This window comes from Pseudomonas sp. GW821-FHT05H12 (assembly GCF_059419385.1).
Window position 1 is genome coordinate 1 of the sequence record NZ_JBWKRS010000017.1, and the last position, 56,418, is coordinate 56,418.

Sequence of the window (56,418 nt, forward strand, 5' to 3'; positions counted from 1 at the left end):
CCCCCCCCCCCCCCCCCCCCCCCCCCCCCCCCCCCCCCCCCCCCCCCCCCCCCCCCCCCCCCCCCCGCGCTCCTACAAAGTGATGGGTCAGGCCTCCAGGCCCAACATATCCCGGGCCAAGGCTTCGGCAATACGGATGCCGTCCACACCAGCCGACAGGATCCCACCGGCGTAACCGGCGCCTTCACCGGCCGGGAACAGCCCTTTGACGTTCAGGCTCTGCATCGATTCGTTACGGGTAATCCGCAGCGGCGACGACGTGCGCGTCTCGATCCCGGTCAATACCGCGTCGTGCAGCGAATAGCCCTTGATCTGTTTCTCGAACGCTGGCAACGCTTCACGAATGGCTTCGATGGCAAAGTCCGGCAGCGCGAGCGCCAAGTCACCCAGGGACACCCCTGGCTTGTAGGAAGGTTCCACACTGCCGAGGGCCGTGGACGGCTTGCCGGCGATGAAGTCACCCACCAACTGTGCTGGTGCCTCGTAGTTGCTGCCACCGAGGATGTAGGCGTGGGACTCCAGGCGCTCCTGCAACTCGATACCGGCCAGCGGGCCGCCCGGGTAGTCCACCTCAGGGGTGATGCCCACCACGATGCCCGAGTTGGCATTGCGCTCGTTACGCGAGTATTGGCTCATGCCGTTGGTGACGACGCGGTTCGGCTCGGAAGTGGCTGCCACCACGGTACCGCCCGGGCACATGCAGAAGCTGTAGACCGAACGGCCGTTCTTGGCGTGGTGCACCAGTTTGTAGTCGGCCGCGCCGAGTTTCGGGTGCCCGGCGTACTTGCCCAGGCGCGCGGCGTCGATCAACGATTGCGGGTGTTCGATACGGAAGCCCACCGAGAACGGCTTGGCCTCCATGTACACACCGCGGCCGTGGAGCATGCGGAAGGTGTCGCGGGCACTGTGGCCCAGGGCCAGGATCACGTGTTTGGAGAGGATCTGCTCGCCGCCATCCACCACAACGCCGTTCAGTTGGCCGTCTTCGATCAGCACATCGGTCACACGCTGCTCAAAACGCACTTCACCGCCCAGGGCGATGATCTGCTCGCGCATGTTTTCCACCACGCCCGTCAGGCGGAAGGTACCGATGTGCGGTTTGCTGACGTAGAGGATCTCTTCCGGTGCGCCGGCCTTGACGAACTCGTGCAGCACTTTGCGACCGTGGAATTTCGGGTCCTTGATCTGGCTGTAGAGCTTGCCGTCGGAGAAGGTCCCGGCACCGCCTTCACCGAACTGCACGTTGGACTCGGGGTTGAGCACGCTTTTGCGCCACAGGCCCCAGGTGTCCTTGGTGCGCTGGCGCACTTCCTTGCCGCGCTCGAGGATGATCGGCTTGAAGCCCATCTGGGCCAGCAACAGCCCAGCGAAAATCCCGCATGGGCCAAAGCCCACCACGATTGGACGCTCTGCCAGGCCTTCCGGCGCCTGGCCTACCACTTTGTAGCTGACATCCGGCGCCGGGTTGACGTTGCGGTCATCGGCAAACTTGAGCAGCAGGGCGGCTTCGCTCTTCACGTTCAAATCGATGGTGTAGATGAAGCACAGCTCCGATGACTTCTTGCGAGCGTCGTAGCTGCGTTTGAACAGGGTGAAATCGAGCAGGTCATCACTGGCGATGCCCAAGCGCTGCACGATGGCAGGGCGCAGGTCTTCTTCGGGATGGTCGATGGGCAGCTTGAGTTCGGTGATTCGTAACATGACAGGGTCCGGGTAGGCGGCGGGCAAAGAGGCCGGCTGTTTTGCAAACCGGCGATTATAAGCCCCAATGGCGGATTTCGGTCAGGTTAAAACAGCACCGGGCCGAATCAGTCGTCCCGGGAGCCGCCGAACGCCGCGCAACCGCGCTGCACCTGGCCGTTCACGCGCAATTCGGCGGTCATGTGCTGCAGGCTGCCGCTGACCGGGTCGACGCAACGCTGCGGCGCCACCCACAGCTCGACGTGCTGGTTGTTGGCTTCGGTCATCAGGTTGAAGCGGCCGTCGCCGATCTGCTCTTCCACGTAGGGCACCGCCAACGGTGGTTGGCCTTCGCGTTCGAGCACCATGCCCTTGGCCGTGACGTTCATCGCCCAGGCCGGTTTATGGCCGTTGGCCCGCAGGATCATGCGCTTGAAGTCCGGGTCGTTGCAGGCCGAGGTCGAGCGTTCGACGCGGTAGAGTTGTTGCAGCTCCACCGAGCCCTGGGTGCCGGCCGCCACGCCAGAGAACTTGCCACGCAGGTCGGCGAACAGTGCGCCTTGCTGGCCGGCCAGGGACGCGGCTTCCTGCAGCACGCTGGTGCCGCCCGTATCGTTGACGACGTAGTTACGCTGGTCGCCGCACGGCTGGAACAGCAGCTTGCCGCCGACCGCTGTCAGTTCACCCTGCATGCGGGTCATTCCGGCGGTAGAGGGTTTAGCCGGCTCGCTCTCGAACATCTGGCAAGCGGTGAACAAGGGCAGCAGGGCAAACAGGGCGAGGGTACGGACGGCACGCATTGATCGGTCTCCAAACAAGTGCCGCCACGTTACGCAGGCTGGCGCTGCATCACAAGCCCGCCGCCCAGCTTCAGGCGTTTCTTACAGTCGCAAAAGGTCAACCGACAATAAAGGTCTGGCCGGTTTGCAAGCCTTCGACACTTTTTGCGTAGGCCAGCGCCACATCGGCACCTGTCGCCGGTTTGAAGCCTCGGAAGTACGGCGCATAGCTGCCCATGGCTTCCAGCAGGACCGTCGGGCTCACCGAGTTGACTCGCAGCCCACGCGGCAATTCGATCGCCGCCGCTTTGACGAAGGCATCCAGTGCGCCATTGACCAGTGCCGCCGAGGCGCCGGTACGAATCGGGTCTCGGTTCAAGATACCGCTGGTGAAGGTGAAAGAAGCGCCATCGTTGGCGTACTCGCGGCCGATCAACAGCAGGTTGACCTGGCCCATCAGCTTGTCGCGCAGGCCCAGTTCAAAGTCAGTCTCGCTCATGTCACCCAGTGGCACGAAGTTGACGCTGCCCGCTGCGCAGACCAGCGCGTCGAACTTGCCGGTCTGTTCGAACAGCGTGCGGATCGAGGCGCTGTCGCTGATATCCACTTGGAAGTCGCCGCTGCTGCGGCCGATGCTGATCACTTCGTGGCGCTGCGCCAGCTCTGCCTTGACCGCTGAACCAACCGTGCCGCTGGCACCAATCAATAGGATTTTCATCGTGCTGTTCCTCCAGGGGGTAAGTGAAGGTTCAGTCTAGTGTGGCTTTTTAGGTGGATAAACGTGCTAATAGGCAACCTTTGGTTTTCAAATGGAAACAATCGATGAGCGAGATGGATGACCTGGCCGCCTTTGCCGTTCTGATCGAGGCCGGCAGTTTCACCGTGGCGGCCGAGCAACTGGGGTGCAGCAAGGGCCAGTTGTCCAAGCGCATCAGCCAATTGGAAGCACAGTATTCCGTGGTGTTGCTGCACCGCACCACCCGCAAGCTCAGCCTCACCGCCGCCGGTGCTGCCTTGTTGCCCCAGGCCCAGGCGCTGGTGGTTCAGGTGGATCGAGCCCGTCAGGCATTGGCGCGGCTCAAGGACGATTTGGCCGGGCCGGTGCGTATGACGGTTCCGGTGTCATTGGGCGAAACCTTCTTTGATGGCTTGCTACTGGAGTTCACCAAGCGCTATCCCCAGGTGCAGATCGAACTGGAGTTGAACAACAACTATCGCGACCTGGCGCGGGATGGGTTCGATTTGGGGGTACGTTCGGGGGCGATCGAAAACGAGCGACTGGTGGCCAAGCCGCTGCTGGCCTGGCATGAGATGACCTGCGCCAGCCCGGCCTACCTGGAACAGCATGGCGAGCCGCAGACCCCGGCGGACCTGGCCGCCCACACCTGCCTGCTCAACAGCCATTACAGCGGGCGTGAAGAATGGCTGTATCACCAGCAACATGAACTGCTACGGGTGCGGGTCAGCGGAACATTCGCGTCCAACCACTACAACTTGTTGAAGAAAGCTGCACTGGTGGGGGCGGGTATTGCGCGCCTGCCGTCCTACGTATTACCTGCCGAACTGGCTGACGGTCGACTGCGCTGGCTCCTGCGCGACTATCAGACGCGGAGCCTGCCGATGTACCTCGTTCACCCCTACCAGGGAGGGCTGCCGCGCCGCACCCAGGTCCTGGCCGATTACCTGGTGGACTGGTTCAAGCGCAGCGGCGAGGCCCTCGACCGTCTTTAACGGTAGCGACGTGCGATCAGCTGATCGATGGACAGGCAGCCCGGGCCCTTGGCAACCAACAGCAACAATAAGGCGATCCAAGTGCCGTGGGTCGGGTAGGCGTCCGGGTACACGAACAACTGAATGGTCAGGGTCATGCCGATCAGCGCCAAGGCTGAGAAGCGGGTGGCAAAGCCCACCAGGATAAGCACCGGGAAAAAGTGCTCGGCAAACGCCGCCATGTGCGCGGCCACTTCTGGCGACAGCAACGGCACATGGTATTCGCTGCGAAACAGCGGCAGTGTCGACGCGGCCAGCCGCGGTTCTCCGAGTTGGAAGGTGCCGCTGATCAGATCGATGGCAAAGCCTTCAACTTTGGTCTGCCCGGACTTCCAGAACACCGCCGCAATCGAAAAGCGTGCGAGAAAGGCGATCAGGCTGTAGGGGATTTTTTCAAACAATGCGATGGCCCGTTTGATCAGGCACGTTGGGGATGCGTTCATGGCGATACCTTTTCTTCCAGGTGCAAATGAGTGATGGCGTCGTGGCTGATCAGCACCGTGAGGCACTGGTGCAGGTCGAATTCGGCCGAGGCTTCCAAGGCGTGTGTCACGGCCATTTCCAATTCGGTGCCGTGGCTGAGGCTGTCGATAAACGCGACCGAACCCGCGTCAATCGTGAACACCTTGACCGCCAGGCCCTGGCGTAGCACCAGCGCTCCTTGAGCGTGCCAGGGGTTCAGCGTGGCCATGGCACCCTCGGTCTGGTGGGCAGCCCACACCGCCACGACCGCATAGGCAGAATTCAAGGTGGCCAGGGACGGATGCAGTTGCAGGCGCAGTTTTCCCAGGTCGGTTTGACCTTGCAGGGCTTGAAGCACGGCCTGCTGATCCAGCGATGGTGTATCGGCCGCGTGATAAGCACGCACCCGCAGGCGCTCAAGCCTCGCCACGTCAGCCAGGTAGGGCACGCTGGCGGCCGGTTCAAAGTCCTGGATAAACGCCGGGAAGGCGCTGCCATACTCACTGATCAGCGGTTGGGTGGGCGGGCATGCCTGTACAAACAGGCCGGCCATCGCGCGGAAAAACGCCTCGCCGACCAATTGAACGGTCACGGGGTAGGCCGTCACCAGTGCATTGATCAACGAGCTGTGAACGTTGTTGCGATACACCGCAAAACGGCTGGCCGGGTCGGCGCCGTTGCTGCTGAACAGGCCGTCGGGGCAGGGCAGGTCAGGCGATATCAACGCATTGGCAAACGCTTCATGCAGGCTCATGGGTTCACCTGCGCCAGGTGCCATTCGGCGTGTTGGGCTTCAGCCAGCAACACGCTGAACGCCGGCACCTGGTTGTCCCTTTCGATTAACGTGGCCACCGGGCCGGTCCGTGCCAGTACCTGCTCGTACAGCTGCCATACGGCGTTGTCGATGGGCGCGCCATGGTCATCAATCAACAGTCGGTCGCCCAGGCTGTCGGTATCTTCGGCAAAGCCTGCCAGATGAATCTCACCCACAGCGTGCAAAGGCAACGCATTGATGTAGGCCAGCGGATCGCGCTGATGGTTGATGCACGACACGTAGACGTTATTGACGTCCAGCAACAGGCCGCAGCCGGTGCGACGGATGATCTCGCTGATGAAGTCAGTCTCATCCAGGGTCGAGCGCTCGAACTGCAGGTAAGTCGACGGATTCTCCAGCAGCATTGGCCGCTTGAGGGTGCTTTGCACCTGGTCGATGTGTTCGCACACCCGGTTCAGGGTCGACGCGTCATACGCCAGGGGCAGCAAGTCATTGAGAAACACCGGGCCATGGCTGGACCAGGCCAGGTGTTCGGAAAAAGAGTGGGGTTGATAGCGCTCGATCAACGTGGCCAGCCGCCCCAGGTGCTCACGGTTCAACGGGCCTTCACCGCCGATGGACAGCCCCACGCCGTGCAGCGACAGCGGGTACTGCTCGCGAATCAGCCCCAGGTAGTGATGGAACGGGCCGCCGGCCACCATGTAGTTTTCGGCGTGCACTTCAAAAAAACCGATGTCGGGTGAGGTCTCGAGCACTTCGCTGAAGTGCTCGTTCTTCAGCCCCAGCCCGGCCCTGTAGGGGAGGCCGGGCACCTGAGCCGGTGAGACGGTGTGTTGGGGTGAAAGCGTCATCATCAGTACTCAGGTTGCGGGTTGAATCAGGACTTGGCGGTGAAGGCGGCTTCCTGGCCGAAACCGGTCGGCGAGGTGGAGCTTGGCGTCTTGGCGCAGGTGCCGGCCGGGACCAGTTTCCAGGCATTGGCCTGGTCTTTGACTTTCGAGGTGCCGGCGCAGGAAGTGCCAGCGCCAGCGGCGCAATCGTTCTTGCCGGCTTCAGCGACGCCGAAGCACTTCTGCATGTCGTCGGCGGCGTGGGCGGTGGTGGTCAGGGCGGACAGGCTCAGGGCGGAACCCAGGGCCAGGACGAGGGTAGCGGCGGACAGTTTGGTGGTCATGGTGTATCTCCAGCAGTGGGTTGAGGTATCAGGCTTGTTTGCCTGCTTACTCCACTAGAGGCAGCAGGCTGGGTTTCGTTACACACTCATCGAAAATAATTAAAAAAATCTGGGGCACACAAAAAAATGTGGGAGCGGGCGCGTGTGGGAGCGGGGCTTGCCCGCGATGCAGCCACCTCGGTGTGTCAGTCACACCGCAGTGATGCCATCGCAGGCAAGCCAGCTCCCACACAAGCCCGCTCCCACATTTTAGATCCGGTTCATACCGCTACCGGCTATTTAGCCCCCGAGGTACGCCTCGCGCACTTTCGGATCGGTCAGCAACTGCTCACCCGTGCCCTGCATTACCACCCGGCCGTTTTCCAGCACATAGGCACGGTCAGCGATTTTCAGCGCCTGGTTGGCGTTCTGCTCCACCAAGAACACCGTTACACCGTCTTTGCGCAGCTGTTCGATGATGTCGAAGATCTGCTGGATGATGATCGGTGCCAGGCCCAGGGACGGCTCGTCCAGCAGCAGCAGCTTGGGTTTGCTCATCAGCGCCCGGCCGATGGCGAGCATTTGCTGTTCGCCGCCGGACATGGTGCCGCCACGTTGGCTGAAGCGCTCCTTGAGCCGAGGGAACAGGTGCAGCACCTTGTCCATCTGCTCCTGGTAGTCGCCCTTGTCGGTGAAGAACCCGCCCATGGCCAGGTTCTCTTCCACAGTCAGGCGCGAGAACACGCGGCGGCCTTCGGGCACCACGGCAATGCTCTTGCGCATGATTTCAGCGGAATGCTTGCCGACCAGTTCTTCACCCATGTAGCGGATGCTGCCACTGTGAGCCTGGGGTGAACCGCACAGGGTCATCAGCAAGGTCGATTTGCCGGCACCGTTGGCACCGATCAGCGTGACGATCTCACCCTGGCGCACTTCCACGTTGACGCTGTGCAAGGCCTGGATCTTGCCGTAGAAAGTGGAAACGTTTTCGAATTGCAGCATTTTACGCTTCCCCCAAATAGGCTTTGATCACTTCAGGATTGTCGCGGATCTGCTCCGGGGTCCCGTCGGCGAGCGGCGTGCCCTGGTTGATCACCACGATGTGGTCGGAAATGCTCATGACCAGTTTCATGTCGTGTTCGATCAACAACACCGTGGCGTTGTTTTCCTCACGCAACACGCTGATCAGCGCCTTGAGGTCTTCGGTTTCCTTGGGGTTCAGGCCGGCAGCCGGTTCGTCGAGCATGAGGATCCGCGGGCGGGTCATCATGCAGCGGGCGATTTCCAGGCGACGTTGCTGACCGTAGGCCAGGGTGCCAGCAGGGCGGTTGGCGAACTCGGTCAGGTTGACCTTGTCGAGCCAGTACGCTGCATATTCCATGGCCTCGCGCTCGCTTTTGCGGAACGACGGGGTCTTGAACAGGCCGGCAAAGAAGTTGGTGTTCAGGTGACGGTGCTGGGCGATCAGCAGGTTCTCGACCGCCGTCATGTCCTTGAACAGCCGCACGTTCTGGAAGGTCCGCACGACGCCCTTGCGGGCGATCTCGTGACCGGCCAGGCCCTGGATCGGCTGGCCGTCCAGCAGGATGCTGCCACCGCTCGGCTTGTAGAAACCGGTGAGGCAGTTGAACACCGTGGTCTTGCCGGCGCCGTTAGGGCCGATCAGGGCAACCACTTGTTTCTCTTTCACGGTCAGGGCCACGCCATTGACCGCCAGCAAGCCGCCGAAGCGCATGCTCAAGTTTTCGACTTTCAGGATCTCGCGGCTCATTTGCGCAGCTCCATGTGTGGACGTTGCATGGGCAGCAGGCCTTGAGGGCGCCAGATCATCATCAGCACCATCATGGCGCCGAACATCAACATGCGGTATTCGCTGAACTCACGCATCATTTCCGGCAGCAGGATCATCACGATGGCCGCCAGGATCACACCCAGCTGCGAGCCCATGCCACCCAGTACCACGATGGCGAGGATGATCGCCGACTCGATGAAGGTGAACGACTCTGGCGTTACCAGGCCTTGGCGAGCCGCGAAGAAGCTGCCGGCGAAACCGGCGAACGCGGCGCCCAGGGTGAACGCGGAGAGCTTGATGATGGTCGGGTTCAGGCCCAGGGCACGGCAGGCGATTTCATCTTCGCGCAGCGCTTCCCACGCACGGCCGATCGGCATGCGCAGCAGGCGGTTGATCACGAACAGGGCCGCCAGCGCCAGCAACAGCGCCACCAGGTACAGGAACACCACTTTGCTCACCGGGTTGTAGTCGATCCCGAAGTACTCGTGGAAAGTCTGCATGCCCTCGGCAGCGCTGCGGTCGAACGACAGCCCGAAGAACGTTGGCTTGGGGATGCTGCTGATACCGTTGGGGCCGCCGGTGATATCGGTGAGGTTACGCAGGAACAGTCGGATGATTTCACCGAAGCCCAGGGTCACGATCGCCAGGTAGTCACCGCGCAGGCGCAGTACCGGGAAGCCCAGCAGGAAGCCGAACGTGGCCGCCGCCATGCCGGCCAGCGGCAGGCAGATCCAGAAGCTCCAGCCCAGGTAGTGCGACAGCAACGCGTAGGTGTAGGCACCCACGGCGTAGAAGCCCACATAACCCAAGTCCAATAGGCCAGCCAGGCCTACCACGATATTCAGGCCCAGGCCCAGCAACACGTAGATCAGGATCAGGGTGGCGATATCGACCGCACCGCGCGAACCGAAGAACGGCCAGATCAACGCCGCGATGATCAGCGCAATGATGATGTAGCGCTGGGTGCGCGGCAGGGTCAGGAATTGGCTGACCTTGGGCGATACCAGCGGGCCACGGTTGCCCTTGAGCAAGGCATTGAACTGATCGCTGAACAACACGCGCAGGAACATCAGCACCGAACACAGGGCGATGACGGTCAGGGTCACGGGACCGGTGCCATGCACTTCCAGGTTGATGCCGACAATGCTCAGCTTGAGGCCGAGTACCGGGAAGGCCACGGCCCATACCAGCAAGGCGCTGAAAAACGCCGATTTAAGATATCTGCTCATACTTTCTCAACCTCCGGACGGCCCAAAATGCCGGTCGGACGGAACAACAGCACCAGAACCAACAGGCCGAACGCCACGACGTCCTTGTACTGGTCGCCGAAAATATCGGCGCCGAACGCTTCGGCCACACCCAGCACCAGGCCACCGAGCATCGCGCCCGGGATACTGCCGATGCCGCCCAACACGGCTGCGGTAAAGGCCTTGAGGCCTACCAGGAAACCGGCGTTGGGGTTGATCACGCCGTACTGCATGCTCAGCAGCACCGCCGCGACGGCGGCCAGCGCAGCACCGATCACGAAGGTCAGGGCGATGATGTTGTTGGTGTTGATGCCCAACAGGTTGGCCATCTTGATGTCTTCGGCGCAGGCCCGGCAGGCGCGCCCCAGACGGGAGCGGGAGATGAACAGGGTCAGGCCCAGCATCGCCACCAGGGTGACGACGAAAACGAGGACCTGCATGTACGAAATCAGCACTTCTTGTGCGCCACCTGGGCCGAAGGAGAAGCTCCCCGGGATCAGGTTGGGAATGGACTTGTCCTTGGAGTCCTGGGACAGCAATACAGTGTTCTGCAGGAAGATCGACATGCCGATGGCGGAAATCAGCGGGATCAAACGGTTGCTGCCACGCAAGGGACGGTAGGCAACGCGCTCGATACTGTAGCCATAGGCACTGGTCACGATGATCGACGCCAGGAACGCAGCGGTCATCAACAGCGGCAGGGAGTGGATACCCAGCATGGCCAGCCCGGCAAGGGCGATGAAGGCCACGTAGGAGCCAATCATGTACACCTCGCCATGGGCGAAGTTAATCATTCCAATGATGCCGTAAACCATTGTGTAGCCAATGGCTATCAAGGCATAGGTGCTGCCAACGGTCATCCCGTTAACCAGCGTTTGGAAAAAATGATAGATCTCAGGCATTACAGCGCTCCTAAAAACCCGATACGCATTTCACTGGTGGAGTCATGTTCCGGCCCTGCGCTGTGTTCTATGAGCACATTTGCACAAAGCGTTTGCCAGCGAACCGCTGGTGACGGTTTTAAGATTTTCAGGTGAGCCAGCGCCCGGATCGCGGGTGTCAGGCCCATAAACCTCGTAAAACAAAGCCCACTGCTCTCACAGTGGGCTTGTTGGACCAGTAACGCCTGGCTTACTGAGGGGAAACTTCGGTTTTTGGTTTACCGAAGTGCCATTCGTAGACCACGAACTTGAAGTCCTTCAGGTCGCCCTTGGCGTCGAAGCTCAGGTCGCCAGTCGGGGTCTTGAAGGTGCCTGCGTGGATGGCAGCAGCCACTTTGGCGGTGTCTTCGCTCTTCGCGGCAGCGATACCGCCAGCGATGACTTCAACAGCCGAGTAGGCCGGGAACACGAACGGGCCGCTTGGGTCTTTCTTGTCTGCTACGAGCGCATCAACGATGGCTTTGTTCGCCGGGTCTGCGTCGAAGGATTTCGGCAGGGTCACCAGCAGGCCTTCGGAGGCGTTCTGGGCGATTTGCGAGATGGAGTCGTTGCCGACGCCTTCCGGGCCCATGAACTTGGCGTTCACGCCTTTTTCCTTGGCTTGGCGCAGGATCAGGCCCAGCTCAGGGTGGTAGCCGCCGTAGTAGACGAAGTCGACGTTGGCTTGCTTGAGCTTCTGGATGAGCGAGCCGAAGTCTTTGTCGCCAGCGTTGATGCCTTCGAAGAGGGCAACTTTCACGCCTTTCTTCTCAAGGGTCTGTTTAACGGCGGTGGCGATGCCTTCACCGTACTGCTGCTTGTCGTGAATGACCGCAACGACTTTTGGCTTCACGTGGTCGGCGATGTAGTTACCGGCTGCAGGGCCCTGGGCGCTGTCCAGACCGATGGTACGGAACACCAGTTTGTAACCACGGGAAGTGATTTCCGGGCTGGTGGCAGCCGGGGTAATCATGATGACGCCTTCGTCTTCATAGATATCCGACGCAGGCTGAGTGGAGCTGGAGCACAGGTGACCGACTACGAACTTGACGCCGTCGTTGACCACTTTGTTGGCTACGGCAACGGCTTGTTTTGGATCGCAAGCGTCGTCGTATTCCTTGGCTTCAAGCATCTTGCCGTCTACGCCGCCTTTGGCGTTGATGTCGGCGATGGCTTGCTTGGCACCCATGAATTGCATGTCGCCGTATTGCGTCACAGGACCGGTTTTAGGGCCTGCGATACCGATCTTGATGGTGTCGGCTGCGAACGAATGGCCGGCAACCCCAGCCAGGACCATAGCGGCAAACAGTTTGGAAATCTGCTTAGTAGCCTTATTCATAGTGCTCCACTCTTACTGTTGTATTTTTTATAGTTCTAGCGGCCTTGTGAGCTGCAGAACCGGATCAGATATCTCGGATATCCCCCCGGCAGTGCCCTGGCAACTGTACCGGTACAGTGTAGAGCGCCGGTTGATCGCTTGAAAAGCTGGCTGCTGGGGGCAAAAGCCGGGTATGTCGCTTAAATGAAAGAAAAAGACAGAATTGCGGCGGGGTGATGCCAGAGTTTCGGGCAATCCTTGGCTTTCCTGACACTTTCGATCGATGCCTCATTTGCAACTGGGTTTTTCCGCAAGAGCCACGACGTTATGATTGCGCCGATTTTTTACTCAGGTGAATTCCCATGACGCAAGAACCTAGCACCCTCTATGCCAAGCTGCTCGGTGAAACCGCCGAAATTTCCTGGAAGGAGCTTGAACCGTTCTTCGCCAAGGGTGCCCTATTGTGGGTCGACGCCGGCCTGGATTTGATCGAAGCGGCCGAGGGAATGGCTGAGGATAACCGTGACAAAGTCGCTGCGTGGCTGGCTTCCGGCAGCCTTGGCGAAGTGTCTGCGACGCGGGCATTGGACCTGGTGGAGCGCGATCCAAGCCTGTGGGCAGTGGTTGTGTCGCCGTGGATTCTGATCCAGGAAAGGGCGGCGTAAGAAAGGCTCGCACTGAAAAGGTGCGTCTTTTTTGTCGCCCTAAGTGTGTAGCGGAGTAACCGCTGAGGCGGTGATGGCATCTTGCCGTAGAGAAAGGTCACAGCCGAGGGTGACGTGCGCGTCACGGGAACAGTTGGGCGGGCGGCTAAACGGCTGCGGAATTGTTTCTTGGTGTGGCAAGGCTATACATTTTTGTTGCAATACAGACCGTCATCGCAGGCAAGCCAGCTCCCACATTTGAAATGCATTCCAAGTGTGGGAGCTGGCTTGCCTGCGAAGGGCGCGCCTCGGTCTAGGCGGTCTTGCCGGTATGGTTGTTCAACGAGATAACCTTGGTCTTGCCAATCCGGTGACGGTAAATCTCGCGCAGGTACTTGATCGACTTCTTCACGCAATCCCGTGACAGGCGAATGTCATTGATCGACACGAACTTCTCTTTGTCGTTGATCAGCTCGCGGTACTTCTTCTCGTACATCGGCTTGATCGCATACCAGTTGGTGTCGAGGATCTTCGCCGGGTTTTCAAACTCGTTGAGCAATTCGTCGATACGGTCTTCGTCGAAGTCCTCGTGGATGATGAAATCCAGGATCGAGTTGTCCAGCGTGTCGTCGAAACGGTACGGGTTGCGCGCAAAGCAGCGTTTGATGAACGCCACGATCAAGGTCAGGAAATCATCCGACAGGCACGGGCTTTTAGCGATCAACGTGGTCAGCGACAGGTTGGCCGACGCACCGATCACTAACGCATAACGCTTGAGCGTGGTGTTGGGGAACAGGCTGTTGAGGTGGGTCTTGAGCCGGTTCAGGTCCATGTAGGACAGCTTGTAGTCCTTGGGCAGCGAGACGATCGAGACCACCGACGAGCAATTCTTGAAGAAGTGCAGGTCGTGCAGCGCGGCGGCGTCGTAGCCGGAATTCTTGTATTGCTCCAGGGACGCCTTGTAGCGCTTGGACTCGATCGGCAACAGGCTGATGCCCTCGATAGCCTGGGTGACCTTGTTGAAGTGCGGCAGGTCGATGGAGCGGAAGAACAGGTCATCGATGTTCAGGCGCTGTGGCTCTTTGTCGAACACCTTGAACTTGTCGTTGGACGGTGCCGGGGTTTCCGGCACCACAGACTCGGCGTAGGCAATCGCGACCGGGCCGGCCAGGCTCATGAACAGGTCGTTGGCGTCCAGGCGGATGGTCTCGCCAATGTCGATGCCCGCACGCCTGAAGTAGTTCTGGTCGTAGTCGGTGGTCACGGCCTGGGCCGTGAGGATGTTGAAGATCTGCTGCGAGATGTACTGGTTGGCGTGTTTTTCCATGGCATTGACGTCAATGTTCTGGATGTTGCCGTCATCGCTTTCTTCGGCGTAACGCATGATGTCGTTGGAAATCAGCATCATGGCGTTCCACGGCCGGATACGCCCCTTCACGCTGGCTTCGCTGCTGTCTTCATTGGCAAAGTTGTACGAGAAATCCCATTCTTCCGACAGGTATTTGCACAGCAGTCGCCCGGCGTTGATGTGCAGCGCCTCGGACATTTCACTGCGGTGATCGGAAATATTCGGCAATACGCAGATACCACTGGTGAAGATCGGCTCGAACACAAACGCGTGGCCGCTCTTGCTGTCATGCTCGTCGGCGGGCTTGGTGTCGAACGTCTTGTTCATGTACGAGTGCTGCTGGGCCAGACCGAACTCCGAGGCCATGCCCGAACCGGTACCGCCGCCGGCGCTGAAGATCGAGAAGTACAGGCGCGACTGGTTGGCCTTGATGCCGCAGGAGTCGATCAGGTACGAGTGGATCATCTTCCAGTCGGGGCTGGAAAAACGCTGGGTGTCTTTATTCAGGATAATCTTGGCCAGGTACTGGCCGAGGATCGGTGCGTTACCGGCACCACCGGCATGGACTTCCGAGAGGTCCATGATTTTCATTTTGCTGTAGTCGCGCAAAAAGCCGCTTTTTTCGCCCTTGCGCGAGAAACGGATACGCCCGGCGATGTCCTTGTCCAGGTCGCCCAACATCACCAGCGGTTCCACCAGGAATACCGGTTTACTGGCCTTGCCGCCGCCCAGGCGCAGGTTATTGCGGATCCACTGGGCCGGGCTGTAGCCCTTGTCCTGCGACTTATCTTCGTTGCTGAACTCGTTCAGGTAGAACTTGCGCGCGTTGTACACCAGTTCCGCCACGTCCAGCGCGATATTGGAGCCGCAACGGCCCAGGCCGATCAGGCACACCGAGGGGAATTCCTGCTCGTTGCGCGGATCGTTGTCACCTTCCAGGTGAGGCAGGCGCGGGAACACCATGTCGCGCAGGCCGTCGAGGTTGTCGAGGATGCGGTCGGTGTTGGTTTCGGTGAAGTACAGGTATTGCTGGGTGGCCAGCGGGCGGGCGCTGCTCAATGACTTGGAACCTGAGGGTTTTTCCGCAGGAGCTGTCGGCAACACGTCGGAGATTACGGTGGCAGAGTTATTGTTGGAAGTCATTGGGCGCCATGTACCTGGACGGATGGCCAAAAAGAATCAAGAAGCCATCACTGAATGAGAGTTCGCGACTTTTACAGTGCGTCTTAGTCCGGGACAGTCGGGTTCAACCCTGATTTTTCACGGGAAATCCTGGCCGGACTCTGATGAATCGGCCGTTCGTCGGCGTTCTTTAGCCAAATGATGGCGAAATGCCAAAGTTTAGGCGTCAGCGAATTGGCCTGACGATAGAGGCGGGGCCTACCCGTGTGGGGGAGGGGTCTTTGGGGGAGGGGACGTCCTTGTTGCCCTCCACGCTAAAAGGGTAGAGCGGGTTGCGCATCTGGATGCCTTGCATCACGCCGATGATGTCACTGGCGGGTACGGCCGGGCTCAGCAAGTACCCCTGAATGTAGTCGCAACCGTGCTTGAGCAGCAGGTCGAATTGCGCTTGGGTTTCCACGCCTTCGGTGACGACTTGCAGGTGCAGGGTGTGGGCCATGCCGATAATGGCCTGGACAATTTCGATGTCGGCGGTGGACTTGGGGATGTCCTGGATAAACGAGCGGTCGATCTTCAAGGTATTGAGGGGCAGGCGCTTGAGGTAGGCCAGGGAGGAATAACCCGTGCCGAAGTCGTCGATGGCCAAAGACACGCCCAGCGAGCGAATTTGCCGCAACAACGCCAGGGTGCTGCTGATATTGCCCATCAACGCGTTTTCGGTGACCTCCAGTTCCAGGCGGTTGGCGGCCACACCGGCGAAGCGCAGGGCGTCTTCGATTTCATCGGCCAATTCGTCGCGGGCCAGGTTCAGGGCCGAGCAGTTCACCGCCATGGTCAGTTCGGTGTAACCGCGATCCGACAGCAGGCTCAAGTCGTGGCAGGCCTGGCGCAATACCCAGTGATCCAGTTCGGCGATCAGCCCGTTGCTTTCGGCGATGCCGATGAAGCGGTCCGGGGCCAGCAAGCCGTGTTGCGGGTGCTGCCAGCGCACCAGGGCTTCCAGGCGGGTCACCTTGCCCAGCTTCATGTCAAAGATCGGCTGGTAGAACAGCACCAGTTCGTTGCGCGTGCGCAGGGCGGCGCGCAACTCTTCTTCCAGTTGCAGTTCGAGAAAGGCGCGGGTTTTCAGGTTGGAGCTGAAGAAGTTCAGGCTGTTGCGCCCGGTGTCCTTGGATTGATACAGCGCCAGGTCTGCAGTTTTCAACAGCTCTTCGCAGGTCAGGCCGTCATCGGGAAACAGGCTGATACCGATGCTGGTGGTCATTACCATGCGCCGGCCGGCCAGTTCGATCGGGTCTTTCATCCTTTGCATGATGCGCTGGGCCATGTGCCGCGCTTCATCGCGGTGATGGATGCTGATCAGGATGCAGAACTCATCCCCGCCAAAGCGGGCGACCACGTCTTCATGGCTGCGCACCGAGCCCTTGATATGCCCGGCTAGCACGGTGAGCAGTTGGTCACCGGCATCGTGGCCAAGGCTGTCGTTGATGCGCTTGAAATGGTCGATATCCAGGAAGATCACCGCCATCATGCCGTGTGAAGCGGTTTTTTCGGCGAGTTTCTCAGCGAAGATCTGATTGAAACCGCGACGGTTGAGCAGGCTGGTCAGCGCATCGAAGTGCGCCACCTGTTGCAGCGAGGCTCGCGCCTGGTCGAGTTCACTGAGCAGGGCATTTACCCGGCGCAGGTCGCGCTCCTTGTGCTGCAATTTTTTATCCGCCAAGGCTGCGCTGATGCTGCTACCGATCACCAATAACGTAATGACCGCCACCGACAAGCCCAGCTGAATCGGGTTGTTATCCACTGGCAATGACAGGTCCGCGCCATTGGGCACCAGCATCTGCATGGCGGCCATGCCGGTGAAGTGCATGCTCAGGATGCCCGCGCCCAACACCAGGCTGGCGGCGTATTTGAGCAACTGATGAAACACGCCAGAGCCGTTGCGCAGGTAGCTGGACAGCAGTAACGCCGCCAGGCTCGCGCCAATCGCAATGCCGACCGAGGCCATGAACAGTCCCGACTCGAAATACACCTGGGCCTGGGAGCGCATTGCCGACATGCCGACGTAGTGCATCAGCGCGATGCCAAGGCCCATCCATACCGAGGCCAACAGGTATTGATGGAACTTGAGCTGGGCGTGACTGAGGGTTTGCATGGCAAACAGCGATGCGATCAGGGCGATCAGCAGCGAGGCAAACGTGATGAGCAATTCGTAATGAATGGCAATCGGTGCCTGGAAGGCCAGCATGCTGATGAAGTGAGTCGACCAGATACCTCCGGCGAGGCACCCCGCACCCAGCCAGCGCCAATGGCGGCGGGCGGTGGGGTCTTCCACATGGCCAACACGTTCGGCCATGTCCAGCGTGCCGAACCCGGCCGCACACGCGACCAGGTAAGCCAGTAGCACCAGAAAGGGGTTATGACTGCAATTGAGTAATAAGTGCCCGTTGTCTGGAAGGTCGGTAAAAAAATGCAGACCAAGCCATTCCATAGCATGTCCCGTCATAGCGTCATTACGTCATTGCCTACGGCGATGACCTACGACATCGAGTATAGAAGCCTCACGGGGTTTGCCATGGATAATGGCACTTTGCTCTCAACGATTTTGGCATGCCGGCCATAGCGTTTGATGCTAAGCGCTGATGGGCAGCTCCATCTCGAAGGGTGCTTCCAGGGGCGCCAGGCCAAAGGCGGCGCGGGCTGCATCGCAGTCGACGTTCTGTTCGCCCTGGCTCCAGGACGCATCAAATTCGCGGCAAGGGCTTGAGCGCAGCTCGTAAATCGAGCAGCTGGTGCTTTTGCCCACTTCGCCTTCAAGGCTGCAGCAACGCGCGGGCTTCTGGTCGGTGCCGATCATTGCCACACGGGTGGGGTTGATCTGCACCACCAGGTCATCGGGCACCGTGCCCCCTGACGAGGCGCACTCACCCCAGAAGAAAGACACACGAAAGTGTGAACAGCAGGCACCGCAATTCAGACACGGACTGGCTTCGGACATGGGCGTCATCGATAAGAAAAGTAGGATTGGGGTGATACGGAAGGCTCGCCATTCTATCCGGGCCATGGCCGTTGGGAAGGGGGGCAGGAACTTATATTTTTGTAGGCGAAGTCCCGCGCTGCCGGGTGAAATCATGCCCTATCAGCTTTACGAATCATTACAGACAACCGGAGCCCGCCTGACTATGTTGCAGGTACCGGGCAGGATGCATCGGGCATCGCAGCTCTCATAACAATAAAAGAGACGGACCCATGCAGAACTCGACCCAAGCGGCGAATGCCTGGCGCATTCTGTTCCTGTTGTTCCTCGCCAACCTGTTCAATTTCTTCGACCGCACCATCCCGGCGATCATCATCGAGCCCATTCGCATGGAATGGCACTTGAGCGACTTCCAGCTCGGCATCATCGGCACCGCTTTCACCATCGTCTACGCCATTGCCGGCTTGCCCCTTGGGCGCCTGGCCGACACCGGCTCGCGCAGCAAGCTGATGGGCTGGGGCCTGTTCGCCTGGAGCGGGCTGACGGCGGTCAACGGCTTGGTCGGCAGTTTCTGGACATTCCTGCTGGTGCGCATGGGCATCGGCATTGGCGAGGCCAGTTATGCGCCGGCTGCCAACTCGCTGATCGGCGACCTGTTCCCGGCCCACCGTCGCGCCCGGGCCATGGGGATTTTCATGCTCGGCCTGCCCCTGGGTCTGTTGCTGGCGTTCTTCACCATCGGCGCGATGGTCAAGGCGTTCGACAGCTGGCGCGCGCCGTTCTTTATCGCGGCCGTGCCGGGGCTGATCCTCGCGGTGTTCATGTTCTATATCAAGGAACCCAAGCGTGGCGCGGCCGAAACCGTGCAGGTTTCCCAAGAGCGCGTCGACCGCCCGATCCGCCGCGTGCTGGCGGTGCCGACGTTCCTCTGGCTGGTGCTGGCCGGGTTGTGCTTCAACTTCGCGACCTATGCGTGCAACTCGTTCCTGGTGCCGATGCTGCAACGTTATTTCCTGCTGCCGTTGCAGGACGCGGCCGTCGCCACCGGTGTCATCGTCGGCATCACCGGCCTGGTGGGCCTGACCTTGGGCGGCTGGATCGCCGACAAGATCCACCAGCGGGTGGCCAACGGCCGGCTGTTGTTTGCCGCGTGTAGCCTGATCATCTCTACCGTCACCACTGCTTGGGCATTGCACGCCGGGCGCATCGAGATTGGTGTGTTTGTGGCGCTGTTCAGCGTGGGCTGGCTGTTTGCCTATAACTTCTACACCTGCGTGTACACGGCGATCCAGGACGTGGTGGAACCGCGCCTGCGGGCGACGGCGATGGCACTGTTCTTTGCCGGGTTGTACCTGTTGGGCGGTGGCATGGGGCCGATCGTGGTGGGCGGCTTGTCCGATCATTTTGCCCACTCGGCGATGTATGCGGCGGGCGCTGATCAGATGACCGAGGCATACAAGGCGGTGGGCCTGCACGACGCCATGTACCTGATTCCGGTGGCGCTGTTCTTGACCATGCTGTTCCTGTTCCAGGCGTCGCGCAGCTTTGTGCGCGATGCCAAGAAGATGAAAGAGGGATTGAGTGCGGTGGAGGTGCCGGCTTCGGCGGTGACGGCTTAGAACCGAGGCGACGCCATCGCAGGCAAGCCAGCTCCCACAAGGAATTGCGTATACCTGTAGGAGCCGGCTTGCCGGCGATGAGGCCCTGAAGCCCAATAAAAAAGGCCCGCATTGCGCGGGCCTTTTTTTTCAAGCAGCGATCAACCTGCGACCAACACCCGAATCGCTTCCAGACGCAACGCCGCCTTATCCAGCATCGCCAAACCTTGCTCGCGCTGGTGACGCAGCGCCACCAGCTCGCTGTCACGCACGGTCGGGTTGACCGCTTGCAACGCGGTCAAGCGCGCCAGTTCTTCGTCGGTGTCTGCCGCCAGGCGACGCTTGGCCTCGGCCACGCGCTCGGCGTGTTGCGGGGTGATCTTGTCTTCACCGGCGTTGATCCGCGGCGTCAGCTGGTCGCGCTGGGCCTGGATGAACTTGTTGGCGCTGGCCCGCGGCACGCTCTCCAACTGGTCGTTGAGGGTCACGAATGACACACGGCTCGACAGGTCGTTGCCATTGGTATCCAACAGGCAGCGCAGGGCGGCCGGTGGCAGGTAGCGACCCAGTTGCAGCGAGCGCGGCGCAACCACTTCACTCACGTAGAGCAGCTCCAGCAACACGGTGCCCGGCTTGAGCGCCTTGTTCTTGATCAGCGCCACAGCGGTGTTGCCCATGGAGCCGGACAGCACCAGGTCCATGCCGCCTTGCACCATCGGGTGTTCCCAGGTGATGAACTGCATGTCTTCGCGCGACAGCGCCTGGTTGCGGTCGTAGGTGATGGTCACGCCTTCGTCGTCGCCCAGGGGGAAGCTGGCGTCGAGCATTTTTTCGCTTGGCTTGAGGATCAGCGCGTTTTCCGAGTGGTCTTCGCTGTCGATGCCAAAGGCGTCGAACAGGGTTTCCATGTAGATCGGCAGGGCGAACTGGTCGTCTTGCTCAAGGATGTCTTCCACCAGCGCATCGCCTTCACCGGCGCCACCGGAGTTGAGCTCCAGCAGGCGGTCGCGGCCGGTGTGCAGCTCTTCTTCCAGGCGCTCGCGCTCGGCACGGGCCTCGTCGATCAGGGCTTGCCACTCGCCGTCGTCGGCGTTTTCCAGCAGCGGCAGCAGGCGCGGGCCGAACTGGTGCTGCAGGGCGTTGCCGGTCGGGCAGGTGTTGAGGAAGGCGTTGAGTGCCTCGTTGTACCACTGGAACAGACGCTCCTGCGGGCTGGTTTCCAGGTACGGTACGTGCAGTTCGATCACGTGCTTCTGGCCGATCCGGTCCAGGCGACCGATGCGTTGTTCCAGCAGGTCCGGGTGGGACGGCAGGTCGAACAGCACCAGGTGGTGGGAGAACTGGAAGTTGCGACCTTCACTGCCGATCTCGGAGCAGATCAGCACCTGGGCGCCGAACTCTTCATCCGCGAAGTAAGCAGCCGCGCGGTCACGCTCAAGGATGTTCATGCCCTCGTGGAACACCGTGGCCGGAATGCCGGAGCGCACGCGCAGGGCGTCTTCCAGGTCCATGGCGGTTTCGGCGTGGGCGCAGATCACCAGGACCTTGGTGCGCTTGAGCATTTTCAGCTGGTCGATCAGCCACTCGACGCGTGGGTCGAAGCGCCACCAGCGGTTCTCTTCCTCGATGTCCGGTTGCGACTGGAAGCTCACCTCCGGGTACAGCTCGGCGTGTTCGCCCAGCGGCAACTCGAGGTATTCGTCCGGGTTTGGCAGCGGGTAGGCGTGCAGCTTGCGCTCCGGGAAACCTTGCACCGCGGCGCGGGTGTTGCGGAACAGCACGCGGCCGGTGCCGTGGCGGTCGAGCAGCTCGCGCACCAGGCGTGCGCTGGCTTCGGTGTCGCCATCGTTGACGGCGGTGAGCAGGGCTTCACCTTCGTCACCGAGGAAACCCTGGATGGTCTTGTGGGCGGCCGGTGACAGGCGGCCCTTGTCCAGCAGCTCCTGCACGGCTTCGGCCACCGGGCGATAGTTCTCGCTCTCGGCGCGGAAGGCGGCCAGGTCGTGGAAGCGGTTCGGGTCCAGCAGGCGCAGGCGCGCGAAGTGGCTGTCCTGGCCCAGTTGTTCCGGGGTGGCGGTGAGCAACAGGACGCCGGGAATCACCTCAGCCAGTTGCTCGACCAACGCGTATTCCGGGCTGACTTTATCTTCATGCCACACCAGGTGGTGGGCTTCGTCGACTACCAGCAGGTCCCAGCCGGCGGCGAACAGCGCATCCTGGGCCTTCTCGTCGTCCACCAGCCACTCCAGGGCCACGAGGGCGAGCTGGGTGTCTTCGAATGGGTTGGTCGCATCGCTTTCGATGAAGCGTTCTTCGTCGAACAAGGCCACTTGCAGGTTGAAGCGGCGGCGCATTTCCACCAGCCACTGGTGCTGCAGGTTTTCCGGCACCAGGATCAGCACGCGGTTGGCGCGGCCCGACAGCAGCTGGCGATGGATCACCAGGCCGGCTTCGATGGTCTTGCCCAGGCCCACTTCGTCGGCCAGCAATACCCGTGGCGCGATACGGTCAGCGACTTCACGGGCAATGTGCAGTTGGTGAGCGATGGGTTGCGCACGCACGCCACCCAGGCCCCACAGCGAGGACTGCAATTGGCGGCTGGTGTGTTCCAGGGTGTGGTAGCGCAGGGAGAACCAGGCCAACGGGTCGATCTGCCCGGCGAACAGGCGGTCGCTGGCCAGGCGGAACTGGATGAAGTTGGAGAGTTGGGTTTCCGGCAGGGTGACCTGCTCGTTCTGCCCATTGAGGCCGTGGTACACCAGCAGGCCGTCGACGTCGTCGACTTCCTGTACGGTCATTTTCCAGCCTTCGAAATGGGTAATGGTGTCACCCGGCGAGAACCGCACGCGGGTGAGGGGCGCATTCCGTAGCGCGTACTGGCGCGTGTCGCCAGTGGCCGGATAGAGCACGGTCAACAAGCGGCCGTCCTGTGCCAGAACGGTGCCTAACCCCAGCTCTGCTTCGCTGTCACTAATCCAGCGTTGCCCCGGTTGATACTGCTGCGCCATGCTGCCTGACTCCCGCCGTGAAAAAGCCGACTATCTTAACGGAACAAGGCCCTCATCCAAAGGACTCTGGCAAAAACTACTCTGTTTGGGGGGAGGATCGGGAGTCGAATCGACGGGTGGCGGGCACTTGCAAGTGTCGACTGAGTCACAGGTTGGCAAGCCTGTGCTCAAGTCACCCTGCAACCCGCCGACAGCCTGTTGATCAGGAGAACAAACCTTATGCTGCCACCCATGCTGCCCGTCAGCGTTGTGCCGGTCACGTCACAACTCGATCCGGTCCGCCAGAAGCCGGATATCCCGCCCGTGGTGCCAGTCCAGGCGGGCTCCAACGAAAGCACGATCGACCTGAAAAAGGGCGATGCCGAGCAGTCGACCTTTCTGCTGCGCGAAGAGCAACGCCGCCAGCAAGAGCAGCAGAAACGCCGGCGTGAGGCCGATGAAGACCCCGAGGCGCACCAGGCAATCCCCGGCGATGTGCTCAACGCCGACAACACCGTGCCGGTGGTGCCGCTGATTGAAGATGCGCCGCGCCAGGGGTTGTGGGTGGACATCGAGATCTAGCTGCGCAGTTCTCGCAGCGCCGCCATCAGTAATTCGACATCGTGCTCGGTGTTGAGCGGGCTCACCGAAATCCGCGCAATACTCTCAAGGCCGCGCGCCTGCATGTCCAGCGGGGTGTAGGCCACACCGTTGGCGCCAATGTTGATGCGCTTGAGCCCCAATCTTCGCTTGAGTTCAAAGGCGTCCCAGCCGTCCAGGTTGAAGGCGATCAGCCCTGAATGCTGCGTGCCCAGGTCATGCAGGGAAATCCCTGGCATCTCACGCAACGCTTCGCGAAAGTGCCCACTGATTTGCAAAACCCTTTCCCACGTCCGCTCCACCCCCAGTCGATTGGCTTCCTGTAACGCATTGCCCAATCCGGCCAGCAGGGCGTAGGAGGCTTCGCTGGTTTCAAAGCGTCGGGCGTCGTCGCGCAGGTCGAAACCTTCCTCGGTCCAAGGCGCCGAGAGCACATCACGCTGGGCCGGGTTCATGCGCGGGAGAAAATCCGGCCGCACATACAACAGCGCCGTACCGCGTGGCCCGCGCAGGTGTTTGCGACCGGCCGACTTGAGCACATCGCAGTGCAAGGCTTGTACATCCACCGGCAACTGGCCGACGGCCTGGCCGGCGTCGATGAAGTAGGCGATGCCGTGGCGCCGGGCCACTTCGCCAATGGCCTGGGCCGGGTTGATCAGGCCGCCGTTGGCCGGCAGCCAGGTCAGGTCGATCAGCTTTACGCGCGCGTCGATCATGGTTTCCAGCGCCTGTGGGCACACCGCGCCAGTCTCATCGCAGGGGATCACCTCCACCCGCGCGCCGGCTTGCAATGCCACCTGCATGCTCGCCAGGTTGCCGCCCCATTCATGGCGACCCACCAGAATGCGGTCGCCAGGTTGCCACGGGCCCAAGGCCTGGAACGCCATGCTCCAGGCGGTCGAGCCGCTGCTGGTGAAGGCAATCGAGGACGCTGGCGCGTTGAGCAATTGCCCGGCTGCGCGGCGGGCTTTTTCCACCAGCACGGCGCCATGTTCACCGGCTTCCATCGGGCCGTCGCGGGCTTCGCGTTGCAGTTGGTCGATGATGGCGTCGAGGGTTGCCTGGCTCGGCAGGGACGCACCGGCGTGGTTGAAATGCACGATGCCGGATTGGCAGCCGGGCGTGTCGTCGCGCAGGTGTTGGACTTCCAGCGGGCTCACGGCAGCAACTCGAAAATCCCGTCCACCTCCACGGCAACACCGGCCGGCAGGCTGGACACCCCCACGGCGGTGCGCACATGACGGCCCTTGTCGCCCAGGGCGTTGACCACCAGGTTCGAAGCGCCATTGGCGACCACGCTCTGACGCTGGAAGTCGCCGCTGCTGGCGATGAAGACGCCCAGGCGCACGGTGCGCACAAGACGCGTGAGGTCATCGCCCAAGGCGTGGCTCAATTGCCCCAGCAGGCCCAATGCGGCCAACTCTGCGGCCTGGGCGCCTTCTTCATCGCTGAGGGATTCGCCCAAACGGCCTACGTAGGCCGGGTTACCCTCGACCAGCGGAATCTGCCCGGAAACGAACAGCTGATTCCCGCTGACCACGTAGTTGATGTAGTTGGCGATCGGCTGGCCGGGCGTGGGCAGGGTCAGGCCGAGGGCTTGTACGCGTTCGCGGATGGAGTTGCTCATGGTGAATCCTCCTGGGTTGAGAGGTTCCAGCATGTTGGCTGCACCGATGGGCGACAAACGGATAGATCTCACCTGACGTATCGAAATAACTCACACGTCGCTGCAGGCTTCCTTCAACCATGCGCCGAAGCAGGCCGCCGCTTCGCTGGACGGGCCTTGCGGGGCGATCAGCCAGTAGCCGATTTCACTGTGGTAGGGCGGCCAGTCGAATGCCTCGACCAAACTGCCGTCCTGGAGCCTGCGCTCGATCAAGCGATGTCGGCCCATGGCGATGCCTTGGCCGGCCACGGCGGCTTCGACCACGATGTTGTAGTCATGCAGCATCACGCGGGGGTGGCGCTCCAGGTCGACTTGATAATGGGCGGACCAGTCTGTCCATTCAAACGGGCGGTGCGAGGTGGCCATCAACAGCGGGCCGTTGCGCAGGTGGCTGGCCTTGAACGCCGGGCTGCACACCGGGGAGATCACTTCGGGCATCAGTCGTGTGGCCTGCACGTCGGGCCAGTCGCCCTTGCCGTAGCGAATCGCCAGGTCGACCTCGGCTGCCGCGACGTCTGCCAGTTGAATCGCCGGCAGCAACTCCACCTGGATATGCGGGTAGCGGTTGAGAAACACGGCCAGGCGTGGGGCCAGCCACAGGGTGGCAAAGGATGCGAGCAAGCCGACGCGCAGCACGGTGCTGCTGGGGGCTGTTTTCTGGGCGCGGGTGGCGGCGGCGATGGCATCGAGGGCAGGGCGGATTTCGTCGTAGTAGTGTTGGCCGTCGGTGGTCAGATCGATCGCACGGGTGCGTCGGATAAACAGCGCTTTGCCCAGGTGCTGTTCCAGTTTTTGCACCTGATGGCTCAGGGCACTTTGGGTCACTGACAACTCGTTCGCCGCCTTGATAAAGCTCAAGTGCCGCGCCACGGCTTCGAACGCGCGCAGGGCCAGCAGCGGGGGAAGGTCCTTGTGCAGTGCCACCTGAATGTGCCTCTTGAGCCGGGGAGATAGGCCGATTTTGTGCGATGGCCCGCCTTTTGTCGCCCGCTGATTTGCCGTCGAGAGGAGGAGGCCGCATTATTGGGCCATTCCCGCCACGACGTAAGCCAAGCCATGAGTGATGACGACAAGCTGATCGACCTGAATGCCGAACGCGCCAAGCGGGTTCATGACCTCAACGATAAGCGCCTGAATGAAGTGCGCCAGGCGTTTGAACAGGCGATGCCCCTCGGCAAAGTTAAGAAAAAACCAAAGAACAAACCGAAAAAGCGTTGAAACTCCCTGCATCTATTGATGCAGGTCAGTTATTGCCCTTCTTTACGCCCCGTTGCGGGCGACATTGATCCCCGTCAATTTTCCCAAGTGCCTTCTCCATTAACTTAGCCCTATCGCAACAGGGCAAGCACGGGAGGCCGGTCATGTTTATCGATAATGTGGTATTCGCCGGAGTGCTGACGGTCAGCCTCATGGTGCTGTTTTTTGTAGGGTTTGGAATTTTTATCTGGAAAGACGCGAACAAGCGGAAAAAACCTTAGTTCTTTCCAGGTTACATGAGCACGCAAGGCATTTTGGGCGACTTCGGTCGCCCTTTTTTTTGTGCCAGGAATAACGCTGTCCCACTGTAGGAGCCGGCTTGCCGGCGATAGCGATCTTGAAAGTTGCGGTGATGGTTAGGGCGCCATCGCCGGCAAGCCGGCTCCTACAAGTTTGGGTTGAACAGGTAAAAACGGTTAACGGGCAGCCATAAAAAAAGGTACGAACCTCGCGGTTCGCACCTTTTTTCATTACCGGGAAACGATCAACTGCCCAGCGCCTTCGACGCCAGCCAGAACAAACCGGCCGACAGGCCAACCGTGGCGGGCAGGGTCAACACCCAGGCCATCAGGATGGTCTTGACGGTGCCACCTTGCAGGCCGCTCTTGTTGGCAACCATGGTGCCGGCCACACCGGACGACAGCACGTGAGTGGTCGACACCGGCAGGCTGAAGATGTTGGCCAGGCCGATCATGCTGGCGGTGGTGATCTGTGCCGACATGCCCTGGGCGTAGGTCATGCCCTGCTTGCCGATCTTCTCACCGATGGTCAGTACCACGCGTTTCCAGCCGACCATGGTGCCCAGGCCCAGGGCCAGTGCAACGGCCAGGATCACCCAGAACGGCGCGTACTCGGTGGTGGCGGTCAGGTCTTTGCGCAGCTTGTCCAGGTCGGACTTCTCACGCGCATCCAGGCCCGGTAGCTTGCCGACTTTCTTCGCGGTGTCGTCCAGGCAGAGCAGGTAGCGACGCACTTCAATGCGGTGCTCGGCGGTCAGCGAGTGATAGTCGGACACACCTTTGAGGGTCTCCATCAGCGCGCTGATGGTCGGCTCGGTCTGCTGCGGGTTGCACTGGAACTTGCCCGGCAGGTCGTTCTTCACGCTCTTGCCCAGGGCCAGGAACTCGCCGAGGGTGGCATTGTTGCGCTGGTAGAACTGGCTCAGGTGCACGGTGGCATCACGGGTGCGTTCGATCTGGTAGGTGGTGCTGCCCAGGTCGAGCACGAACTGCGCCGGCACGATACCGATGAGCACCAGCATGATCAGGCCGATGCCTTTCTGGCCATCGTTGGAGCCGTGCACGAAGCTCACGGCCATGGCGGAAATCACCAGGACTAGGCGGTTCCAGAACGGCGGGTGTTTCTTGTCGTCGAGCTTGCGGCGCTGGTCCGGGGTCTTGTGCATCTTCGACAGTGGGCGCCACCATTTCAGGCCGATCAGCACCAGAGCTGCGACCAGGAAACCGGCCATCGGCGAGAACACCAGGGAAGCGCCGATATCGATCGCTTTCTGCCAGTTCACACCGTCCGCCAGGGGGATGTCGTTGATCAAGGCGTTGGCCAGGCCGACACCGAGGATCGAGCCGATCAGGGTGTGGGAGCTGGACGCCGGGATACCGAAGTACCAGGTGCCCAGGTTCCAGGTGATCGCGGCTGCCAATAAAGAGAAGACCATGGCCAGGCCGTGGCCAGTGTTCACATTGATCAGCAACTCCACCGGCAGCAAGTGCACGATGGCGTAGGCGACGCCCACACCGCCGAGCAACACGCCGAGGAAGTTGAACACCCCGGAGAAGAACACGGCCAGGTGCGGCGGCATGGCTTTGGTATAGATGACTGTGGCCACCGCGTTAGCGGTGTCATGAAAGCCATTGATGAACTCGAAGGCGAGGACAAAGGCCAGGGCGAGCAACAGGCTCACTAGAACCCAAGCATCCAGTCCGCTGAATAAATCGATCATGAAGGTTTTCTGACCCGGTCGTAAGGGGGCGCGATTATGCCAGAAAACCTCAGTAATCGATGCATTAGCTGCTCATCGGTAACATTTCTCGACCCAAAGGTACGCCGAAAAGAGGCGCATCCCAGGGTTTTCGGGGCTTTGGCAAGTCTTTGATTTTTAAAGCACGGGGCTGAAAAGGTGGGGTTTTGCCAGGCAAATGGCCTGCGTGAAACATTTGTATGAAATTTCGCTGCCGGCAGCAGGATATTGAATAATCAGGTGTAAGCGAGGTGCCCTCCGCCGGTGGTGGACCGGCAGAGACAGCAAACCCTGGAGGCTCGAATCGAAGCGCTTATGGCTCTTCGGCTTTGAGCTCCTGTTCAATCTTTTGGATTTCCTGGGCAAATGCCTGATCCAACAGGCTGGCTCGTTTGCGCCATGGCTTGCGCTCAGGTTCAGGCTGGGCGGCGTAGGTGGTGACTTCCCCGCCGTAAACGTCCTTGTAACGTTGCTCCTGGCGCTCAAGTTCCGCGCGCAGTTCATCTTTCGTCACAGTGTTACCTAATTGAGTTGAGTTTAATTACCGTGCAGCGTCTTGCCTGAAAGTCGCCCTCGGGGTGTTTCAAGTTGAACGATTGAGCGGTTCAAGTTTGAAAGGCTGCCGAACGTGATTTCTTTTAAGCCGGTACTTGTGGTCGGTGATGCACATAGCCTGCATCGTCCGGCGAGCTCCGATCCCGATTATGATACCGGGCTGACCTCTGCACAGGTTGCATTATAGCGGCGTGTTTGAATAACACTATCTCCATGAAGTTAAAAGGTGCCAGCGTTGTGTGAGCGTTTTGTTACATGGCTGCGTCAGTAGTTGCACAATTCTGGCGTCATAAATTCCCCACACGTTCTAACTACCATGGTATGCGCGCTTTTTATCGCGTTATTGGGTAACGCCCCAACTTGGCCTATCTGCCCGTCGCCGGCGCGGGTCGGCCAAATTGCGATAATCGAATGATCGTCCGATAATCGCCCAATCTTGCCGGCCCCGCCTTGTGCATCCCAAGCGGCGCGGCTTGTAATAGCGGCCAACCCTCCCAGCGGTTGAAAACAAGAGAAAGGACCCTTGAAATGAACGATCAATTGCGCAACTCCTTCGCGTCAGTGGCGCCGCCGATCGTGGCCTCGCCGGCCAAGCGCATCCAGGCGTTTACCGGCGATCCGGATTTCATGACCTCGTTGGCCCGTGGCCTGGCGGTGGTGCAGGCCTTCCAGGAGCGCAAGCGCCACCTGACCATCGCCCAGATCAGCCACCGCACGGAAATCCCCCGCGCCGCCGTGCGCCGTTGCCTGCACACCTTGATCAAACTCGGCTACGCCACCACCGACGGGCGTACCTACTCGCTGCTGCCCAAGGTGCTGACCCTGGGCCATGCCTATTTATCCTCGACACCCTTGGCGGTGTCGGCCCAACCCTACCTGGACCGCATGAGCGAGCAGCTCCACGAAGCCTGCAACATGGCGACCCTGGAAGGCGATGACATCCTCTACATTGCCCGTTCAGCGACGACCCAGCGCCTGATTTCCGTGGACCTGTCGGTGGGCGGGCGGCTGCCGGCGTATTGCACCTCCATGGGCCGCATCCTGCTGGCGGCGCTGGATGACGCCTCGCTGCGTGACTACCTCGACCACGCCGACCTGCAAACCAAGACCAGCCGCACCCTCACCACCCCGGACGCCTTGCTCGAATGCCTGCAACAGGTGCGTCAGCAGGGCTGGTGCATCGTCGACCAGGAACTGGAGCAGGGCCTGCGCTCCATCGCCGTGCCGGTGTATGACGCATCCGGCCAGGTGCTGGCTGCGCTCAACGTCAGCACCCACGCGGCACGGGTCAGCCGCAGCGAGCTGGAACAGCGTTTTTTACCGAGCATGCTCAGTGCCAGCCGTGAGTTGAGTGCGCAGTTGTTTGCCTAAGTGTGCGGTGACCGCACAGATCCCGGTTCGATGAATTGACGATGTTTCCCCTGGCTTATTAAGGTGCGGCAGCGCTCTGTGCGCCGCCCAATAATAATGACGACCCCAGGTCGTTGGCCCGCCCATCGGTGTGGAAATAAGAATAATGAATCAGCCTTCTGTCGGTACCAACCTGGACGTGCAGTCCTTTATCAACGCCCAGCCGCTGTCACGCTATCAGTGGCGCGTAGTCATCCTGTGTTTCCTGATCGTCTTCCTCGACGGCCTCGATACGGCCGCCATGGGCTTTATCGCGCCCGCCCTGTCCCAGGATTGGGGCATCGACCGCGCCAGCCTGGGCCCGGTGATGAGCGCCGCGTTGATCGGCATGGTATTCGGCGCACTGGGTTCCGGCCCGTTGGCCGACCGCTTCGGGCGCAAGGTGGTACTGGTGGGTGCGGTGCTGGTGTTCGGTGCATTCAGCCTGGCCTCGGCCTACAGCACCAATGTCGACCAGTTGCTGGTGCTGCGCTTCCTCACCGGGCTGGGCCTCGGGGCAGGCATGCCGAACGCCACCACGCTGCTCTCCGAATACACCCCTGAACGCCACAAGTCGCTGCTGGTGACCAGCATGTTCTGCGGCTTCAACCTGGGCATGGCCGGTGGCGGGTTTATCTCGGCCAAGCTGATTCCGGCGTTCGGCTGGCACGCGTTGTTGATGATCGGCGGCATCCTGCCCTTGATCCTGGTGGTGGTCCTGATGCTGTGGCTGCCGGAGTCGGCGCGCTACCTGGTGGTGCGCAACCGTGGCACCGACAAAGTGCGCAAGACCCTGTCGCCCATCGAGCCCCATGTGGTGGCGCAGGCCACCAGTTTCAGTGTTCCCGAACAGAAGAGCGTCAAGGCACGCAATGTCTTCGCGGTGATTTTCTCCGGCACCTACAGCGCTGGCACCTTGCTGTTGTGGCTTACCTACTTCATGGGGCTGGTGATTGTTTACCTGTTGACCAGTTGGCTGCCGACGCTGATGCGTGACAGCGGCGCGAGCCTGGAGCAGGCCGCCTTCATCGGCGCGCTGTTCCAGTTTGGCGGGGTCCTCAGTGCCGTGGGCGTGGGCTGGGCGATGGACCGGTTCAACCCCCACAAGGTCATCGGCACTTTCTACCTGCTGGCAGGGGTGTTTGCCTACGCGGTAGGGCAGAGCCTGGGCAACATCACGCTGCTGGCGACCCTGGTGTTGATTGCGGGGATGTGTGTGAACGGCGCGCAGTCGGCGATGCCGTCACTGGCGGCGCGTTTCTACCCGACCCAAGGGCGTGCCACTGGCGTGTCGTGGATGCTCGGCATCGGCCGCTTTGGCGCGATCCTCGGCGCCTGGATGGGGGCGACCTTGCTGGGCCTGGGCTGGAACTTCGAGCAAGTGCTCACTGCGCTGGTCATCCCCGCCGCACTGGCCACCACTGCCGTCGTGATCAAAGGCATGGTCAGCCACGCCGACGCTACCTGAGGCTGATGATCGCCCCTGTTGAAATAGGCCTTTGTAGGAGCCGGCTTGCCGGCGATGGCATCACCTCGATAAGCCTGATTGACCGAGGTGCCCGCATCGCAGGCAAGCCAGCTCCCACAGAGGACCGAGTCAGCACAAAAGATTAGCTAGACAACAATCCGTTCGATAATCGAACACTGCGTCGATTATCGGATTGTTCGGGTCATTTCCCCGGCTTAATCTTCAAGCACTCCGGCGCCACCTCAGCGCCTTTTTCGATCCACACCGGGAGCCCGAACCCCATGGCTGAAATTCTTGCGCTGCGCGACGCGGTGAAGCGATTCGTGAACGACGGCGATACCGTCGCACTGGAAGGCTTCACCCACCTGATCCCCACAGCAGCGGGTCATGAAATCATTCGTCAGGGCAAGAAAGACCTGACACTGGTGCGTATGACGCCTGACCTGATCTACGACCAGTTGATCGGGGCCGGTTGCGCCAGGAAGCTGATTTTCTCCTGGGGCGGCAACCCGGGCGTGGGCTCCTTGCACCGCCTGCGTGACGCGGTGGAGAAACAATGGCCGCAACCGCTGGAAATCGAAGAACACAGCCATGCCGACCTGGCCAATGCCTACGTGGCCGGGGCGTCGGGCCTGCCGTTCGCGGTGCTGCGTGCCTACGCCGGTTCCGACCTGCCCAAGGTCAACCCGCTGATCAAGACCGTCACCTGCCCATTCACCGGCGAAGTGCTGGCGGCGGTGCCGTCGGTGCGTCCGGATGTCACCGTGATCCACGCGCAAAAAGCCGATCGCAAGGGCAACGTACTGCTCTGGGGCATCCTCGGTGTGCAAAAAGAAGCGGCCCTGGCGGCCAAGCGCTGCATCGTCACCGTCGAGGAAATCGTCGATGACCTCAACGCCCCCATGAACAGCTGCGTGCTGCCGACCTGGGCGCTGACAGCGGTATGCCATGTACCCGGTGGCGCGCACCCGTCCTACGCCCATGGCTACAACGAGCGGGATAACCGCTTCTACCAGGCGTGGGATCCGATTGCCCGTGACCGTGGGACCTTTACCGCCTGGATCGACGAATACATCCATGGCACTGCCGATTTCACCGAGTTCCAGGCCAAGTTGGCCACCGCGCAGGAGGCCAAGTAATGGCTTACTCCACCAATGAAATGATGACCGTCGCCGCCGCGCGACGCCTCAAGAATGGCTCTGTCTGCTTCGTCGGCATTGGCCTGCCGTCGAAGGCCGCCAACCTGGCGCGCCTGACCTCGTCGCCAGACGTGGTGCTGATCTACGAGTCCGGCCCGATTGGCGCCAAACCGTCGGTACTGCCGCTGTCTATTGGTGACGGCGAACTGGCAGAAACCGCCGACACCGTGGTGCCGACCGGCGAGATCTTCCGCTACTGGCTGCAAGGCGGACGCATCGACGTGGGCTTCCTCGGCGCGGCCCAGGTCGACCGTTTCGGCAACATCAACACCACCGTGGTCGGTGACTATCACCAGCCCAAAGTGCGCCTGCCGGGTGCCGGTGGCGCGCCGGAGATCGCCGGTTCGGCCAAGAGCGTGTTGATCATCCTCAAGCAGTCGGCCCGTTCGTTTGTCGACAAGCTGGACTTCATCACCTCCGTGGGCCACGGCGAAGGCGGCGATTCGCGCAAACGCCTGGGCCTGCCGGGCGCCGGTCCCGTCGGCATCATTACTGACTTGTGCATCATGGAACCCGAAGCCGGCACCCATGAATTTGTCGTCACCGCCTTGCACCCAGGCGTGACCCGCGAGCAAGTGGTTGCCGCTACGGGCTGGCCGATACGGTTTGCCCCGCAGGTGAGCACCACCGACGAACCGACCGAAGTAGAACTCACCGCGTTGCGTGACCTCGAAGCCCGCACCGCCGCCGCCCATGGCCAAGCGCCGGGAGAAGCCTGATGCGCGACGTATTTATCTGTGATGCCATTCGTACCCCCATCGGCCGTTTTGGCGGTGGCCTGTCCACCGTGCGCGCCGATGACCTGGCGGCGTTGCCGATCAAGGCACTGATCGAGCGCAACCCGTCGGTGGACTGGAACGCGGTCGATGAAGTGTTCCTCGGCTGCGCCAACCAGGCCGGCGAAGACAACCGCAACGTCGCGCGCATGGCGCTGTTGCTGGCGGGCCTGCCGGAGAGCATTCCTGGCGTAACCCTCAACCGCTTGTGCGCCTCGGGGATGGACGCCATTGGCACGGCGTTTCGCGCCATTGCCAGCGGCGAAATGGAGCTGGCGATTGCCGGTGGTGTCGAGTCGATGTCCCGTGCCCCGTTTGTGATGGGCAAGGCGGGCGCGGCGTTTTCGCGTGACATGAAGCTGGAAGACACCACCATCGGCTGGCGTTTCATCAACCCGTTAATGAAGGCCCAGTACGGCGTGGATGCGATGCCGCAGACCGCCGACAACGTGGCCGATGACTACGGCGTGTCCCGTGCCGACCAGGACGCGTTTGCCTTGCGCAGCCAGCAACGCACCGCTGCCGCCCAGGCTGCCGGCTTCTTCGCCGAAGAAATCGTGCCGGTACGCGTCGCCCATAAAAAAGGCGAGACCGTGGTGGAGCACGATGAGCACCCCCGCGCCGACACCACCCTGGAAGCCCTGGCCAAACTCAAACCCGTCAACGGCCCGGACAAAACCGTGACCGCCGGCAATGCCTCGGGTGTGAACGACGGTGCGGCGGCGCTGATTCTGGCCTCCGCCGAAGCCGTCAAGAAACACGGCCTGACCGCCCGCGCCCGGGTACTGGGCATGGCCAGTGCTGGCGTGGCGCCACGGGTGATGGGCATCGGCCCGGTGCCTGCAGTGCGCAAGCTGGTGGAGCGCCTGGGTTTGGCGGTCACTGATTTTGACGTGATCGAACTCAACGAAGCCTTCGCCAGCCAAGGCCTGGCGGTGTTGCGCGAGCTGGGCATTGCCGACGACGCGCCGCAGGTCAACCCGAACGGTGGCGCCATCGCCCTCGGTCACCCGCTGGGCATGAGCGGCGCGCGCCTGGTGTTGACGGCCCTGCATCAGCTTGAGAACACGGGTGGCAGCAAAGGCCTGGCAACCATGTGTGTGGGCGTTGGCCAAGGCCTGGCGCTGGCGATTGAACGCATCTAATAAGAGAGGATTGCTCCATGAGTGACAAGCCCGGTTACCGGCGCCCGCAAGCGGGCACTCAACCTGATTACCTGCACCCGGCCTATCAGTCGACGAACCTGCGTTCGCCGTCCCAGCCGTTGGTGTTCCTGCCCCATTCGTTGTCGGAAATCACCGGCCCGACCATCGGTGCCGAACGGGTCAACGAGAAGGACAATGACCTCACCGCGCAGCACGACGGCGAGCCGCAAGGCGAACGCATCATCATCCATGGCCGCGTGCTGGATGAAAACGGCTTGCCAGTGCCGGGCATTCTGGTGGAGATCTGGCAGGCCAACGCGGCCGGCCGCTACAACCACAAGCGCGATCTGCACGATGCGCCCCTGGACCCGAACTTCACCGGCACCGGCCGCACCGTCACCGATGCCGACGGCTGGTACCAGTTCCAGACCATCAAGCCAGGCGCCTACCCGTGGGGCAACCACCACAACGCGTGGCGCCCGGCGCATATCCACTTTTCGCTGTTCGGCCCCAGCGTGCTGACGCGCCTGGTCACGCAGATGTATTTCCCCGGCGACCCGCTGCTGGAATACGACCCGATCTACAACTGCGTGCCGGACACCTCGGCCAAGGAGCGCCTGATCGCGCGCTTCGACCTGGAAAAAACCATTCCTTCCTATGCCCTCGGCTACCGCTGGGACATCGTCCTGCGCGGCCGCGACGCCACGCCGATGGAGAAATGAGATGACACTCAACGCGACCACGTCCCACACCGTCGGGCCGTATTACCACATCGGCCTGACCTGGCTGAACCGTGAAGATTTGACCACCGCCGCCACCCTCGGCGAACGCGTGGCGATCAGCGGGCAAGTGGTGGATGGCAACGGTGATGTCGTCAACGACGCCATGCTTGAAGTCTGGCAGGCCAACGCCGCCGGCAAGTACGACCACCCGGAAGATGAACAAGACAAGGCCGTCGACCCTAACTTCGAAGGCTTCGGCCGGGTCCCGGTGGATGGGGAAGGGCGGTTTCGCTTTACCACCATCAAGCCCGGTGCCGTACCGGGGTTGAAGGGCACGACCCAAGCGCCGCATTTGGTGGTGTTGGTGTTTGCCCGTGGGTTGGTGAAGCACCTGCTCACGCGGATCTATTTTGACGGTGAGGCATTGAATGGGGATGACCCACTGTTGGCGTGTGTGCCTGCCGAGCGGCGCGGCACCTTGATTGCCAAGCCTGATGCAGAGGGTGTGTATCAGTGGAATGTGATTTTGCAGGGCACTGATAAGGAAACGGTGTTCTTTGATTATTGAGTGGGCTTGAGATTTATCGCCGGCAAGCCGGCTCCTACACGGGGAATCGCGTTCCATTGTAGGAGCCGGCTTGCCGGCGATGAGGCCCTATCTGCCAACACTCACCCAAAAGTCTTCTTGCGGAACATGGTTGTTGCAAAGTATGTCTAGGCTATAACCGTTCCCACTGAGTGAAAAAAACATGACAACAACAACGAGTCACTACACCGGAGAAGAGCGCAGCAAACGGATTTTTGCGATTGTCGGTGCGTCCTCCGGCAACCTTGTCGAATGGTTCGACTTCTACGTCTATGCCTTCTGCGCCATCTATTTCGCCCCGGCGTTTTTCCCCTCGGACGACCCGACGGTGCAACTGCTCAACACCGCCGGTGTGTTCGCCGCCGGCTTCCTGATGCGCCCCATCGGCGGCTGGTTGTTTGGCCGGGTCGCCGACAAGCACGGGCGTAAAAATTCGATGATGATCTCGGTGCTGATGATGTGCGCCGGCTCGCTGGTCATCGCCTTCCTGCCGACCTACAAAGACATCGGCGCCTGGGCCCCGGCGTTGCTGCTGGTGGCGCGGCTGTTCCAGGGCTTGTCGGTGGGGGGCGAATACGGCACCACCGCGACGTACATGAGTGAAGTCGCGCTCAAGGGCCAGCGCGGCTTCTTCGCCTCGTTCCAGTACGTGACCCTGATCGGTGGGCAACTGCTGGCGGTGCTGGTGGTGGTGATCCTGCAACAACTGCTCACCGAGGAAGAACTGCGCGCCTGGGGCTGGCGCATTCCGTTCGTGATCGGCGCCATTGCGGCAGTGATCTCTCTGCTGCTGCGTCGCACCCTCAAGGAAACCACCAGCAAGGAAACGCGCCAGGACAAAGACGCCGGCAGCATGGCTGCGCTGTTCCGTAACCACAAAGCGGCGTTCATCACCGTGCTGGGCTACACCGCGGGCGGTTCGCTGATTTTCTACACCTTTACCACCTACATGCAGAAGTACCTGGTGAACACCGCCGGCATGCACGCCAAGACCGCCAGCTACATCATGACCGGCGCGCTGTTCGTGTACATGTGCATGCAGCCGCTGTTCGGCATGCTCTCGGACAAGATCGGCCGTCGTAATTCCATGCTCTGGTTCGGCGCCCTCGGCACCCTGTGCACCGTGCCGATCCTGCTGACCCTGAAAACCGTCACCAGCCCGTTCCTGGCGTTTGTGCTGATCTCCCTGGCCCTGGCCATCGTGAGTTTCTACACCTCCATCAGCGGCCTGGTGAAAGCCGAGATGTTCCCGCCGCATGTGCGTGCCTTGGGTGTGGGCCTGGCTTATGCCGTGGCCAACGCGATCTTCGGTGGTTCGGCGGAATACGTGGCCTTGGGCCTCAAGTCCATGGGCATGGAAAACACCTTCTACTGGTACGTCACCGGCATGATGGCGGTGGCCTTCCTGTTCAGCCTGCGCCTGCCGAAGCAGGCGGAGTACCTGCACCACGATTTGTAAGGGACGTGTTATGACGCTGCGCACGAGCAATCAATTGTTCGACGCTTACTTCACGGCGGGCAGCATGGCCGAGGTGTTCTGCGACACAGGGCGCCTGCAGGGCATGCTGGATTTCGAAGCCGCACTGGCCCGGGCCGAGGCCCAGGTGGGGTTGATCCCCCAGGCTGCCGTCGCGCCAATTGCCCAGGCGTGCCTGGCTTCGTTGTACGACGTGGATGCCCTGGGTGTGGCGATTGCCACGGCGGGCAATTCGGCGATACCGCTGGTGAAGGCGCTGGGCAAGTTGATTGCCAGTGAAGATGCCGGCGCCGAGCGCTATGTGCACCTGGGCGCTACCAGCCAGGACGTGATGGACACCGGCCTGGTGCTGCAACTGCGCCAGGCCGTGGCACTGATCGAGACCGACCTGGCGCGCCTGGGCGACATCCTGGCGGCCCAGGCCCAGCGTTATGCCGACGTGCCATTGGCGGGGCGCACCTGGTTGCAGCACGCAACGCCCGTGACCCTGGGGATGAAAATCGCCGGGTGGCTGGGGGCGCTGACCCGCAGCCGGCAGCGTCTTGCCCAATTGAAACCGCGCCTGCTGGTGCTGCAATTCGGCGGCGCGTCCGGGACCTTGGCGGCGTTGGGCGAGCACGCCATGCCGGTGGCCGAAGCCCTGGCGGCGGAGCTGCAACTGGCGTTGCCCGAGCAACCCTGGCATACCCAGCGTGATCGCCTGGTGGAGTTCGCCAGCGTGCTCGGTCTGATCGCTGGCAGTCTCGGTAAACTGGGCCGCGATATCAGCCTGCTGATGCAGACCGAAGCGGCCGAGGTGTTCGAGCCTTCCGCGCCGGGCAAGGGTGGTTCGTCGACCATGCCGCACAAACGCAACCCGGTGGGCGCCGCTGTGCTGATCAGCGCCGCCACCCGCGTGCCGGGGTTGGTGTCGACGATGTTCAGCGCCATGCCCCAGGAGCACGAGCGCAGCCTGGGCCTGTGGCATGCCGAATGGGAAACCCTGCCAGAGATCTGCCGTTTGGTGTCTGGCGCGTTGCAGCAGGCGCTGCTGGTGAGCGAAGGGCTTGAGGTCGACGCTGAGCGCATGGGCAAAAACCTTGACCTGACCCAGGGCCTGGTGCTGGCCGAAGCCGTCAGCATCGTGCTCGCCCAGCGCCTGGGCCGGGAAACCGCGCACCACGTGCTGGAGCAGTGCTGCAAGCGCGCCGTCGCAGAAGGTCGCCATTTGCGCGCAGTGCTGGTGGACGAAGCACAGATCACCACCGAGCTGTCTGCGGCCGAACTCGACCGCCTGCTCGACCCGGCCCACTACCTGGGTCAGGCCCGTACCTGGGTCACCCGCGCCGTGACAGAACACTTTGCTTGAGGAGACCACCGTGGCCTTTGTACAACTCGCCGAGGGCGAACTGCATTACCAACTGGATGGCCCTGAGGGGGCACCGGTGTTGGTGCTGTCTAACTCCCTGGGCACCGACCTGCATATGTGGGACATCCAGATTCCGGCCTTCACCGAGCATTTCCGTGTGCTGCGCTTTGATACCCGGGGCCACGGCAAATCCCTGGTCACCGAGGGCCCTTACAGTATCGAGCAACTGGGGAACGACGTGATCGCGCTGTTGGATGCGCTGGATATTCAGCGTGCGCATTTTTGCGGCCTGTCCATGGGCGGTTTGATTGGCCAATGGCTGGGGATTAACGCGGGCGATCGCTTGAACCGCTTGGTGGTGTGCAACACCGCCGCCAAGATCGGCACGCCCGAGGTGTGGAACCCACGCATCGAAATGGTACTGCGCGATGGCGCGGCGGCGATGGTTGCCCTGCGTGATGCATCGATTGCGCGCTGGTTTACCGCTGATTTTGCGGCGGCCAACCCGCACCAGGCCAAGCAGATCACCGACATGCTGGCGGCCACTTCGCCTGAGGGCTACGCCGCGAACTGCGCGGCGGTGCGGGATGCGGATTTTCGTGAGCAACTGGCGTCGATCCAGGTGCCGACCCTGGTGATTGCCGGCACTGAAGACGCCGTTACACCGCCTGCCGGCAGCCATTTTATCCAGGCCCATGTGCGGGGCGCCGAGTACGCCGAGTTCTATGCGGCGCACCTGTCCAACGTCCAGGCCGGCGCTGCGTTCAGCACGCGCGTCCTGGAATTTCTGTCAGCCCAATAATGGAGTGAGCGGGCTTGCCCCGCGCGGCGGTGTGTCAGTTTCGTATGAGGTGCCTGACATACCGCGGCGCGGGGCAAGCCCGCTCACTACAGGTGTAGAGGAGTAGTTTTTTTGGACGAGAAACAACGTTATGCCGAGGGCCTGCAAGTGCGCCGCGAAGTGCTGGGCGATGCCCACGTCGACCGCAGCCTCAATGCCCTGACCGAGTTCAACAGCGAGTTCCAGGAAATGATCACCCGCCACGCCTGGGGCGACATCTGGACCCGCCCCGGCTTGCCGCGACACACCCGCAGCCTGATCACCATCGCCATGCTGATCGGCATGAACCGAAGCGAAGAACTCAAGCTGCACCTGCGCGCCGCCGCGAGCAACGGCGTGACCCGGGCCGAGATCAAGGAAGTGCTGATGCAGAGCGCGATCTACTGCGGGATTCCGGCGGCGAACGCCACCTTTCATCTGGCTGAGTCGGTGTGGGATGAGCTGGGCGTTGAGTCCCGCGAAGCCTGAATTGAAATGCGATCAGCCTGTGGGAGCTGGCTTGCCTGCGATAGGATCACCCTGGTCTGCCTGACAGACCGAGGTGCTTGCATCGCAGGCAAGCCAGCTCCCACAGAAAAGCTCATTTAACCGTGGGGTCAGCGGGTATCGGCGCTCCACACCCAATTCCACACACCGGGCAGGTGCACCGGCTCATTCACGTCCTTGACCGTACGTGCCAATGCAGCGCGTTCCAACGCGTCATGGTCGGTATAGAACGGCTCGGCGGCCGTCTTCATGCCATTAATCCGCGCACTGTCCAGCAGGATCTGCAGGTACTCCTGCATATGCCGCGCGGTGTAGCGGTTGATGTCGTGGAAGGTCACCACCACCGGGATCACCCCGCCCACCGTCGGCAGCTCACCCAAGGCAATGTGCTCACGCAACACCGACAGTTGCCGGTACAGGTTGGCGCGGCGGCGCGGGCTGCCGTTGAAACCCCAGATCTTGCCGTCGTTGGCACTCAGGTCGGTCAGCAGCACGTGCATGCCATGGCGCTGGTAGGCGGCGAAGGTGCGCTTGTCGTAGTTCCAGAAGGGCGGGCGCACCAGATTGGGCGGGCTGCCAGTGATCGCGGCAATGTCCACCGCGCCCTGGGTGAGGGTGCTTTCCAGCTCGGTATCGTTCAGCCAACGGTGATTGGTGTGAAACGCCGTGGCGGTGTGAAAGGCCAGGATGTGCCCGGCGGCATATTCGCGCTCCATGGTCTTGTGACCGCGCGGGCTGCCACCGGAGCGGGAGGCTTCGGTCTGCAGGAAAAACACCGCCTTGATGCCCGGCAGTATCGGGTTGTTTGCCAGGTCTGCCACCACCGAGCGGCTTGGGTTGTTATAGCCCGACGCGCTGGGGCCGTCATCGAAAGTCAGCAGAAAACGGATCGGCGCCTGGGCTTGCAGGCGTTGCTCGGTCTGCGGCGTCAGGGCGATGGGCGCGCCGATGCAGCCGCTGAGGCTCAGTGCCACGGCCAGGAGGGCAGACGCTAAGGCGAGGGATTTCATGGTGTGCACGGGCTCGAATAAAGGCCGCTGCTGGGTGGATCAGCAGCGGCAGGCGCGCACCATACAGCAACTGCCGCGCCGGTTTACAGCAGGCTGAGCGGGTAACTGACGATCAACCGGTTTTCATCGAACTCGTTGTTGCTGTAGTCGCGGCGCATGCTCGAATTGCGCCAGCGTACGTTGAGGTCGCGCAGTGGCCCGCTTTGCACGGTGTAACCCAGCTCGCTCTCGCGGCCCCATTCCTTGCCATCGGTGACGGTGCCGGTGTGCACGTTGCTGCCACTGATGTAGCGGTTCATCAGGGTCAGGCCCGGCACGCCGAGGGTGACGAAGTTGAAGTCGTGGCGCACTTGCCAGGATTTTTCCTGGGCATTGTCGTAGCTGGCGTTGTAGCTGTCGTTGGCCAGGGTGCCGCCGCTGGTGCCGTTGACGCGCATCCAGGCGCTGTTGCCGGCGAGTCGTTGCAGGCCGACGTAGAAGGTGTTGCCGCCGTAGCGCGCCGAGAACAGGCCGGACCAGGTCTTGTTGTCCAGTTCCCCGGCGCGGGCGCTGCCGTCATCCTTGCCGTAGAAGAACCCGAGGTTGGCGCCCAGGGTCCAGTCGCCCACGGGTTGGCTGTGGGTGAGGTTGAGGTATTGCTGGCTGTAGATGTCCTTGAGCTGGGCATTCCACAGGCCGACCTGGGTCCGTTTGTCGTTGAACGCGTATTCCAGGCCCTGGAAGTTGAAGCGGTCGGAGGTGAAGGCGGTTTTACCGAACATCGACATATCGCTCATGCTGCTGTCGTCACGCGGGCTGTTGGCGCGGAACTGGCCGCCGTACAGCGTCAGGCCGCTGATTTCCTTGGAGGTGATCTGCCCGCCGCGCAGGGTTTGCGGCAGGGAGCGGCCATCGTCGGAGCGCAGGATTGGCAGCACCGGCATCCACTCGCCGACCTTCACTTCGGTCTTCGAAATACGTGCCTTGAACGCCACGCCCAGGCGCCCGAATTCATCGGCAGGGCGGCCGTCGTGGTCCAGCGGCAGCAACTGCGTACCGCCCGTGCCGCGCCCGCCGTCGAGCTTGAGCGAGTACAAGCCGAGTACATCCATACCAAAACCCACGGTGCCCTGGGTGAAGCCGGACTTGGCGTCGAGGATGAAACTCTGCGTCCACTCCTGCGCGCCGCCCTGGGCTTTGGTCGGGTTGGTGTAGTTACGATTGAAGAAAAAATTGCGTAGGTTGAGGTTGGCGCTGGCGTCTTCGAGAAAGCCGTGTTCTTCGGCGACGACGGGTAGGGTAACGCACGCGACAGCGGTCGCCAGCACGAACTGGCGCGGGTGGAAAATGCTCATGGTGTAGGACCTGTTGTTATTGGGGTTATGCAGGTGCCGGCCATGGTGAAGGGCGGTGCAGGGGCGTTGAAAGTGGGGGAAGGCGGGTTGTGGGCGATGATCGAACGCAAGTTGGCGGGCCTGTGCGTTGCGCTCAGGCCCGCCTTTGGGCTTAACGCCGGGGCAGGTCGAAGTGGGTCCAGGGAACCGCCGGCAAGTAATGCTGGGCCGCAACAATCGCGCTCACCATCACCACCAGGAACACCACTTGCAGCGGGCTCCAGAACGCCCAGTGCAAACCGTTGAGCCACGGGTAGCCGTGGCTGAATGCCTGGCTGATGTGGCCGATGCGTTTTTTATGCAGCAGGTTGATCAGCACCATGCCGGCGTAGGTGACCATGCCCAGCACGCCGAGCATCAGCCCGCAGGCCAGCAGCATGACGGCCTGCGGCACGCCGTGGCGTATCACCAGCCAATAACTGTTGGGGTTGAACCGCTTGGGCACCAGGCGCTCAGTCAGCCACAGGTCCGGGACCTTGAAGGTCGAACTCATCCCTGCCCACAGCTGCGTGACGCGAAAGCCAATCCCGGCCGGTACGAACGCCATCAGCATGAAGATCACGATCGACATCAGGTCCATGCGGTCGGGTTTGTCGTGGGCGATGCTCAGGCCGAGGCCTAATGCAAAGACGGCCCACAGTCGGATAAATACTTGGGTGTAGATCGGCCGGGGGACAAATCTGCGCCAGAAAAACAGGTCGTCTTGCGGCACGCGCTCAGCCAGTTGCGGGTAACGCCAGGTCAGGGTCTCGGCCAGGTGCTGGCACGCGTTCCACTCGTTTTCGCCGAATGTGTCGATGATGCGTTTGTGTTGGGTGGCCGACATTGGCGTCAGCAACAGCCGCGCCGCCAAGGCATCCGGAGACGTACGCCGAGGGTCCTGGGCCTTGTCTTGCAGATTGGCGAAGAAGCTTTCCTGCTCGCAGCGCGAGACCAGTTGGCGCCACATCCACGCGGGTTCCGGGAACACGCCTTTCTGGTCGTCCCAGCCAAACGCCTGGCACACCCGCTCGAACAGCGGCACACCCCACTGGGTGTCGTACAGTAGTTGAAGGACGATGCGCTGCCACTGTTGCTGCAGGTCGAACACGCGCAGCCAGGGCTGGCTGTTGTACTGCGTGAGCTGGGTGATGAATTCGCGCTCGGCCTTTTGCTCCAGCATTTCTTGCAAGGTGAGGCGATAGTCCTGCAACAGTTCGGCGCTCAGGGTCTCGTGCTGCCAGGGCGTCATGCTCACCTGTTGCCAGGGTGTCAGCCATTCCAGGTGCTGAACCGCCCAGCGCGCGATGGCGCTGCGCTCGCCTGGCGCGTCGAAGCAGTGGCGCAACAGGCCGTCCTGGAAGGCGTCGGCGCACCCTTGAAGTTGGGCGTGAGCCCAGCGTTCATCGAGGTTGTGCACATTGAGGCCAGCGAGCAGGGCCTGGGCCGGGCTCGGTGCTGGGGCGTCAAACGGCGCAGGGCTGAGAGGCCGTACGTCCATCAGTTCGGCCAGATCGCTGAGGTTGGCGTAGGCCGGTTCGGCGACAGGCGCGTGAACGGTCTCCTCGGCCTCGTCATCCGTGCGCCAGCGCGCTTCATTCAACGCTGCTTCGTAGGCTTCGCGCAGGCGCTGGAAGCCTTCGGGATCATCGTCCGGCCGGCAGCCCTTGAGCAGGCGCGCGTAGGCGCGCTTGATCGTGCGCTCGTCGGCATCGTCTGCCAGTTGCAACACTGTCCAACAATCCATGTTGTTTTCCTTTAGCGCCAGAACCCGTTGTCGAGTTGCTCAAGGTGACGGGTGAGTTCACTGCGCGCCTCGCGAATGCGGCGTTCATCCTGGGTGTCGAGCACTTGCTGGAACTGTGCGGCCCAGTGGCCGAGTTGTTCGCGCACCTCGCCCAGGCTTTCCTGGTAGAGACGTTCGAGGCGGGCGACCAGTACCGTGTTGACCTGCTGGTCACGCGGGTGAACCTTCAACTGCGCCAGGGCTTGCAGGCGTTGCTGGATCTCCTCCGGACTCAACACGCCAGGGTTGTTCTCGATGACCAGCGAATGTTGCTCGCCGGTCAGCGGGATCTTCACCTGGGCTTCCAGCAGGCCGTTGTTGTCGTAGGTGAAGCGCACGTCCAGCGACACCTCGCCGGCCTTGCGCTTGGGCACCGCGATGTCCAGTTGGCCGAGTTCGATGTTGTCTTTGACCAGGCGGCTTTCGCCCTGGAAGATCTTGAGCAGCACCTGGCTCTGGTTGTCATGCAGGGTCACGACTGACTTGACCCGGCTCACCGGCACGCTGCTGTTGCGTTCGATCAACGGCAGGTAGTGCCCGCTTTCGATATGGCCTCCGTACTGGTTCGAGGTCTCGATGCCCAGGGTGTAGGGGCAGACGTCGGTGAGCACCACTTCTTCCAGGGCCGCCGAGCGGGCCTTCAGTGCTGCCTGAATCGCCGCGCCGTGGGCGACGACCTGGTCCGGATCGAGGCTGATGGACGGGAAGCGCCCGAACAGGCCGGCGGCGAGCTTGCGCACCAGCGGCATGCGCGTGGTGCCGCCGACCAGCAGGATTTCATCGAGGTCGCCCACGCGAATCCGCGCATCACGCAGGGCCCGTTCGATCGGGGCACGCAGGCGTTCCAGCAGGGGCGTGTAGAGCTTGGCGAGTTCTTGCTGGGTGATGGTCTTGACCCATTGCTGGCCGTCGACGCGCAGGCTGAACTCGGCGCTGTCGTCCTGGCCCAGGGCTTTACGCACGCGCTCGGCTTCGCGGCGCAGGGCTTGCAGCACGCTGCTGGTGGGCGGGAAGCCTTGGGCGTTGCGCTGGCTGTCGACGAAGTGTTCCAGCAGCAGGGTGTCGAAATCTTCGCCGCCAAGGAAGTTGTCGCCTGCGCTGGCACGCACTTCCATCACACCGTCGAACAGCTCGATGATCGACACGTCGAAGGTGCCGCCACCCAGGTCGAACACCAGGAACGAGGTTTCCTTGTCCCGCTGGTGCAGGCCGTAGGCCAAGGCGGCGGCAGTGGGTTCGTTGATCAGTTTTTCAACGTTGAGACCCGCCAGCTCGCCGGCGATGCGCGTGGCCTTGCGTTGGCCGTCGCTGAAGTAGGCGGGCACGCTGATCACGGCGTCGGTGACGGTCTGGCCGTAGGTGCGCTCGATGTCTTCCTTGAGGCTCTTGAGCACCAGCGCCGAGAGTTCTTCGGGACGGAACGAGCGGTCGCCCAGGCGCACTTCGGTGGCGCTGCCCATGTAGCGCTTGAACAGTGAGGTGGTCAGGTGCGGGTGGGTGTGCAGGCGTTCCTTGGCGGCTTGGCCCACCAGGACGCGGCCTTGATCATCCAGGCCGACCACACTGGGGGTCAGCAGCTGGCCAAGGGCATTGGGCACCATTTCGGCGGCATCGCCGCGCCAGACGGCGGCCAGGCTGTTGGTCGTTCCCAGGTCGATTCCTACGATCATTACGACAAGCTCCCTCTGTGGTCTGTAAGAATCTGTTACCAATTTTACCCTGAAGGGTTGGGCGAAAAGCAAGGCAACAACGCTACGCCGCTCTCTGTAGGAGCCGGCTTGCCGGCGATAGCGGTGTGTCAGCTAAAAATGTAGTTGCTGACAGATCGCCATCGCTGGCAAGCCAGCTCCTACAGAGAGCGGCGGGCATAAAAAAACCGCTTCCGGTGAGGGAAGCGGTTTTGTTTATTGCGCGGCTATCAGAACAACTTCAGCGCCGGCGCTTCTTCTTTCAAAGGCTCGTTTTTGGCCGTCTGCTCGTTCCAGCCACCGCCGAGGGCCTTGTACAGGTTGACCTCGCTGGTGAGTTGCGCCAGGCGGTCGGTGATCAGCGATTGCTGGGCACTGAACAGTTGGCGCTGGGCATCGAGGAACGTCAGGTTGCTGTCGACACCAATGCGGTAGCGACGCTCGGCCAGGCGGTAGTAATCCTGGTTGGCCGCGACGAAGCCACGTTGGGCATCCAGCTGCTGCTTGTAGGTCTCACGCGCGGCGAGGCCGTCGGAGACTTCCTGGAAGCCGGTCTGGATGGCCTTCTCGTAGTTGGCCACGTTGATCTCTTTCTGGATCTTCGAGTAGTCCAGGCTTGCGCGCAGGCTACCGGCGTTGAAGATCGGGATGTTGATCTGCGGGGCAAACGACCAGGTACCCGAACCGCCCTTGAACAGGCCGCCCAGGGTCGGGCTGGCGGTGCCGGCGCTGGCCGTCAGGCTGATGCTCGGGAAGAACGCTGCCCGGGCTGCGCCGATATTGGCGTTGGCGGCCTTGAGGTTGTACTCGGCCTGCACGATGTCGGGACGACGTTGCAGCAGGTCCGAAGGCAACCCGGCGGGCACTTCGCTGAGCAGGTCATCCGCCAGCGGCTTGCTGGTGATGTTGGCCGGCAAGCCGGTGCCCAGCAGCAGGGTCAGGCTGTTTTCGTCCTGGGCCACCTGGCGCGTATAACGCGCCAGTTGCACACGGGCGTTTTCCACCGAGGTGCGCGCCTGGCTGAGGTCGAGGGCCGAAGCCACGCCGACTTCATTGCTGCGCGAGGTCAGCTTGTAGCTCTGCTCGAACGCGCCCAGGGTGTCCTGGGTGAGCTTGAGCAGCTCTTTGTCGGCCTGCCAGGTCAGGTAGGCATTCGCCACGCTGGCCACCAGGCTGATCTGGGTACTGCGCCGTGCTTCTTCAGTGGCGAAGTACTTCTGCAGGGCTTCTTCGCTCAAGCTGCGCACGCGACCGAACAGGTCCAGCTCATAGGAGCTGATACCCAGGCCAGCCGAGTATTGGCTGCTGATGGTCGATTCGCCGGTCTGCGACAGCTTGGCCGGGGTACGCGAACGGCTGCCGCTGCCCGTGGCCGAGACGGCCGGGAACAGGTCGGCGCGCTGGATCTGGTACTGCGCGGCGTAGGCATCGATGTTCAGGGCCGCGACACGCAGGTCGCGGTTGTTCACCAGTGCCGTCTGGATCAGCTGTTGCAGGGCAGGGTCATGGAAAAACTGCTTCCAGCCTTGCTCCGCCGCGGCCTGGTTCGGCGCCTGGGCCGACGAATACGCCGGCCCCTGCGGGAACTGGGCGGCCACCGGCGCCTCAGGGCGCTGATAGTCAGGTATCAGCGAGCAGCCACTGAGCACGAATGCCGTGACGGCTAAGGAGAGTAGCGACTTGCTCATTGGCCAGCCTCTTTAGGAGTTTCAGTGGTGTCTTTCTTTTTACGTTCGCCAGCCGAGGACACGGTTGCATAGAACAGTGGCACCCAGAAGATCGCCAGCACGGTGGCGGTGATCATACCGCCAATTACGCCCGTACCGATGGCGTGCTGGCTGCCCGAGCCGGCACCAGTGGAAATCGCCAGGGGCAGTACGCCGAGCATGAACGCCATGGAGGTCATGATGATCGGACGCAGACGCATGCGGGACGCCTCGATGGCCGCCTCCACGATGCCCTTGCCTTGTTCATGCAGCTCCTTGGCGAACTCGACGATCAGGATGGCGTTTTTCGCCGCCAGGCCCACCGTCACCAACAAGCCCACCTGGAAGAACACGTCGTTGGACAGGCCGCGCAGGCTGGTGGCGATCAATGCACCGATCACACCCAGTGGCACCACCAGGATCACCGCGATCGGGATCGACCAGCTTTCGTACAGGGCCGCAAGGCACAGGAACACCACCAGCAGCGACAGGGCGTACAACGCTGGCGCCTGGGAGCCGGACAGGCGTTCTTCGTACGACAGGCCGGTCCAGGCGTAGCCCACGCCGGCTGGCAAGTCCTTGGCAATACGCTCGACTTCGGCCATCGCGTCACCGGTACTGTAGCCCGGTGCTGGCGTACCGAGGATTTCCATCGCCGCTACACCGTTGTAACGCGAGAGCTTCGGCGAGCCGTAGATCCACTTGCCCGACGAGATGGCCGACAGCGGCACCATCTTCCCGGAGTTGCTGCGCACGTACCATTTGTTCAGGTCTTCCGGGGACATACGGCTGGCGGCGTCACCCTGCACGTACACCTTCTTCACACGACCACGGTCGATGAAGTCATTGACGTAGCTGCCACCCAGGGCAATCGCCAGGGTCTGCTGGATGTCCGACAGGCTGATGCCCTGGGCACTGGCTTTTTCGTCGTCAACGGTGAGTTCGTATTGCGGCTCATCGTTTACGCCGTTGGGGCGCACGCCCGCCAGGACCTTGCTTTGCGCTGCGGCACCGAGGAACTGGTTACGTGCAGCCATCAGCTTCTCGTGGCCGACGCCACCCTGGTCTTGCAGGAACACGTCGAAACCGGTGGCGTTACCCAGTTCCAGAACCGAAGGCGGCACAATGGCGAAGACCATGGCGTCCTTGAAGGCCCCGAAGAAGTAACCCTGGGCACGCTTGGCCACTTCAAATACCGATTGCGTGGCATCCCGCTCGCCCCACGGCTTGAGCATCACGAACGCAAGGCCCGAGCTCTGGCCACGGCCGGCGAAGTTGAAGCCGTTCACGGTGAACACCGACTTCACGGCCTTGCCTTCGCCAGGCTCGCCTTCCTTGTCGTTGAGCAGGAAGGCACGCATGTCGTCGATGACTTTTTGCGTACGTTCAGCCGACGAACCGACTGGCGTCTGCACCTGGGCAAAGATCACACCCTGGTCTTCCTCGGGCAGGAACGCGCTCGGAATACGGGTGAACATCCAGATCATGCCGGCCAGGATCAACGCGTACACCAGGAACGCCGGGATCTTGTGCTTGATCATGCCGCCGACGCCACGCTCGTATTTCAGCACGCCGCTGTCGAAGGTACGGTTGAACCAGCCGAAGAAACCGCGCTTGGGTTGGCCGTGTTTTTCCGGATCGATGTCCTTGAGCATGGTGGCGCACAAGGCCGGGGTGAAGATCAGGGCAACCAGTACCGACAACGCCATCGCCGACACAATGGTGATGGAGAACTGTCGGTAGATCACACCCGTGGAGCCGCCGAAGAATGCCATCGGCAGCAGTACCGCCGACAGTACCAGTGCGATACCCACCAGGGCGCCCTGGATCTGGCCCATGGATTTGATCGTCGCCTCTTTAGGCGACAAATGCTCCTCGGCCATCACCCGCTCGACGTTCTCCACCACAACGATGGCGTCGTCCACCAGCAAGCCGATGGCCAGGATCATGCCGAACATGGTCAGGGTGTTGATGGTGAAGCCAAAGGCCGCGAGGATCCCGAACGTACCCAGCAATACCACCGGTACGGTCATGGTGGTGATGATGGTGGCGCGGAAGTTCTGCAGGAACAGGAACATCACCAGGAACACCAGGACGATCGCTTCGACCAGGGTGTCAACCACACCGGAGATCGATTCGGTCACCACAGGCGTGGTGTCGTACGGCACCACGGCCTTCATGCCTGGCGGGAAGAACGGTTCCAGGGACGCCACGGTGGCGCGGATGGCCTTGCCGGTGTCCAGGGCGTTGGCGCCTGCTGCCAGCTTGATCGCCATACCGGAAGCCGGCTTGCCGTTGAACTGTGCGCTGATGCTGTAGTTCTGGCCGCCCAGTTCGATACGGGCAACATCGCCCAGTCGAACCTGCGAGCCGTCGGCATTGACCTTCATCAGGATCTTGCCGAACGCTTCCGCGGTTTGCAGACGGGTCTTGCCGATGATGGTGGCGTTCAGCTGGGTACCGGGCAGGGCAGGCAGGCCGCCGAGTTGGCCGGTGGCCACCTGAACGTTCTGGGCCGCGATGGCGTTACTGACATCCACCGGCGTGAGCTGGTAGTTGTTCAGCTTAGCCGGGTCGAGCCAGATACGCATGGCGTACTGCGAACCGAACACCTGGAAGTCACCCACACCTGCGGTACGGGAGATCGGGTCCTGGATGTTGGACACGATGTAGTTGGACAGGTCGTCCTTGGTCATGCTGCCGTCTTCCGACACCAGACCGATCACCATCAGGAAGTTCTTCACCGACTTGGTCACGCGGATACCCTGCTGCTGCACTTCTTGCGGCAGCAGTGGGGTCGCCAGGTTCAGCTTGTTCTGCACCTGAACCTGGGCGATGTCCGGGTTGGTACCCTGGTTGAACGTCGCGGTGATGGTCATGCTGCCGTCGGAGTTACTGTCCGAGGCGACGTAACGCAGGTTGTCGATACCGTTGAGCTGTTGCTCGATCACCTGCACCACGGTGTCCTGCACGGTTTGTGCAGAGGCACCCGGGTAGGTCACCTGGATATCGATGGCGGTTGGCGCAATGGCCGGGTACTGGTTGATGGGCAACTTCAGGATCGACAGTGCCCCGACCAGCATGATCACCAGGGCAATTACCCAGGCGAAAATGGGACGGTCGATAAAAAATTTCGACATGGGTTACTCCCCTTTGCCAGCTGCGGCAGCAGGAGCTGGAGCGGAACCTGCAGGTTTGGCGTTGTCGGCGTCCTTGACCTTGACTTCGATGCCCGGCTTGATGAATTGCAAGCCTTCGGTGATCACGCGGTCACCGGCGTCCAGGCCTTTTTCCACCAGCCAGTAAGCACCGGCCGTACGGTTGGCAACCAGTACGCGTTGCTCGACCTTGTTGTCCTTGTTCACGATCAGCGCAGTCGGGATGCCCTTGAGGTCGCGGGTCACGCCTTGCTGCGGTGCGAGGATGGCCTTGCTGTTCACGCCGGCTTGCAGTTGGGCGTGTACGAACATGCCTGGCAGCAGGGTGTGGTCAGGGTTGGGGAACACGGCGCGCAGGGTCACGGAACCGGTGGTCTGGTCGACCGACACTTCGGAGAATTCCAGCTTGCCGTCCTGGGCGTAGGAACTGCCGTCTTCCAGGGTCAGCTTGACCTTGGCCGCGTTGTCGCCGGCTTTCTGCAGCTGGCCGCTTTCCAGGTCGCGGCGCAGTTTCAGCATCTCGGCCGAGGACTGCGTGACGTCGACGTAGATCGGGTCCAATTGCTGGATCACGGCCATGGCGTCGGTCTGGCCATTGCTGACCAGTGCGCCTTCGGTCACCGAAGAACGGCCAATACGCCCGGAGATCGGCGCGAACACTTTGGTGTAGCGCACGTTGATCTGGGCGGTTTGAACGTTTGCTTCTGCGGTCATGCGGTTGGCGACGGCGGTGTCGTATTCCTGACGGCTGACGGCTTGTTCATCGACCAACTGCTTGTAGCGGTCGGTGATGGACTTGGTCTGGGTCAGGCTGGCTTGCGCGCTTTTCAGGGTGGCTTCATACACCGACGGGTCGATCTGGTAGAGCTGTTGCCCTTCCTTCACGTCGCCGCCTTCCTTGAACAGGCGCTTGAGAATGATGCCGTTGACCTGTGGGCGAACTTCCGCAATGCGGTAGGCGGTGGTGCGGCCTGGCAGTTCGGACGTCAGGGTAAAGGCTTGCGGTTGAATGGTGACCACGCCGACCTGAGGGGTTTGAGCGGGCGGAGCCGCTTCTTCCTTTTTACATCCGCTGAGCAGCGATGCCAGGGCGACGGCAGTAACCAGAGCGGTAACAGCTGGCTTAAGTTGCATGAAGATCCTCGGGTCAGGCGCGCAGACTGCGCACAAGAAGTGTGGAAGGGTAAAAAACAAGCTGTGAGTAGATAAGTAGCTTGCTACGCAATATACTTACGTTCACGGTTGTTTGTAAACTCTTGACAGGCTTTGCGAAATGTTGACAAAGCAGCTCCGAAAGCCTCGATTTTAGTACGTTCGGCGCCCATGACTGCGTCGTCCCACAATTATTCAGATGATGGTCCAGCACCATCCACAGTGTCCTGATAGAGGTTTTACTGCCATGGTTCGTCGCACCAAAGAGGAAGCTCAGGAAACGCGCAGCCAGATTCTCGATGCCGCCGAGCAAGCCTTTTACCAACGCGGTGTTGCGCGGACTACGCTGGCAGACATCGCCGCGCTGGCGGGCGTGACGCGGGGAGCCATCTACTGGCATTTCAGCAACAAGTCCGACTTGCTCCAGGCGCTGCTCGACACGCTGCACGAGCCGCTGGACGAGTTGGCCCGGGCGAGTGAAAGCGAAGATGAAGTCGACCCGCTGGGCTGTATGCGCAAGTTGCTCATTCATCTCTATCATCAAGTGGCACTGGACCCGAAAACCCGGCGCATCAACGAAATCCTGTTTCATAAGTGCGAGTTCACCGATGAAATGTGTGACATGCGGCGTCAACGCCAAACCCACAGTCTTGAGTGCAACCTGCGCATCGGGCTGACATTGCGCAACGCGGTCCATCGCGGGCAGCTTCCGGAAAACCTGGACACAACCCGCGGCGCGGTGTGCATCCATGCCTACATTCACGGGCTGATCGGCCAGTGGCTGCTGGTGCCCGACAGCTTCCAGTTGCATCAGGACGCCGAACGCTGGGTGGATGCAGGGTTGGACATGCTGCGCTTGAGCCCCAGCCTGCGCAATTAAGACAAAATGCGTAATTGCATCCAGTTGTGTCAACAGTAAAGCCCAGAGGCAGTCAATCGCCCCTTCGACTGATAGGTGGGGTGACTTTATATACGGGCTGGCGGGCGGTTGATAGGTAGCCGCCTAAGTATTTTGTAGCGATTTTGTTGCAAGGCTGTGAAGGAATGTTTCCTCGCCCCCATGAAAAAGCCCCGGTTCCTGCGAACCGGGGCTTTTTCGTTTCAGCGAGTTACATCAGATCGCCAGGGTCGGGTAGTCGATGTAGCCGACCGGGCCTTTGCCGTAGAAGGTTTCCGGGTGCGGTTCGTTCAACGGCGCATCGGCCTTCAAGCGAGCCGGCAGGTCCGGGTTGGCAATGAACGGCACGCCGAAGGCCACTGCGTCAGCCTTGCCCGCCGCCAGCCACGCATTGGCGCTGTCCTTGGTGAAGCGTTCGTTGGCGATGTACGGGCCGCCGAAGGCTTTTTTCAGTTGTGGGCCGAGGCTGTCGGCGCCTTCTTTTTCACGGGAGCAGATGAACGCGATGCCGCGCTTGCCCAGCTCGCTGGCCACGTAAGTGAAGGTTTCGGCCAGGTTGTCGTCGCCCATGTCGTGGGAGTCGGCGCGTGGTGCCAGGTGCACACCCACACGGCCTGCGCCCCAGACTTCAATGGCAGCGTCAGTCACTTCCAGCAGCAGGCGCGCACGGTTTTCCAGGGAGCCACCGTAGTTATCGGTACGCTTGTTGGTGCTGCTCTGCAGGAACTGGTCAAGCAGGTAGCCGTTGGCGCCGTGGATTTCCACGCCGTCAAAGCCAGCAGCCTTGGCATTTTCGGCACCGGTGCGGTAGGCGTCGACGATGTCGGCGATTTCAGCGGTTTCCAGGGCGCGTGGGGTTGGGTAGTCGGCGAGTGGGCGAACCAGGCTGACGTGGCCTTTGGGCTGGATCGCGCTCGGGGCCACCGGGCTTTCGCCGTTCAGGTACGACTCATGGGAGATACGGCCCACGTGCCACAGTTGCAGGAAGATCTTGCCGCCCGCGCCGTGGATGGCCTTGGTCACATTGGCCCAGCCACGCACCTGGTCGTTGGACCAGATGCCCGGGGTGTCCGGGTAGCCCACGCCCAGCGGCGTCACGGAGGTGGCTTCGCTGAGGATCAAGCCAGCAGATGCGCGTTGCACGTAGTACTCGGCCATCAGCGCGTTGGGTACACGACCGTCATCGGCGCGGCAGCGGGTCAGCGGTGCCATGATGATGCGGTTCGACAGTTCCAGGTCGCCCAGTTTGATGGGATCGAAAATAGTCGTCATGGGATAACACCCTTCTCTTTAAGTGGATTGATCAGTGGGTCGCAGGGGCCAGGTCGGCATCGCCGTTCTGACGGAAGGTAATCAGGGTCACCAGCAGCGCGAGGATCGCCAGGGCTGCCGCGGCCAAGGGCACGCTGGTCAGGCCGAAACCGTGGGCGATCACCGTGCCCCCGACCCAGGCGCCGAGGGCGTTGCCGATGTTGAACGCGCCGATGTTCAGGGTGGACACCAGGTTCGGTGCCGCCTTGCCGAAGGTCACCACGTTGATTTGCAGCGCCGGTACGGCGGCAAACGAAGCGGCAGCCCACAGGAACAGGGTGATTTCAGTCGGGATCACCGCAACGCTGGTCCAGGTCAACAGCGTGGAGACCACCGCCATGCTGACGAACACGCCGATCAGGGTGGCTGCCAGGCGTTTGTCCGCCAGCTTGCCGCCGATGATGTTGCCCACGGTGAGCCCCAGGCCGATCAGCAACAGGGTCCAGGTCACGCCTTTGGGCGACACGCCGGTCACATCGCCCAGCAGCGGCGCGACGTAGGTGAAGAGGGTGAACATCGACGCGGAGAACAGCGCGGTCATGGTCAGCGACAACCAGATACCTGCGCCCTTGAGGGCTTTGAGTTCGGCGCGCATGTCGAGTTTTTCTTCGTCACGCTTGGCCGGCAGGAAGCGGATAAGGCCGATCAGTGCCACGACGCCAATCACGGTCACGGCCCAGAAGGTCGAACGCCAGCCGGCTTCCTGGCCCAGCGCGGTACCCAGTGGCACGCCCAGCACGTTGGCCAGGGTCAAACCGGTGAACATCAAGGCCACGGCCGAAGCCCGCTTGTTGGCCGGCACCAGGTTGGCCGCTACCACAGAACCAATCCCAAAGAACGCACCGTGGCACAGCGCGGTGACCACACGGGCAAACATCAGCACGTTGTAGTCACTGGCCAGGGCGCAGAGCAGGTTGCCGATAATGAAGATCCCCATCAACGCTACCAGAGCGGCCTTGCGTGGCAGCTTGGCGGTGGCCAGTGCCATGAAGGGCGCACCGATGGCCACGCCGAGGGCGTAACCGGTGACCAGCCAGCCGGCGCCAGGGATCGAGACGCCCAGGTCCGTCGCCACATCGGGCAGCAGGCCCATGATGACGAACTCGGTGGTGCCGATGGCGAAGGCGCTCAGGGCCAGTATGAGTAGCGAGAGGGGCATTATCGTTTCCTTGGTTACAGCGGTTCGCTGATGTCGGGGGTTAGCTCAGTGATGAGCGCATCGAGGAACGCACGAATGGTGTCCTCGTTGCGTTTGAAAAAATTCCACTGTCCGGCCTTCTGGCTGCTGATCAGACCCGCCCGTTGCAACGTGGCCAGGTGGGCCGACACGGTCGACTGGGACAGGCCGCAGCGCTGGTCGATCTGCCCGGCGCAGATGCCGTATTCGTGGTTGTGCACTTGCTCGGGGAATTGCACTTTCGGGTCTTTCAGCCAGTTGAGGATGTCTCGCCGTACTGGGTGCGCCAGGGCTTTTATTATTTCGTCGAGGTCGATGGACATGGCAGGTGCTCGGTGTCGTGCAGCGTTATATCGCGATGAGGCGAACTTTAAATCGTTGTATTCCGATATACCAATATGAATTTGATCTGAGTCCAGCTCAAATCGGTATATCGGGTTATAACGATACGTTGATGGCAGTGATAGACTGCGCACCATGAATTATCTCGCACATCTGCACCTGGGCGGCCAACTTCCTGCGCAACTGCTGGGGAGTTTGTATGGCGACTTCGTCAAGGGCCGCCTGCAGGGCCAGTTCAGCCCGCAAATCGAAGCGTCGATTGCGCTGCACCGCAGCATCGACCGTTTCACCGACAGCCACCCGTTGGTAGGGGAGGCGCTGTCGCGTTTCACCCTGACCCGCAAGCGCTACGCCGGGATCGTCCTCGATGTGTTTTTCGACCACTGCCTGGCGCGGGATTGGGCGTTTTACGCCGACCAGCCGCTGGAGCATTTCACGTCGCAGGTGTACCGCGTGCTGGCGGCCGAGCCGCAATTGCCAGGGCGATTGGCGCAGATTGCACCGTGGATGGCGGCGGATGATTGGTTGGGGTCGTATCGCGAGTTTGCGGTGATGGAGCAGGTGTTGCGCGGGATTTCGCGGCGGCTGTCACAGCCGGGGGAATTGGGGTTTGCGATGCAGGAGTTGCGCGAGCTCTACGAGCCGCTGAGTGAAGACTTCCGGATCTTCTATCCCGAATTGCAGGCCTTTGCACAAAATCAACTGACCACCGAGATCTAAATGTGGGAGCTGGCTTGCCTGCGATGGCGTCGGTGAATTCAACACCGCCATCG

The 56,418-nt window shown here is 61.5% G+C and carries 50 protein-coding genes; 19 read left to right on the forward strand and 31 right to left on the reverse strand.

Translation table 11 applies throughout. The features are described from left to right. Positions 1 to 87: 87 nt before the first annotated feature. The 3 genes from AC07SU_RS16395 to AC07SU_RS16405 all read right to left on the reverse strand — a co-directional run bounded on the left by AC07SU_RS16395 (position 88) and on the right by AC07SU_RS16405 (position 3,177). Entirely contained in the window at positions 88 to 1,701 is a 1,614-nt protein-coding gene (locus AC07SU_RS16395; protein WP_494997614.1) for an NAD(P)/FAD-dependent oxidoreductase, read from the reverse strand. 107 nt (positions 1,702 to 1,808) lie between these two features. Further along, positions 1,809 to 2,480 (reverse strand): COG3650 family protein, encoded by a 672-nt coding sequence (locus tag AC07SU_RS16400; protein ID WP_176994745.1) that lies wholly within the window; start codon positions 2,478 to 2,480, stop codon positions 1,809 to 1,811. Between the two features lie 97 nt (positions 2,481 to 2,577). Then, positions 2,578 to 3,177, reverse strand: a complete 600-nt coding sequence (locus AC07SU_RS16405; protein ID WP_494997615.1) for a short chain dehydrogenase — start codon at positions 3,175 to 3,177, stop codon at positions 2,578 to 2,580. Positions 3,178 to 3,281: 104 nt separating this feature from the next. Here AC07SU_RS16405 and AC07SU_RS16410 point away from each other — a divergent pair, with 104 nt between their 5' ends. After that, positions 3,282 to 4,190 (forward strand): LysR family transcriptional regulator, encoded by a 909-nt coding sequence (locus AC07SU_RS16410; protein ID WP_494997616.1) that lies wholly within the window; start codon positions 3,282 to 3,284, stop codon positions 4,188 to 4,190. Here AC07SU_RS16410 and AC07SU_RS16415 read toward each other — a convergent pair. The 9 genes from AC07SU_RS16415 to AC07SU_RS16455 all read right to left on the reverse strand — a co-directional run bounded on the left by AC07SU_RS16415 (position 4,187) and on the right by AC07SU_RS16455 (position 11,917). Continuing rightward, positions 4,187 to 4,672, reverse strand: a complete 486-nt coding sequence (locus AC07SU_RS16415) for a DoxX family protein (protein ID WP_494997617.1) — start codon at positions 4,670 to 4,672, stop codon at positions 4,187 to 4,189. The two genes, AC07SU_RS16410 and AC07SU_RS16415, sit on opposite strands and share 4 nt — an antisense overlap. Continuing rightward, positions 4,669 to 5,445, reverse strand: coding sequence for an HvfC/BufC family peptide modification chaperone (locus AC07SU_RS16420; RefSeq protein WP_494997618.1), 777 nt, complete (start codon positions 5,443 to 5,445; stop codon positions 4,669 to 4,671). Before AC07SU_RS16420 ends, AC07SU_RS16415 begins: the two co-directional genes overlap by 4 nt. After that, positions 5,442 to 6,320: an MNIO family bufferin maturase gene (gene bufB, locus AC07SU_RS16425; RefSeq protein WP_176994751.1), complete on the reverse strand. Its 879-nt coding sequence runs from the start codon at positions 6,318 to 6,320 to the stop codon at positions 5,442 to 5,444. The genes AC07SU_RS16420 and bufB overlap by 4 nt, the downstream gene beginning before the upstream one ends. A gap of 23 nt (positions 6,321 to 6,343) precedes the next feature. Further along, positions 6,344 to 6,640, reverse strand: a complete 297-nt coding sequence (locus tag AC07SU_RS16430; RefSeq protein WP_116628314.1) for a BufA1 family periplasmic bufferin-type metallophore — start codon at positions 6,638 to 6,640, stop codon at positions 6,344 to 6,346. Between the two features lie 279 nt (positions 6,641 to 6,919). After that, the gene (locus tag AC07SU_RS16435; RefSeq protein WP_065932826.1) at positions 6,920 to 7,621 is read right to left on the reverse strand and encodes an ABC transporter ATP-binding protein; all 702 of its coding nucleotides are present in this window, start codon (positions 7,619 to 7,621) and stop codon (positions 6,920 to 6,922) included. 1 nt (position 7,622) lies between these two features. After that, entirely contained in the window at positions 7,623 to 8,390 is a 768-nt protein-coding gene (gene livG, locus AC07SU_RS16440) for a high-affinity branched-chain amino acid ABC transporter ATP-binding protein LivG (RefSeq protein WP_078741162.1), read from the reverse strand. Continuing rightward, the gene (locus AC07SU_RS16445) at positions 8,387 to 9,640 is read right to left on the reverse strand and encodes a high-affinity branched-chain amino acid ABC transporter permease LivM (RefSeq protein WP_494997619.1); all 1,254 of its coding nucleotides are present in this window, start codon (positions 9,638 to 9,640) and stop codon (positions 8,387 to 8,389) included. The genes livG and AC07SU_RS16445 overlap by 4 nt, the downstream gene beginning before the upstream one ends. Continuing rightward, positions 9,637 to 10,560: a high-affinity branched-chain amino acid ABC transporter permease LivH gene (livH, locus tag AC07SU_RS16450; RefSeq protein ID WP_176994753.1), complete on the reverse strand. Its 924-nt coding sequence runs from the start codon at positions 10,558 to 10,560 to the stop codon at positions 9,637 to 9,639. Before livH ends, AC07SU_RS16445 begins: the two co-directional genes overlap by 4 nt. Before the next feature lie 229 nt (positions 10,561 to 10,789). Beyond that, positions 10,790 to 11,917 carry a branched-chain amino acid ABC transporter substrate-binding protein gene (locus AC07SU_RS16455; RefSeq protein WP_176994754.1) on the reverse strand — a complete coding sequence of 376 codons (1,128 nt, stop codon included), beginning with the start codon at positions 11,915 to 11,917 and terminating at the stop codon, positions 10,790 to 10,792. Between the two features lie 341 nt (positions 11,918 to 12,258). Between AC07SU_RS16455 and AC07SU_RS16460 the strand changes: the two genes are divergently transcribed. Further along, positions 12,259 to 12,561, forward strand: coding sequence for a DUF2288 domain-containing protein (locus tag AC07SU_RS16460; RefSeq protein ID WP_017735930.1), 303 nt, complete (start codon positions 12,259 to 12,261; stop codon positions 12,559 to 12,561). A 292-nt stretch (positions 12,562 to 12,853) separates the two neighbouring features. On the opposite strand, the gene AC07SU_RS16465 is transcribed toward AC07SU_RS16460, so the two are convergent. The 3 genes from AC07SU_RS16465 to AC07SU_RS16475 form a co-directional block, all read right to left on the reverse strand. After that, positions 12,854 to 15,031, reverse strand: a complete 2,178-nt coding sequence (locus AC07SU_RS16465; protein WP_494997620.1) for a hypothetical protein — start codon at positions 15,029 to 15,031, stop codon at positions 12,854 to 12,856. A 205-nt stretch (positions 15,032 to 15,236) separates the two neighbouring features. Then, positions 15,237 to 17,501: a putative bifunctional diguanylate cyclase/phosphodiesterase gene (locus AC07SU_RS16470; RefSeq protein WP_176994756.1), complete on the reverse strand. Its 2,265-nt coding sequence runs from the start codon at positions 17,499 to 17,501 to the stop codon at positions 15,237 to 15,239. A gap of 141 nt (positions 17,502 to 17,642) precedes the next feature. Further along, complete coding sequence (locus AC07SU_RS16475) at positions 17,643 to 18,008, reverse strand: YkgJ family cysteine cluster protein (RefSeq protein ID WP_176994757.1); 366 nt, start codon at positions 18,006 to 18,008, stop codon at positions 17,643 to 17,645. A 251-nt stretch (positions 18,009 to 18,259) separates the two neighbouring features. Between AC07SU_RS16475 and AC07SU_RS16480 the strand changes: the two genes are divergently transcribed. Then, on the forward strand, positions 18,260 to 19,606 hold the full coding sequence (locus tag AC07SU_RS16480) for a spinster family MFS transporter (protein WP_494997621.1): 1,347 nt from the start codon (positions 18,260 to 18,262) through the stop codon (positions 19,604 to 19,606). A gap of 140 nt (positions 19,607 to 19,746) precedes the next feature. On the opposite strand, the gene rapA is transcribed toward AC07SU_RS16480, so the two are convergent. Beyond that, positions 19,747 to 22,593, reverse strand: coding sequence for an RNA polymerase-associated protein RapA (gene rapA / locus AC07SU_RS16485; RefSeq protein ID WP_494997622.1), 2,847 nt, complete (start codon positions 22,591 to 22,593; stop codon positions 19,747 to 19,749). 219 nt (positions 22,594 to 22,812) lie between these two features. On the opposite strand from rapA, the gene AC07SU_RS16490 reads away from it, so the two are divergent. Next, positions 22,813 to 23,154: an aspartate-semialdehyde dehydrogenase gene (locus AC07SU_RS16490; protein ID WP_494997623.1), complete on the forward strand. Its 342-nt coding sequence runs from the start codon at positions 22,813 to 22,815 to the stop codon at positions 23,152 to 23,154. Here the strand turns inward: AC07SU_RS16490 and AC07SU_RS16495 are convergent. The 3 genes from AC07SU_RS16495 to AC07SU_RS16505 all read right to left on the reverse strand — a co-directional run bounded on the left by AC07SU_RS16495 (position 23,151) and on the right by AC07SU_RS16505 (position 25,762). Continuing rightward, positions 23,151 to 24,332, reverse strand: coding sequence for an aminotransferase class V-fold PLP-dependent enzyme (locus AC07SU_RS16495; protein WP_494997624.1), 1,182 nt, complete (start codon positions 24,330 to 24,332; stop codon positions 23,151 to 23,153). The two genes, AC07SU_RS16490 and AC07SU_RS16495, sit on opposite strands and share 4 nt — an antisense overlap. Continuing rightward, the gene (locus tag AC07SU_RS16500) at positions 24,329 to 24,799 is read right to left on the reverse strand and encodes a RidA family protein (RefSeq protein WP_494997625.1); all 471 of its coding nucleotides are present in this window, start codon (positions 24,797 to 24,799) and stop codon (positions 24,329 to 24,331) included. Before AC07SU_RS16500 ends, AC07SU_RS16495 begins: the two co-directional genes overlap by 4 nt. A 90-nt stretch (positions 24,800 to 24,889) precedes the next feature. Continuing rightward, entirely contained in the window at positions 24,890 to 25,762 is an 873-nt protein-coding gene (locus AC07SU_RS16505; RefSeq protein WP_176994763.1) for a LysR substrate-binding domain-containing protein, read from the reverse strand. A 99-nt stretch (positions 25,763 to 25,861) separates the two neighbouring features. Between AC07SU_RS16505 and AC07SU_RS16510 the strand changes: the two genes are divergently transcribed. Beyond that, a complete protein-coding gene (locus AC07SU_RS16510; protein ID WP_494997693.1) occupies positions 25,862 to 26,056 on the forward strand; it encodes a hypothetical protein in 195 nt (64 codons plus the stop codon). 143 nt (positions 26,057 to 26,199) lie between these two features. Then, the gene (gene ccoM, locus AC07SU_RS16515; RefSeq protein WP_003172387.1) at positions 26,200 to 26,316 is read left to right on the forward strand and encodes a cytochrome c oxidase subunit CcoM; all 117 of its coding nucleotides are present in this window, start codon (positions 26,200 to 26,202) and stop codon (positions 26,314 to 26,316) included. A gap of 263 nt (positions 26,317 to 26,579) precedes the next feature. Here ccoM and AC07SU_RS16520 read toward each other — a convergent pair whose 3' ends face one another. Beyond that, the gene (locus AC07SU_RS16520) at positions 26,580 to 28,055 is read right to left on the reverse strand and encodes an inorganic phosphate transporter (RefSeq protein WP_176994764.1); all 1,476 of its coding nucleotides are present in this window, start codon (positions 28,053 to 28,055) and stop codon (positions 26,580 to 26,582) included. 331 nt (positions 28,056 to 28,386) lie between these two features. Continuing rightward, positions 28,387 to 28,587, reverse strand: a complete 201-nt coding sequence (locus AC07SU_RS16525) for a hypothetical protein (protein ID WP_003172389.1) — start codon at positions 28,585 to 28,587, stop codon at positions 28,387 to 28,389. A 569-nt stretch (positions 28,588 to 29,156) separates the two neighbouring features. Between AC07SU_RS16525 and pcaR the strand changes: the two genes are divergently transcribed. The 11 genes from pcaR (at position 29,157) to pcaC (ending at position 40,047) form a co-directional block, all read left to right on the forward strand. After that, positions 29,157 to 29,999 (forward strand): pca regulon transcriptional regulator PcaR, encoded by an 843-nt coding sequence (gene pcaR, locus AC07SU_RS16530; RefSeq protein WP_176994765.1) that lies wholly within the window; start codon positions 29,157 to 29,159, stop codon positions 29,997 to 29,999. A gap of 145 nt (positions 30,000 to 30,144) precedes the next feature. Further along, positions 30,145 to 31,485, forward strand: a complete 1,341-nt coding sequence (pcaK, locus tag AC07SU_RS16535) for a 4-hydroxybenzoate transporter PcaK (protein WP_494997626.1) — start codon at positions 30,145 to 30,147, stop codon at positions 31,483 to 31,485. A 281-nt stretch (positions 31,486 to 31,766) separates the two neighbouring features. Then, complete coding sequence (locus AC07SU_RS16540; RefSeq protein ID WP_494997627.1) at positions 31,767 to 32,624, forward strand: CoA transferase subunit A; 858 nt, start codon at positions 31,767 to 31,769, stop codon at positions 32,622 to 32,624. Next, entirely contained in the window at positions 32,624 to 33,403 is a 780-nt protein-coding gene (locus tag AC07SU_RS16545; protein ID WP_494997628.1) for a CoA-transferase subunit beta, read from the forward strand. Before AC07SU_RS16540 ends, AC07SU_RS16545 begins: the two co-directional genes overlap by 1 nt. Further along, a complete protein-coding gene (gene pcaF / locus AC07SU_RS16550) occupies positions 33,400 to 34,605 on the forward strand; it encodes a 3-oxoadipyl-CoA thiolase (RefSeq protein WP_494997692.1) in 1,206 nt (401 codons plus the stop codon). Before AC07SU_RS16545 ends, pcaF begins: the two co-directional genes overlap by 4 nt. 17 nt (positions 34,606 to 34,622) lie before the next feature. After that, positions 34,623 to 35,327: a protocatechuate 3,4-dioxygenase subunit beta gene (gene pcaH / locus AC07SU_RS16555; protein WP_176994768.1), complete on the forward strand. Its 705-nt coding sequence runs from the start codon at positions 34,623 to 34,625 to the stop codon at positions 35,325 to 35,327. 1 nt (position 35,328) lies between these two features. Next, entirely contained in the window at positions 35,329 to 35,895 is a 567-nt protein-coding gene (pcaG, locus tag AC07SU_RS16560; protein ID WP_494997629.1) for a protocatechuate 3,4-dioxygenase subunit alpha, read from the forward strand. Between the two features lie 181 nt (positions 35,896 to 36,076). Beyond that, positions 36,077 to 37,372 (forward strand): MFS family transporter, encoded by a 1,296-nt coding sequence (locus AC07SU_RS16565; protein WP_176994770.1) that lies wholly within the window; start codon positions 36,077 to 36,079, stop codon positions 37,370 to 37,372. Between the two features lie 10 nt (positions 37,373 to 37,382). Further along, complete coding sequence (locus AC07SU_RS16570; RefSeq protein ID WP_494997630.1) at positions 37,383 to 38,738, forward strand: 3-carboxy-cis,cis-muconate cycloisomerase; 1,356 nt, start codon at positions 37,383 to 37,385, stop codon at positions 38,736 to 38,738. A 10-nt stretch (positions 38,739 to 38,748) separates the two neighbouring features. Beyond that, complete coding sequence (gene pcaD, locus AC07SU_RS16575) at positions 38,749 to 39,540, forward strand: 3-oxoadipate enol-lactonase (protein WP_494997631.1); 792 nt, start codon at positions 38,749 to 38,751, stop codon at positions 39,538 to 39,540. 111 nt (positions 39,541 to 39,651) lie between these two features. Beyond that, positions 39,652 to 40,047, forward strand: a complete 396-nt coding sequence (pcaC, locus tag AC07SU_RS16580; protein ID WP_457344566.1) for a 4-carboxymuconolactone decarboxylase — start codon at positions 39,652 to 39,654, stop codon at positions 40,045 to 40,047. A gap of 128 nt (positions 40,048 to 40,175) precedes the next feature. Here the strand turns inward: pcaC and AC07SU_RS16585 are convergent, their stop codons facing one another. The 7 genes from AC07SU_RS16585 to AC07SU_RS16615 form a co-directional block, all read right to left on the reverse strand. After that, complete coding sequence (locus tag AC07SU_RS16585; protein ID WP_494997632.1) at positions 40,176 to 41,075, reverse strand: polysaccharide deacetylase family protein; 900 nt, start codon at positions 41,073 to 41,075, stop codon at positions 40,176 to 40,178. A gap of 83 nt (positions 41,076 to 41,158) precedes the next feature. Then, positions 41,159 to 42,409 carry an OprD family porin gene (locus AC07SU_RS16590; RefSeq protein ID WP_494997633.1) on the reverse strand — a complete coding sequence of 417 codons (1,251 nt, stop codon included), beginning with the start codon at positions 42,407 to 42,409 and terminating at the stop codon, positions 41,159 to 41,161. Positions 42,410 to 42,560: 151 nt separating this feature from the next. Then, positions 42,561 to 44,174, reverse strand: a complete 1,614-nt coding sequence (locus AC07SU_RS16595) for a J domain-containing protein (protein ID WP_494997634.1) — start codon at positions 44,172 to 44,174, stop codon at positions 42,561 to 42,563. An 11-nt stretch (positions 44,175 to 44,185) separates the two neighbouring features. Beyond that, positions 44,186 to 45,883, reverse strand: a complete 1,698-nt coding sequence (locus tag AC07SU_RS16600; RefSeq protein ID WP_176994777.1) for a molecular chaperone HscC — start codon at positions 45,881 to 45,883, stop codon at positions 44,186 to 44,188. Between the two features lie 248 nt (positions 45,884 to 46,131). After that, entirely contained in the window at positions 46,132 to 47,589 is a 1,458-nt protein-coding gene (gene adeC, locus AC07SU_RS16605; RefSeq protein WP_494997635.1) for an AdeC/AdeK/OprM family multidrug efflux complex outer membrane factor, read from the reverse strand. Then, complete coding sequence (locus AC07SU_RS16610; protein WP_176994779.1) at positions 47,586 to 50,747, reverse strand: efflux RND transporter permease subunit; 3,162 nt, start codon at positions 50,745 to 50,747, stop codon at positions 47,586 to 47,588. Before AC07SU_RS16610 ends, adeC begins: the two co-directional genes overlap by 4 nt. 3 nt (positions 50,748 to 50,750) lie before the next feature. Then, on the reverse strand, positions 50,751 to 51,899 hold the full coding sequence (locus AC07SU_RS16615) for an efflux RND transporter periplasmic adaptor subunit (protein WP_494997636.1): 1,149 nt from the start codon (positions 51,897 to 51,899) through the stop codon (positions 50,751 to 50,753). A 265-nt stretch (positions 51,900 to 52,164) separates the two neighbouring features. Between AC07SU_RS16615 and AC07SU_RS16620 the strand changes: the two genes are divergently transcribed. After that, positions 52,165 to 52,797, forward strand: a complete 633-nt coding sequence (locus tag AC07SU_RS16620; protein ID WP_056857447.1) for a TetR family transcriptional regulator — start codon at positions 52,165 to 52,167, stop codon at positions 52,795 to 52,797. Between the two features lie 234 nt (positions 52,798 to 53,031). On the opposite strand, the gene AC07SU_RS16625 is transcribed toward AC07SU_RS16620, so the two are convergent. Genes AC07SU_RS16625 through AC07SU_RS16635 form a run of 3 tightly spaced genes read right to left on the reverse strand, consistent with a single transcriptional unit; the run spans position 53,032 to position 55,626 of the window. After that, entirely contained in the window at positions 53,032 to 54,087 is a 1,056-nt protein-coding gene (locus AC07SU_RS16625) for an alkene reductase (protein WP_494997637.1), read from the reverse strand. Positions 54,088 to 54,118: 31 nt separating this feature from the next. Then, complete coding sequence (locus AC07SU_RS16630; RefSeq protein ID WP_494997638.1) at positions 54,119 to 55,285, reverse strand: MFS transporter; 1,167 nt, start codon at positions 55,283 to 55,285, stop codon at positions 54,119 to 54,121. Positions 55,286 to 55,299: 14 nt separating this feature from the next. Then, entirely contained in the window at positions 55,300 to 55,626 is a 327-nt protein-coding gene (locus tag AC07SU_RS16635) for an ArsR/SmtB family transcription factor (RefSeq protein WP_176994783.1), read from the reverse strand. Between the two features lie 154 nt (positions 55,627 to 55,780). Between AC07SU_RS16635 and AC07SU_RS16640 the strand changes: the two genes are divergently transcribed. Further along, on the forward strand, positions 55,781 to 56,365 hold the full coding sequence (locus AC07SU_RS16640; protein WP_494997639.1) for an acyl carrier protein phosphodiesterase: 585 nt from the start codon (positions 55,781 to 55,783) through the stop codon (positions 56,363 to 56,365). The last annotated feature ends 53 nt before the right edge of the window (positions 56,366 to 56,418 follow it).

Excerpts from the sequence above, each read along its gene's own strand:
- AC07SU_RS16470 (WP_176994756.1), bottom strand. The coding sequence starts at position 17,501 with ATGGAATGGCTTGGTCTGCATTTTTTTACCGACCTTCCAGACAACGGG.
- AC07SU_RS16545 (WP_494997628.1), top strand. The coding sequence starts at position 32,624 with ATGGCTTACTCCACCAATGAAATGATGACCGTCGCCGCCGCGCGACGC.
- pcaG (WP_494997629.1), top strand. The coding sequence starts at position 35,329 with ATGACACTCAACGCGACCACGTCCCACACCGTCGGGCCGTATTACCAC.
- AC07SU_RS16420 (WP_494997618.1), bottom strand. The coding sequence starts at position 5,445 with ATGAGCCTGCATGAAGCGTTTGCCAATGCGTTGATATCGCCTGACCTG.
- AC07SU_RS16475 (WP_176994757.1), bottom strand. The coding sequence starts at position 18,008 with ATGTCCGAAGCCAGTCCGTGTCTGAATTGCGGTGCCTGCTGTTCACAC.
- bufB (WP_176994751.1), bottom strand. The coding sequence starts at position 6,320 with ATGATGACGCTTTCACCCCAACACACCGTCTCACCGGCTCAGGTGCCC.
- rapA (WP_494997622.1), bottom strand. The coding sequence starts at position 22,593 with ATGGCGCAGCAGTATCAACCGGGGCAACGCTGGATTAGTGACAGCGAA.
- AC07SU_RS16455 (WP_176994754.1), bottom strand. The coding sequence starts at position 11,917 with ATGAATAAGGCTACTAAGCAGATTTCCAAACTGTTTGCCGCTATGGTC.
- AC07SU_RS16520 (WP_176994764.1), bottom strand. The coding sequence starts at position 28,055 with ATGATCGATTTATTCAGCGGACTGGATGCTTGGGTTCTAGTGAGCCTG.
- AC07SU_RS16600 (WP_176994777.1), bottom strand. The coding sequence starts at position 45,883 with ATGATCGTAGGAATCGACCTGGGAACGACCAACAGCCTGGCCGCCGTC.
- pcaR (WP_176994765.1), top strand. The coding sequence starts at position 29,157 with ATGAACGATCAATTGCGCAACTCCTTCGCGTCAGTGGCGCCGCCGATC.
- AC07SU_RS16610 (WP_176994779.1), bottom strand. The coding sequence starts at position 50,747 with ATGTCGAAATTTTTTATCGACCGTCCCATTTTCGCCTGGGTAATTGCC.
- AC07SU_RS16445 (WP_494997619.1), bottom strand. The coding sequence starts at position 9,640 with ATGAGCAGATATCTTAAATCGGCGTTTTTCAGCGCCTTGCTGGTATGG.
- AC07SU_RS16415 (WP_494997617.1), bottom strand. The coding sequence starts at position 4,672 with ATGAACGCATCCCCAACGTGCCTGATCAAACGGGCCATCGCATTGTTT.
- AC07SU_RS16400 (WP_176994745.1), bottom strand. The coding sequence starts at position 2,480 with ATGCGTGCCGTCCGTACCCTCGCCCTGTTTGCCCTGCTGCCCTTGTTC.
- AC07SU_RS16465 (WP_494997620.1), bottom strand. The coding sequence starts at position 15,031 with ATGACTTCCAACAATAACTCTGCCACCGTAATCTCCGACGTGTTGCCG.
- AC07SU_RS16395 (WP_494997614.1), bottom strand. The coding sequence starts at position 1,701 with ATGTTACGAATCACCGAACTCAAGCTGCCCATCGACCATCCCGAAGAA.
- AC07SU_RS16570 (WP_494997630.1), top strand. The coding sequence starts at position 37,383 with ATGACGCTGCGCACGAGCAATCAATTGTTCGACGCTTACTTCACGGCG.
- livG (WP_078741162.1), bottom strand. The coding sequence starts at position 8,390 with ATGAGCCGCGAGATCCTGAAAGTCGAAAACTTGAGCATGCGCTTCGGC.
- AC07SU_RS16630 (WP_494997638.1), bottom strand. The coding sequence starts at position 55,285 with ATGCCCCTCTCGCTACTCATACTGGCCCTGAGCGCCTTCGCCATCGGC.
- AC07SU_RS16540 (WP_494997627.1), top strand. The coding sequence starts at position 31,767 with ATGGCTGAAATTCTTGCGCTGCGCGACGCGGTGAAGCGATTCGTGAAC.
- AC07SU_RS16410 (WP_494997616.1), top strand. The coding sequence starts at position 3,282 with ATGAGCGAGATGGATGACCTGGCCGCCTTTGCCGTTCTGATCGAGGCC.
- AC07SU_RS16460 (WP_017735930.1), top strand. The coding sequence starts at position 12,259 with ATGACGCAAGAACCTAGCACCCTCTATGCCAAGCTGCTCGGTGAAACC.
- adeC (WP_494997635.1), bottom strand. The coding sequence starts at position 47,589 with ATGAGCAAGTCGCTACTCTCCTTAGCCGTCACGGCATTCGTGCTCAGT.
- AC07SU_RS16615 (WP_494997636.1), bottom strand. The coding sequence starts at position 51,899 with ATGCAACTTAAGCCAGCTGTTACCGCTCTGGTTACTGCCGTCGCCCTG.
- AC07SU_RS16620 (WP_056857447.1), top strand. The coding sequence starts at position 52,165 with ATGGTTCGTCGCACCAAAGAGGAAGCTCAGGAAACGCGCAGCCAGATT.
- AC07SU_RS16595 (WP_494997634.1), bottom strand. The coding sequence starts at position 44,174 with ATGGATTGTTGGACAGTGTTGCAACTGGCAGACGATGCCGACGAGCGC.
- pcaH (WP_176994768.1), top strand. The coding sequence starts at position 34,623 with ATGAGTGACAAGCCCGGTTACCGGCGCCCGCAAGCGGGCACTCAACCT.
- livH (WP_176994753.1), bottom strand. The coding sequence starts at position 10,560 with ATGCCTGAGATCTATCATTTTTTCCAAACGCTGGTTAACGGGATGACC.
- AC07SU_RS16635 (WP_176994783.1), bottom strand. The coding sequence starts at position 55,626 with ATGTCCATCGACCTCGACGAAATAATAAAAGCCCTGGCGCACCCAGTA.
- AC07SU_RS16640 (WP_494997639.1), top strand. The coding sequence starts at position 55,781 with ATGAATTATCTCGCACATCTGCACCTGGGCGGCCAACTTCCTGCGCAA.
- AC07SU_RS16490 (WP_494997623.1), top strand. The coding sequence starts at position 22,813 with ATGCTGCCACCCATGCTGCCCGTCAGCGTTGTGCCGGTCACGTCACAA.
- pcaK (WP_494997626.1), top strand. The coding sequence starts at position 30,145 with ATGAATCAGCCTTCTGTCGGTACCAACCTGGACGTGCAGTCCTTTATC.
- AC07SU_RS16430 (WP_116628314.1), bottom strand. The coding sequence starts at position 6,640 with ATGACCACCAAACTGTCCGCCGCTACCCTCGTCCTGGCCCTGGGTTCC.
- ccoM (WP_003172387.1), top strand. The coding sequence starts at position 26,200 with ATGTTTATCGATAATGTGGTATTCGCCGGAGTGCTGACGGTCAGCCTC.
- AC07SU_RS16590 (WP_494997633.1), bottom strand. The coding sequence starts at position 42,409 with ATGAGCATTTTCCACCCGCGCCAGTTCGTGCTGGCGACCGCTGTCGCG.
- AC07SU_RS16625 (WP_494997637.1), bottom strand. The coding sequence starts at position 54,087 with ATGACGACTATTTTCGATCCCATCAAACTGGGCGACCTGGAACTGTCG.
- AC07SU_RS16565 (WP_176994770.1), top strand. The coding sequence starts at position 36,077 with ATGACAACAACAACGAGTCACTACACCGGAGAAGAGCGCAGCAAACGG.
- AC07SU_RS16585 (WP_494997632.1), bottom strand. The coding sequence starts at position 41,075 with ATGAAATCCCTCGCCTTAGCGTCTGCCCTCCTGGCCGTGGCACTGAGC.
- AC07SU_RS16480 (WP_494997621.1), top strand. The coding sequence starts at position 18,260 with ATGCAGAACTCGACCCAAGCGGCGAATGCCTGGCGCATTCTGTTCCTG.
- AC07SU_RS16435 (WP_065932826.1), bottom strand. The coding sequence starts at position 7,621 with ATGCTGCAATTCGAAAACGTTTCCACTTTCTACGGCAAGATCCAGGCC.
- AC07SU_RS16500 (WP_494997625.1), bottom strand. The coding sequence starts at position 24,799 with ATGAGCAACTCCATCCGCGAACGCGTACAAGCCCTCGGCCTGACCCTG.
- AC07SU_RS16405 (WP_494997615.1), bottom strand. The coding sequence starts at position 3,177 with ATGAAAATCCTATTGATTGGTGCCAGCGGCACGGTTGGTTCAGCGGTC.